Below are 57,671 nucleotides of genomic sequence, written 5' to 3' on the forward strand. Positions count from 1 at the left end.
ACTTTTGATAAGATGACGAAAGCCGGTGCTTTATGATATAATCGTTGTTGTAGCGTATAACATCCTCATTCGTGATGTCTTTTACCGGCTTTTCCCTGTAGAATACCAAAAATGATTGCAACGCATCACAATAGGATTTTATGGTATTCTGACTGTATCGCTTCGATTTTAAATGTCTGGAAAAATTTTCAATCGCTAAAATACCTTCTTCAGAAGGCATAGACTCTTGTATTGTTTTTAATTTAAATCGGATTCTGTTGGCTTCAGTATCGGGAACATGCCATAACTGTAGGGTTTGGCTCCATTTTGAACCTTCAAATTGCTTGATTCGGGCAATCAGTTCTTTGTTTTTCTCAAAAATAACAGCAATCCGGATTTCTCCGTGGTGTCGTATCAGGCGTGCATTCCATTTCATTTTGTCGGGCTTATAAAAACGTGAATATAAGAATTTTATACCGAATTCACAACCCTGTCAGCGGCGGTTACTGAGCCTTTTGAAGTATCGTAGTGGCTGAGGATCTCGAAGCCATACTAAAGTCAAAAATCCAACAATCCAACAATCCAATAATCGAACAATCCAATAATCCAACAATCCAAATTTCAATTTTTCCCTCTGTTGCAAGGTTTTTTTATGCCTTTCTTTGAATAGTTGTTAGTACACGGTAAATTAATACATCCGCACGCTTACAATTTTCAAGCGCACGATACATTATTACATCCGCACGCTTACAATTTTCAAACGCACGATACATTATTACATCCGCACGCTTACAATTTTCAAACGCACGATACATTATATCATCCACACACTTACAATTATCAAACGCACGATACATTATTACATTCGCACGTTTACCATTACCAAACGCACGATACATTATTACATTCGCACGTTTACCATTACCAAACGCACGATACATTATGTCATCCGCACGCTTACCATTACCAAACGCACGATACATTATGTCATCCGCACGCTTACCATTACCAAACGCACGATACATTATGGCATGCGCACGCTTACAATTACCATCCGCACGATACATTATGGCATCCGCACGCTTACAATTTTCAAACCCACGATAAATTATTATATCCGCACGTTTACAATGATCAAACGCACGATAAATTATTTTATCCACACGCTCAATAGTATCAAATGCACACTAAGTTATGGTTTCCGCACTCTACTTTTTAACTCCCATCACTCCCAAACCGCAATACCCAAGAAGATCTCATAGCATACTCCGTGAAAAACAACGAAAGTACGAAGTGGGAGTGATCCGCGTAGCCGAGGAGGCACGACGAGCGGTTCCTATTACGTCATCCCTCGGCCACAGATTCGCAGGCGAGGTTCCAATCATTGAAGAATCCGTAAAAAGAAAAGCTGTTTGAGCCCAGAGGGCGAGTTCTTTTCTTTTAGGATTCGAAATGAAATTGGAACGCCGAGAATCGAAGCCTTGACTTTTTGTTTCTTTTGTGTCAAGACAAAAGAAAAGAGTAAAAAATGAGTTAGTTTTTAGGAGTAGACTATGCAGTCTTGACCTTTGCTGTGTCTCGTCATCAGAAGAGATGTCAAGACAAAAAAGAAAAGAAAGCACTACGAGCGGTTCGGGTCGCGAAACGTAGTACTGAGTTAGTTTTTGGAGTAGACGATGCAGTCTTGATCTTTGCTGTGTCTCGGCCTTAGACGAGATTTCTGCCTGTCTCGTCATCAGACGAGATGTCAAGGCAAAAGAAAAGAAAAGAAGAACATCACGATTCGTTAGGAATTCGAATCAAAATCCATAAGCTCTTTCAAACGCAAACGACACACCTCCCGTAACTCTTCAAAAAACAGGGTAAACTCCTCCTCAAACTCAAGGTAAAATTCCTGTAATTCCGCCATAGCATTTTGCATATGTGCACGATGTTTTGTTCGGTAATCCATCTGAAACAGTATCATTTCAAGTCCAGCTAATGAAGCATAACTCACCAGCCAATTCCGAGCAATCATATACGGCATCATATTTTGGGTTTTCTCAGTAAGCAGTTCGTAATGTTGCCGCAAAGATTGGTAAAAACGTTCCGCATACTCTTCCAAAGGTTCGTGATGATAATGACTCCAGTTTTTTGCCAAAAAATGGTCATAGATAATGTCCATAATCACTCCCGAATAATGACCATAACGCTCATGCAATCGGTGCTTGCTCTTTCGGTACGTCGGATGTGCATCGGTAAAGCTGTCAATAGTTCGGTGCAACAAAACACCTTGCTGAATCTCCTTCGGGAACTGAAGGTATTGGTTGCCACGAATGCCATCGGCCATGAAATTGCCAATAGAAATCAACTCGTTTTCCCCGGAAAGGTAGATGTGTGCCAAAAAGTTCATAGGTCGAATATAATCATTTCGTATTGAAATTTGAAATTCATATCATTTTTACTACCTTCCAAATTCATATCTTTGCTAGTAATAAATAAAAGTAGAACTCATAATTTAGAATATGACATTAATAAAATCAATTTCAGGAATTCGCGGAACCATCGGTGGAAAAGTAGGAGACAACCTAACTCCTGTTGATGCAGTGAAGTTTGCTTCGGCTTATGGTACTTTTTTAAAACAAAATATTCAGAAAGACCGATTGAAAGTATGTATTGGTCGCGATGCCCGAATCTCAGGCCCCATGATTCATAATCTAGTGGTAAATACCCTTGTAGGTTTAGGAATTGATGTTATCGATTTAGGATTGTCAACAACACCAACTGTCGAAATCGCTGTGCCTTTGGAACAAGCCGATGGTGGAATCATCTTAACGGCTTCTCATAATCCAAAACAATGGAATGCCTTAAAATTATTGAATGCCAAAGGGGAATTCCTGAGCGGTGCAGATGGTGCTAAAATATTAGAGATTGCAGAAAACGAAGCTTTCGATTTCGTAGAGGTGGATTTCTTGGGTGAAGTAACAGAAAACGATGCTTACATGGATATCCACATCGATGAAGTGTTGGAATTGCCACTAGTGGATGCCGATTTAGTTAAAACGAAGAAGTTCAAAGTTGTGGTTGATGGTGTGAATTCATCAGGAGGAATCATCATCCCGAAATTATTGGAACAAATGGGTGTGGAAGTAGTGAAGCTGTACTGCGAACCGAATGGCCATTTCCCACATAACCCGGAACCGTTGAAAGAACATTTGGGCGACATCTGTAAATTGGTCGTGGAAGAAAAAGCCGATTTCGGGATTGTTGTCGATCCGGATGTAGACCGTTTAGCGTTTATTTCTAACGATGGTGAAATGTTCGGCGAAGAATACACTTTAGTAGCTGTAGCCGATTATGTATTAAGTAAAACGCCGGGTAATACCGTTTCAAATATGTCGTCTTCTCGTGCCTTGCGTGATATTACCGAAAAACACAACGGTAGCTACCAAGCCAGTGCAGTAGGTGAGGTGAATGTTGTAGAATTGATGAAAGCTAGTAACGCTATCATCGGTGGTGAAGGGAACGGAGGTATCATCTATCCGGAAAGTCACTATGGTCGCGATGCACTTGTTGGGGTAGCTTTGTTCTTAACCTATTTGGCCAACCAAAGTCAATCGGTTGCCGAATTAAGAGCGTCGTATCCTCAGTATTTCATGAGTAAGAATAAAATTGAACTCACACCACAAATCGATGTCGATGGGGTATTGAAGACTATTTTTGAGAAATACCAGAGTGAAAAGATTTCTACTATTGATGGTGTGAAAATTGACTTTGCTTCAGAATGGGTTCACCTACGTAAATCCAATACAGAGCCAATTATTCGTATCTATACTGAGGCACCTACACAACAGGCTGCCGATGTATTGGCAGATCGTTTTGTTACCGAATTGAAACAAATAGCAGGTATCTAACATACAATATAATGTAACAATAACCCTGGGTTGATAACTCAGGGTTATTTTTTAAGGAATTATAGAATAAAATGTAACATTTCTGTATTTTTCCGACTTAAAGAGTGCCAACACATCCAATTATGAGTCCAATCCGTCTGTTTTTTTGTACCGCTTTAGCCAGTTCATTGCTGCTTATTTCTTGCGCATCCGTTGAAAAACACAATAAAAGAAGAAGTGAAAAAATTACTGTAGAAAAGCTTCAGCATGATATCGACTATGTGGAACGTAAACTCTACAAACTTCATCCAAGTCTTGATTTGTATATCACAAAAGAGCAGTTGAGCTTCAAATTCGATAGTATCCGAAATGTAGTCAATAAACCAATGACCAGCAAGGAATTCTATTTTGTAATCAGTCCGGTGATTGCATCTGTCCATCAAGGTCATATGTCAATGATTCCTATGACTAAACGATATTCCAGAAAAGAACTCAAAAGATTGAAAAAAGCGGGGGAAGGACCTTTATCGCAATTCAAATACGACTGGGAAAACGGAAAGTTGTATGTCATTAAAAACAATTCTAAGTTTTCAGATATTCAATTGGGTACCGAAATAGTTGCAATCAAAAATATCAAACCACAGGATCTTTACAATAAATACAGACAAAGTATTACTTCTGATGGATACAATACAACTTTTCCAAGGAAATGGTTTTTAAGAAGATTTCCAGTGCTTCTTTCGGATGAAATCGAGAGCAATGACAGCCTTAGATTTGAGTTCAAGTATAAAGATTCTGTATTTTTCAAAATGATCAATCGCAAGAAACCTCAAAAGAAGGAAAGATTGGCATCGGGTAAAGACACACTCAGTAAGTCTGTTCGTAAAGCAAATGCGAAATTGGAACGAAAAAAGAAAAAAATCTTTGGATATGATACTAAAACTAAAGAATATAGTAAGTCATTACAATTTTTAGGAAATGATAAATCAGTGGCGTATCTAAAAATTAACGATTTTACAGACGGGAATTTCCGAAAAGCGTATAAGATACTATTCGACAGTATCAAAAAAAGGGAGAGCGCAACTTTGGTTATTGATTTAAGAGATAATCCAGGTGGGAGGATGAACGAGATTATGAATTTGTATTCGTACCTGACCAATCAAGACTTTATTTTGACACAGCCGGCAATAGTAACCTCTAAAACGAGTATGTGGCAAGCGGGTATTTTTTCTAATATTCCGGTAATTACTTATCCTCTAGCAGGTGTGGCTTATCCTTTTTATATGGGATTCACCTATTTCAAAGTGAAAAAGAAGGATGACGGTACGTATTACAATACAATCAATTCATCGAAATTGCAAAAACCGAACCCCAATAATTTTGGAGGGAAGATTTATGTACTTATTAATGGGGGGAGTTTTTCGGCATCCTGCATTCTGTCCACAGCATTAAAGGCCAATAAGGATATTACTTTTGTTGGCGAAGAAACGGGCGGTGATTTCAATGGAACTGTCGCAGGCTTTATGCCGGTTTTGACGCTACCGAATTCGAAAATCAAATGGCGATTGGGTCTATTGGATATCCGTCCGGTAAATCAAACTAACGTCATTGGTCATGGTATATATCCGGATAAAGAAATAGTAAAAACGATTAACGATATAATAACCAATAAAGATCCTGAATTGGAATGGGTTTTAAAAGAGTTAGGGAAATAATGCAAATAAAAAAAGGGTAAGATTTCTTACCCTTTTTTTATTAATGCTTACCATGTTTTCCATGACCTTTACCATGTTTGTGATGATGGTCGTGGTGGTCATCGTGATCATAATGATGCACTTCGATCACTTTTACTTTTTGAGGTTTCGCTTTTTTGTATTTTTTGTACTTCACTACGTGAATTTGATTTTGTACATACGGACGTTCTCCAACAAAATCCAATTCGATTTGAGCACTTTTTCCTAGGTTAATGCCTACAAAGATTCTTGGTACAGCAGTTCGTGCTACCCAGTTTCTTCCGCTTAAGTAAATGTAATTTCTAGAACGTAAATCATAGTACATATTTTCGTCAGGGAAATAGACATATCTTGTTTTTGCACGATACCCGTGAGCCGGTGCCCATGGCGGTGGTCCTTGAGCAAATAGATTATCAGGAACAATCAAAAACAGAAAAGCAGTAATAATAAATGTTCTAATACAATTTTTCATAATTTAATAGGTTAAGGTTATAAAACAGCTAAATATAGTAAATTATTGTGGCTGTTGGTCAAAATTTACCATCCAGTTAATACCGAATTTATCAACAAACATGCCAAAATAAGCACCCCAGAAGGTGTCAGCCAATGGCATGATGATTTTGCCACCAGCTGAAAGACCATTAAATAGACGGTCAGCCTCGTCTTTATTTTCAGTATTAATTGATACCGAAAAATTATTTCCAAAGGTTACCGTACCGCTTCCTTCAGTACTGTCACTAGCCATTAAAACTGTTTCTTTACTGATTGGAAGAGATACGTGCATGATTTTATTCGCCTCTTCTTCTGTTGGTGGAGGGCAATTGTCGTCAGCAGGCATATCTTTGAATCTACCGATAAATGAAAATTCTCCTCCGAAAACCGATTTATAAAAGTTAAATGCTTCTTCTGTATTACCATTAAAAGTTAGATAAACGTTTACAGTTGCCATAATTGATTGTTTTTTATTAGTTTTTTGATTTATTATTTATTCGGTATATTTTTTAAAATTATCTAGAATAGCTTGCCATCCTCCACGCTGTAAATCTACGCTGTGAACATTCTCAGGTTCAAAATTTTCTGTAAGGATTGTCTTTCCATCCAAAACATTAAATTTCACCACTACTTTTCGGCCATCACCATCCATGGTATACGCAATTTTTTGATGTGGAATGATTTCTGTGTAAGTTCCGGTGAAGTCAAAGCTATTGGCACCGTCTTTGGATGCCATAGTTGACTTGAATTGTTGTCCTACTTCAAGATTGTTTTCAGCATTAGGACAATGCCAGTCGTCTGTAGCGAAATTCCAATTAACAATATGTTCAGGATTCGTAAAATAGTCCCATACTTTTTCAACAGGAGCATCTAAAACGGCTCTAACAGAAATGGACTTGGTTTCGGGATTTTCAGCTATTGCTTTCACTTTTTGTAATGCATTAGGAAACATAGTGGTAAAAAAGTCTTCATATTCTTCAACACTTTCTACTTCGACATGTAAAGAAGTGGTGCCGTTTTCCCCAGTTAACACATATTTTTCGATACAACCAGACCATCTTTGAATGTTTTCATTGATGGGTTGTTCTTCATGATTTACAATTTCAGTGATGTGGGAAAAAGCCATGTTTTCAAATGGTTTTTTTTCCACTATTGTAGAAGCCATTCCTGAACCTTTCGGATCTAAAAAATGAATTTTATTACCTACTTCCCAACCGGATATTGCATGACTGCCCTCACAGAAAGCTTCCGTCCAGGTTTCGTAATTATCATCGTCCCAAAGTGAATACCAAACCTTCTCTTTCGGAGCATTGATTTCGACATTAAATTGAAATTTTTTCATAGTTTGTTATTGATTATATTGAATAGTAAGCTTTTTAAGCAGTGTGTTAATTTCGCTTTTTTTGAAAGAAAATGGATGTACACTGTTTTTAAGTGCTTGAAATTTAAAGTCTTAAATTTAGGATAATTTCAGTAATTTTAAGAATTGTTTAGTCATTATTTTAGATTCCATCCGTGTCTGATTAAAACGGTTTTACAACTGTTACAGAATTGGGTTTCTTCATTCAAAACATCTTTTCCTTCGGCATCACGCATAAAGCAATTTTTTATTGGACAATGTGGCAAGCCTTGTGTGTGACCCAATTCATGAATAGCGACTTTAAATAACTTTTCAGTTTTGTTTCCTTTCAATCGGTAGGTTGATGCAATACATGATTTTCCCGGGCGATAACCCAAACCAAAAACACCCCAGTCTGATTTGCTATCTTTGGATGTGCTGATATCTTTGGTGGTAAGACCAATTACCAACTGATTTTGCCCAGCGATATCTGTCAGATAGGCGATTAATGCATCAGCACGTCTGCGGGATTTGTTATGATTCCAGCTGCCTTCCGGAAAAGGGATGTTATCAGCAACTTTTACAGAGGAATAAATAGTCTTCAGATTTTTTTGAACCTCATAAAGATATGCTTTTGGAAACGCATCAAAAGGTTGTAAAACAATAGTTACCTTTTCCTTTTTGGGTGAAGGATTTTGATTGCAGCCGGAAAGTAATAACATTCCCAGTAAAAAAAAGAGTGTATATTTCATAGATTAAGAACTACAGGATAACATGGAACAGCCCACTTTTTCTCGTGCCCAATCCGGCCGTTTAGCAAACCACTTTTCATGATGAGGTTGATCGTCATATGGTTTTTGAAGTAATGTAAATAATTCATCAATTAGGTGGTAATTCCCTTTGTCAGCTTCTTCAATAGCTAATTGTGCCATATAATTACGAAGAACATATTTTGGATTTACAGTATCCATTCTTCGTTTTCTCTCAGAATCGTTTGTAGTTTCCTGTTGCAGACAATTGAGATAAGAATGAAGCCATTCTGTCCAATAGATTTGAATTTGATCTTTGATTTCCTCAGGTTTGTAAAAAGCAAATGCTATTTTTTGAAAAGCGGTTTTGGTATCATCTTCTTTTTTTACATCAGATAGCAATCGGAAGAAAAGAGTATAATCTGTTTCTGTAAGTTGTAAAATTTGTACCAATTGATCGATTAAAATAGCGTAATTTTCGGTTCCAATGAAGAGTCCTAATTTCTCTTGCATCATTTTTTGATATTGCAATTCAAAGTCTTTAGGGTATTGTTCTAAAATGCGTTCTAAATCGGCAGTTTCATTGATGATAGGATACAACGCATTGGCTAATTGGTACAAATTCCATAAAGCAATTTCGGGCTGGTTACCATAACGGTATCTTTTATGTTGATTGTCGGTCGTATTCGGAGTCCAATTCGGATTAAAATCTTCCAACCATCCGTACGGACCGTAATCAATGGTAATACCGTGAATGGACATATTATCCGTATTCATCACTCCATGTACAAAACCCACACGTTGCCAATGAACAACCATGTTAAGTGTTGATTGTACTACATTTTCAAAGAAATCGACATACTTCTGTTTGCCTTCAGATTTTATTTCAGGGAAATATTCCTTGATGGTAAAATCAGCTAATAATTGCAAGTTTTTCAAATCATTTCTGGAAGCTAGAATTTCAAAATTTCCAAAACGGATAAATGATGGAGCCACACGACAAACGATGGCGCCTTTTTCATAAGCGGGATTACCATTGTATAGGATATCCCGTAATACTTCATCACCACTCAAAGCAAGTGATAAAGATCGGGTAGAAGGTACACCTAATGCATGCATAGCTTCAGCACACAAGTATTCTCGTATTGATGACCGCAAAACCGCTAATCCATCTGCAGTTCTTGAGTAAGGCGTTTTTCCAGCGCCTTTCAATTGCAATGTGAGATTGTTGCTTTCGAACAAATTGATAGCTCTTCCGTCACCTAATTGTCCGGCCCAAACCCCAAATTGATGTCCGCCATAACACATTGCATAGGGGTGACTGTTTTCATAAACTGTTTTACCCGAAAAAACATTCAGGAAATCTTCACTGTTCAAATCGTCTTCTTTTAATCCAATAATGAACGCTACTTCTTTTGAAGCATGTAGGAGACTTGGTTTTGAAGGTAGGGTAGGAGTTACCAATGAATAACAAGCTTCGAAAACTTTACGGACTTCATTTTTGGTTTCCGGATCGGCAGGAAGGGATTGAGTGAATTTATTTTGGATAGAAAGTTGCATAAATCGGTGTTGCAGATAAATTTGTTATAAAGCTCAAAAATAATGATAAATGAAAGATAGTAACGTTATAAAATTGGTAAAAAATGTATCTTTGACCCAAATTTCAACACAATGATTGCAACAGAAACTAAAACTTCGTTAGAACAGTATTTTCAACAGTTCAGAGAGAATATTATAGGGATTGATCAAGCATTCGAGTCACCTTTCGGTACTAAAAAAATAATTTATACGGATTGGACTGCCTCAGGACGTTTGTATCGACCAATAGAAGAAAAAATGATGAATGAATTTGGTCCTTTTGTTGCTAATACTCACACAGAGACGACGGTTTCAGGAACAGCAATGACGATGGCTTATCATGAAGCACGTCATATCATTAAGCATCATGTCAATGCCAATCAAAATGATGTGTTAATCACAGATGGAACCGGAATGACTGGAGTCGTGAATAAGTTCCAACGTATTTTAGGTTTACGTGTTGCTGAAAATTTAAAAGAATTCACCAATATACCGAAAGAAGTAAAACCAATCGTTTTTATTTCTCACATGGAACACCATTCGAATCAAACCTCTTGGTTGGAAAGTATTGCTGATGTTGTTGTAATTCCAGCCAATGATGAAGGATTGTTTTGTTTGGAAAATTTTAAAAAGTTAGTCAATCAATACCAAGACAGAAGTTTTAAAATCGCTTCGATTACTTCATGTTCAAATGTAACCGGAATTAAAACACCGTATCATGAAGTGGCTAAAATAATGCATCAAAATGGCGGTGTATGTTTCGTAGATTTTGCCTGTTCTGGCCCTTATGTTGATATTAATATGCATCCTGAAGATCCAGAGGCTTATTTGGATGCTATTTTCTTTTCTCCACACAAATTCTTAGGAGGTCCAGGTACTTCGGGAGTGCTTGTGTTCAATAAAAATTTATATAAAAACAATGTGCCGGATTGTCCCGGAGGTGGAACGGTATCATGGACTAATCCTTGGGGTGAACATAAATACATCGACAATATTGAAGATAGGGAAGATGGTGGAACTCCCGGATTTCTACAGGTGATTAAAACAGCTTTGGCTATTCAACTGAAAGAAAAAATGGGCGTTAAAAATATCCTGGAACGTGAACACGAGATTGTAGATTATGTTTTTTCTGAATTATCTCAGGAACAAAATATCAATATTCTTGCCGGACAACACAAACAAAGATTAGGAGTAATTTCGTTTTACATAGACGATTTACATTACAATCTTGGAGTGAAATTATTGAATGACCGTTTCGGAATTCAAACCCGTGGAGGATGTAGTTGTGCTGGGACTTATGGGCATTATTTACTGCACGTAGATCAAGAAACATCCAACAGTATTACGTGTAACATAGATACGGGGAATTTGGAACAAAAACCGGGATGGATTCGTATGTCAATACATCCTACAACAACCAATTCGGAAATTCAATATGTTTGCGAATCTATTCGAGCGCTGGCTCAGCATCATAAAGAATGGGCAAACGAGTATGATTATAATCCTAAAAGCAATGAATATTTGCACAAACAAGCCAAACTTACCGAAAAAGATCTCGTAAAAAGTTGGTTTACGATATAAAAAAAAGCGCAGGTTGAACTGCGCTTTTTTTATGGAATTATTTTCTATGTTTCCATCTTTTATGTGTCCAAAGATAGTATTCCGGTGCTTCTAATATTTGTTGCTCTACCTTTCGAAGATAGGTTTCAGTGATTTCAAAGTCTGGAATCGATTGCGTGTTTCCATTGGCCAATACATCGAATGAAGCTTCATAATAACCTCTCTTTACTTTTCTGACTTTAAGCTGAATTACATTCATATCAAATTCTTTAGCCAAAGATTCTGCTCCAACGTGAACTGGAGTAGTAATCCCCATAAAGCTAGACCAATAATTTCTTTTGGACAATCTTGGAGTTTGATCACTTGCGAATCCATAAACGCACAATATGTTTTCTTTATGGTTTTTGACAATTGTTGCCTTGGTTTCCTTGGTAGTTACTAATTCGGCTTTGAATTTCGAACGAATGTCACGCACCAATTTATCAAAATGAGGGTTGGCGATTTTTTTGTAAATACCTATTCCTTTGAATTTTACATGTTTATTCATAGATATCACCCATTCGTAACTAGCATAATGCGAAGCCATAAGTGTGATGCTTTTTCCTTCAGATTCTAATTGTTTGTAGACTTCCAGGTTTTTGAACGTAAAACGACGCTCCATTTCTTTTTCGGATATGGTTAACGTTTTAATCATTTCCAAAAACATATCGCACAAATGTTGAAACGATTTTTTTTCTATTACCAATCGTTCTTCTTTACTCAAGTGAGGAAGTGCGATTTCAAGATTTTTTCGCACTGTTTTTTTACGATAACCGATAATATGATAGACGAGAAAGTAAACTACATCTGAAAATAAATAAAAAAGTCGGTAGGGTAGTATCGATATTAGCCAAAGTAGCGGATAAATAATGACAAAAACTAAGAATTGCATTGTTGAAAATTTTGTTACAAATATAGAGTTTTATTCTTGTCTGTGGTTTTATGCCTTTAAAATGGTTTTGCTATCTTTACTCTAAATTAAATTTTATGAATCTTTTTCTGATTGCAATTATTGCAGCTAATGTACTTTATAGCTATAAAGGCTTTAACGATATCTCTTTTTTTCGTAAAAACGAATTTCATACCGGTAGCATTCGTGCAGGGGAACAACATCGAATGTTTACATCGGCATTTCTACATGTTGACTATGTTCATTTGTTTTTCAATATGTTTACGCTTTACATGTTTGCTCCAGTTGTAATCTATGGATTGGGAACTTTTTCGTTTGTGCTGATTTATCTCGGAAGTTTGATTTCAGGCAGTTTGTTGACCATGTATTTTCATCAGAATGATTTTAATTACCGAGCGGTTGGTGCTTCCGGTGCTGTTGTGGGCATTATCTTTAGTTCTATTTTAATAAATGACAGTCTGTTGTTTTTCGGATTCATTCCAGGTAGTATTTACGGAGTAATTTATTTACTATCCTCCATCTACGGAATGAAAGAGAAGAATGATAATATTGGACATACAGCTCATTTCGGTGGAGCCATCGGCGGATATGCTATTACTTTATTTAAAGATCCTTCTTTGTTTGTGGATAATACCTTTATGGTCATTGTATTAGCAATTCCAATTGTTTTTCTTTTTATTTTAGAAAAGGCGGGGAAGCTATAATGGCACAACTTTTGAATACTTTCAAAACAAATTAAAAATAAATAGACTATGAAAAATTTAGTAGCAATCGTAATAACATTTTGTACCATGATGACTTACGCGCAAGATCAAAAATCAGTTCAGATTCCACAAATTAACGTTTCCGGAGAAGGAAAGATAAAAGTTACACCTGATATGGCGACAATCACAATAGGTGTCGAGAATACAGGTAAAGACGCTGCAACAGTGAAAAAAGCGAATGATGAAACTATTGATAAAGTGTTGAAATACATCAAGAAAAACGGTGTTCCTCAGACTGATTTTCAAACTACTCAAGTAAGTTTATATAAAACCTACGATTATGAGAAAAAGAAAAACAATTATGTAGCCAGCCAAACCATCACAGTTACATTAAAAGATATTAAGAAGTATGATGTTTTCATGATGGATATCACAGATACTGGAATTACGAACATTAATGGAGTTGAATTCAAATCTTCGAAATTGGAGCAATACGAAGCGGAAGCACGTAAAAAAGCGATTTTGGTTGCCAAGCAAAAAGCAAATGATTATACTAGCGCATTAGGCCAAAAAGTAGGAAAAGTGTTATTGATAACAGATAATTCAAATACTTATTATCCACATCCGGTAATGTTCAAAGGAGCTAGAGCAGAAGCCATGGATGCTGGTGCTCCAAGAGAAACACTTGCCATCGGCGAAATCGAAATTACAGCAAATGTCAATGTAACATTTGTTTTAGAATAAATGAAACCCCGATTATCGGGGTTTTTTTATGTCTGGTGTTTACGGTTGTACTTCCTTTGTTATATTTGTTGTAAGAATTTACTTTTACAACAATGATTTTAAATAAAGAATCGATAGGTTTAATTTTATCCGGTGGTGGAACAAAAGGATTGGCGCATGCCGGAGTTTTAAAGTTTTTAGAAGAGCAAGGAATTAAACCCGTTCAGATTGCCGGAACCAGTGCTGGAGCGATCGTTGCTGCGTTGTATGCCGGTGGTCAATCTCCCGAAGAAATCTTATCCTTTTTCAAGTCGATTTATTTTTTTAACTGGAAGCATTTTACGTTTAAAAAAGCGGGTATTATCGATTCCGAGGCTTTTCGACTCTATTTCAAAAGTATTTTTGAGGATAAAACATTGGGTGAGTTAAATATCAATGTACATATTACGGCTACTGATTTGGTCAAAGGGAAATTAAAAGTATTTGGTAACGATACAAAAATTGTAGATGCTGTTCTTGCATCGTCCTCCTTTCCCGGAGTTTTGTCGCCTTATGAAATAGATGGTAATTTATACAGTGATGGAGGAATTTTAAACCATTTTCCAACCGATATACTGCAAGGTCGTTGTGATTCCTTGATAGGTGTTTATGTGAGTCCAATTCAAAAGATTGAAGCGAAAGATTTGTCTTCCATCCGATCGGTTACCTCACGTGCTTTTGATTTGCTTTCTGCTAATTCGAATACGCATAAATTCAATATTTGTGATTGGGTCATAGAACCTGAAGAATTGGTCAAATTCGGCACTTTTGAGACCAGTAAGACAAAAATGGATATGATTTATAAGATTGGATATGAAGCTGCCAAGGAATCCTATCAAAACTTAATATAAGTAAAAAAGAAAAGCACTATCGAAATAATTTTAATGTAAAAGATTAGAAATATTTATTCAATTGAATATTTTTTCTGCTATTATTGAAAATCAATTCATAACTTTAATAACAATAAGTGTGAAATTCTGTTTTCCATTTATTTTCTGTTCTCTTTTTGTCCAAAAAAGACTTTATAACAAATTGGAAATACACAAAAACAGATTATCAATGAAAGCGAGCTCACCAGCGTTGGTCCTGTACATTGTATCAGGTTTATTATATTTTATAGCAGTTGTTGAAGGAATTGAAAATTTGACTCTAATAGTAAAGCCAATTATTATACCTTCTATTTTTTTTTATTATTGGCAAGAGAGTAGAGGGAAGATTAGTTTTTGGTCTTCAATGATTTTGCTGTTGTTGTTTGTTTCGGGGATTTTAAATCTTTTTTATGACGAAAGAAGTTTCTTTTTTGTAATACTATCAAACTTTATTGCCTATTGTATTCTTTTGTGTTTTGTTTTTAAAAACATTTTTGAAATTAAATTTCAATTTCCGGATAAAATAAATTTATCCTATATGATTTTGATGTTCTTGTTTTTTTTGAGCTTGTTATATTTTAGCTTGGTTTTAATGTTCGATTTACAACTTGAATTGTATTTACTAATTATTGTTTACGGAATCTCATCAGTAACATTTGGTTCATCAGCTACTATATTGTATACGCTGCAACAAAATCAAACCAATTTTTTTTTGATGATGACGAGTTTTACTTTTATTGTAAGCGATTTGTTTTTTGTAATGTATCATTTCTACAATAACTTTATATTTTTTATGGGTATAAGTATATTGAGTTATGTGGTATCGTTTTATGTTTTGGTGTATTACTTTTTGTTGGCTAAAAAAGATTTTGAGTAGTGAAGAAATAAATAATCTGGACTTAGTGGTTTTAGTAAGGTGGAATAAAAAATGAGAACCTTTAGGTTCGCCTTTATTGTGGGGAGAGCAGGATTACTGCACTTCGTTTCGTGATCCTGAGTAAGGTTTCCTTACTCAAGCTAATTAAAACAAAAAAAGCACTCAAGTAAACTTGGTGCTTTTCTTAATTTAATTATCTTGTGGGGAGAGCAGGATTCGAACCTGCGAAGGTTTCCCAACGGATTTACAGTCCGTCCTCGTTGGCCGCTTGAGTATCTCCCCAACTATATTCTCAATAGTTTCGCTCTCAAAGCGGTTGCAAATATAGAATCATTTTTCGGGTTTCCAAACAAAAAATAAAGATAATTTTAAACTTTTTTGTAAGTGATTGGTAGTAAATACAATAAAAAAAGCCCAGCAAACGCTGGGCTTTTAATTTTTAGGATTTTAAAGGCTATTTTGCTAATAATTCTAACACTTTAGCTTTTAATTCGGCACCATAAATATCTCTTGCGACAATATTTCCTTTGGCATCAAGAACAAATGTGGAAGGAATACTTTCAATACCGTACAATTTTGCGATAGGTTCATCCCAGTACATTAAATTCGATACATGATTCCAAGTCAATTTGTCTTTCGCAATGGCTTGTTTCCATTTCGTTGCATCTTTATCCAAAGAAACTCCAATGATGTTTAATCCTTTTGAATGTAACTCGTTATAAAGTGCTACAACATTTGGATTTTCCTTACGACAAGGAGGACACCATGAAGCCCAAAAATCAATAATCGTAACTTTACCTAATGATTGTTGTAATGAGATTACTTTACCTTCAGGATTCTTTGCGCTAAAGTTGGGTGCAGGAGTCTCTTTTAGTTTACTTTTTTTTTTGGACCTGGTTGAGACTCTTGTAATGCTTTCTCGTAATCATCAAGATTTTTTTGAATTCTCTTACCAGTTGAAGTTGATTTTACACTACTGCTAAGGTTTTCAAAATGTTTTTTTGTTTTTGCAATATCAGCTTGTGGTGTTGCAAACAATTCCTGAATGATTAATAATGAAAGGAATGAATCTGGATTATTTTCAACAAACTTTGTTTTTACTGTAGTAAACTCTTCATTTAATTTTTTATAATCATCCGTCAACTTTTTCATTGTAGGAGTATCTTTCTTAGCCATTGCTTCCCCATAAGCCTTTTCGTTATCTTTTTCAAAAGCTGCTACTCTCACTTGGACTTTCATCAAGTCTTTTCTGTATGCATTAAGCTGATCATTAGTGGTACTTCCTGAAATAGTTGCAACACCAAGTGCTAAACTGTCTTTAGTTCCTTTTACATTAATGTTTCCTTTTTCAAGAATTAACATAAATCCACCAATTTGATCAAAACGTACTCTGTGCATTAAAGGCTCTTCTGCTTTTCCTTCAAATTCAAATTTACCATCTTTTACAACCGTTGTATCAACTCCTGTAATACCAGTTGTAGCAGATTCATTTTGTTTTTCTAAATAAACCTTAGTTCCATCAGGCATTCCTTTGATTTCTCCTGAAACTTTATACTTGCTACATGAAGCGGCAAGAACAGAAAGGGCAATAATTGCTAATTTTTTCATCAGTTTTATAATTTTGTTCGCAAAAATAAATGATTTGTTCAGAAATCAAACTACTTTTATACTTTATTTAATACTTGTTTTGTGTGATTCGGGAAAACGCAACATTTCAATTACCACCCAATACTTTTAAAAATACTTTTTGTGTATTCACAGAAGTAAATGTGTCAAATCTACAGGACAGAAGTCCGGATTTTGAGAGTGATTCTGGAAGTAAATATTATTATACAGAACAAGGAATGTACCGTTTGTCGAACCATTGGGGTAGATTAGGCAATTCCAAATGGCGTCTTATTGAAAACGGCGATACATCGGCTTCAAAAGTAAAACTTGGTTATGCCAATTGGGAAGACTTTTTTCCGGATAACAAATACGAAGCCTTGTATTATGTAACTGTCGATTTTGAAACTCGAACAGTATTGTACCAACATAAATTAAGCAAAAATTATGACGATATGGCCGTAGTGAGAACCAGCGATGATACAATGAAAAGGGTAAGACAGGCTCGTAACATTTTGCATTTGACAAATTGGGCAAAACATTTTCCAGATTGGGAAATAGAAGTACTCAGAAAAAAAATTGTAACCGATTTAATCTATACCAACAAAACTTTGGATGAAATTAAAAGACAGTATGCATGAGCAGAAATAACGACGAAAATCGAAACAAACACAATAGTAAGTTGCACAAAGCAAAAGCAAAAGCTGCAAAACAAAAAGTTGAGCGCAAGGCTCAACTTAAAGCTATTTTGAAGAAATTTAATGAGAATGAAAATTCTGATTTACAACAGTAATTCAATTCTCCTTTTTTATAATACTTTGCTTTGACATACAAAATCCGATTTTGGCAACTCAGTTTTGGCAATTGCGTTAAAGCCACCTTCAATTTCAGTAAAATTACGGTAACCGCGCGCTTGTAAAATGGAAGCCGCAATCATACTGCGATACCCTCCGGCACAATGTATGTAAAAATGCTCTGAAGGATCAATCTCGTTTATCCAGGTATTGATATAAGCTAAAGGTTTGCTATAGGCTTCATCAAGATGTTCAGCACTATATTCTCCTTCTTTACGGATGTCAATTACTTTGTCTTTTTCAATGTTTAATTCAGCAGCAAATTGCGTAGCCGTGATTCTTTTAACGGCATCCGTTTCTTTTCCAGAGTTTTCCCACGTTGCAAAACCACCTTCTAAATGCCCGAGTACATTGTCAAAACCAACACGGCTTAAACGGGTAATGGTTTCTTCTTCTTTTCCGGCATCACATACAATAAGTAGCGGTTGATTTACATCGGCAATCAATGTACCTACCCATGGTGCGAAATCACCACCAATGCCAATATTGATTGACTGAGGGATGTGTTTTTTGTAAAATTCGGCAGGATTGCGCGTATCTAATATCAAGGCATCGGCCGTATCCGCTAGTAGTTCAAAATCATTCGCAGACAACGCTTTCATTCCGTTATTCAAAACCGAATCGAAACTGCTGTACCCTTTTTTATTCATGGCTACATTCATACCAAAGTAGGCTGGAGGTGGTGTTAACCCATCCAATACCTCAGTAATGAATTCACTTTCCGTCATGTTGGCTCTTAAAGCGTAATTTTTTTCTTTTTGTTCTCCAATGGTAGAAACGGTTTCTTTACTCATGTTTTTACCACATGCAGAACCTGCTCCATGTGCAGGATATACAATCACTTCATTAGGAAGTGTCATGATTTTGGAACGCAAAGATTGGTATAGAGTAGCTGCCAATTGTTCCTGAGTCATATCAGCGGCTTTTTGTGCCAAATCCGGTCGACCTACATCACCAATAAATAAGGTATCGCCTGAGAAAATGGCATGCTCTTTTCCGTTTTTGTCTAACAATAGGTAAGTAGTACTTTCCATGGTATGCCCTGGAGTGTGAAGTACTTTAATTGTGATATTTCCAATGGTGAAAACTTGATTGTCTGTTGCAATAAGCGCATCGAATTCTGGAGTAGCCGTTGGTCCATACACAATAGGTGCTCCGGTTTTGGTACTCAAATCCAAATGTCCCGAAACGAAATCGGCATGGAAATGAGTTTCAAAGATATATTTCAGTACAACACCATCTCTTTCCAAACGGTCAAGATACGGTTGTACTTCGCGAAGCGGATCAATAATAGCGGCTTCACCATTAGAGGTAATATAATAAGCTCCTTGAGCTAAACATCCTGTATATATTTGTTCTATTAACATACTACTATAATCTATTCTTTGTTTGCAAAAATACTATATAAAAACGTATAAAATTAATGATAATTGTCACTTTATAAAAAGCTCTTTTCCAATTATTAAAATTCCCATAACCAATACAAACCAACCAAAGGCCGATTTTAATTTGCCTCCTTCTACTTTTTTCGAAAGCATAGAACCAATGAGCATTCCAATGATCGCCATAAAAGTAATTGAAAGCAATACTATTAAGTTAATCGTGATGCCGTTGATGATGTCTGCGGAGAAACCAATAAGCGAATTAATGGCGATAATCAATAATGATGTGCCCACTGCTTTTTTCATTGGAATACCTCCAAAGAAAATCAATGCAGGAATAATTAAGAATCCACCTCCAGCACCTAAAAAACCGATGATAAATCCCACCAATAGTCCTATAGCGCCCAGTTTGTAATAATTGATCTCCGTTTTGCAAAGCTCGGTTTTGCGGCTAATCATGGCTTTGGACGCGAGCAGCATTACGACTCCGAACACCAACATAATTAAAAGATCTTTGGTAACTGTAATTGATCCTATTTGAAATAACGAATGAGGTATAGCCGGCAAAATAAATTTTCGTACAGTCAATAAGGAGAGCAAAGAAGGGATAGCGAAATAGAGAGCTTCCTTCAATTTTAAATTTTGAAAAAGGTAGTGTTTGTAGGAACCAATCGCAGCTGTAACACCAACAATGAATAAAGAATAACTGGTTGCTAATTCAGGATTCACTCGGAACAAGTACACTAATATAGGTACTGTAAGAATAGAACCACCGCCACCTATTAGGCCTAAAGTGATTCCGATGGCAACCGCCGCTATGTAACCAATTATTTCCACACGATTTATTTTGATACAAATTTGGGGTTTAATTGGATAGCAGTCAGTAACAAATGTCACACTATTTCAAGAGAGGCAAAATTTCAATATGACTACGGTGCAAATTCACCAAACCGCGTTGCTCCATTTTTTTAAGTAATCGGGAAACAACCTCACGGGAAGTGTTCAGTTCGGAAGCAATTTCCTGATGAGACAATTTAACATCGTTGCAACCGCAAGCTTTTTGATGTCTCTTCAAATAAAATTCCAAGCGCTCGTCCATGGCTTTGAAAGCGATATTATCAATAACCATTAAAACTTCTTCAAAGCGTCTACGATACGTTTCGATCACAAATTCGTACCAAGACCGATGATTGGCCATCCATTTTTCCATGATTTGTAATGGGATCATCACTAATTCTGCATCTTCAACCACTTTAGCCATGATCTGACTGGTTTCTTGTTTCGTAGCGCAAATCATCGAAATGGCACACGCTTGTCCGGGTTGTAGGTAATACATGAAAAACTCGCCTCCATCCTCATCTTCTCGATACACTTTTACCTTACCGTTTAAAATCAAAACCGTATTTTTAATGTATTGCCCGGAGCGAATCATTACTTCACCTGCCTTGACAGAGTGGATACTTGCATTTTTTTCCACTTCTTCAAGGAGTTGCGGACTAAAATTTGGAAAGAGTTGCTTTAGAGTTGCCTTCATGATGCTGCTGAATAATCCCTACAAATATACTATTCTGAAATTGGCTTGGCCTGTTATTGTTTCGTTAAAAATCCTATATTTGGCTAAACAGACTAAAAAACATGACAAATACAACAGGTAGAGAAGCCATTTTTAGGCATTTGGATGGTATTGTATTGATTCCGATTGCCTCTATTTTAAACAAGAAAGGAATTTTGAAGCATCTATTGGATGTGAAAACCACTTCACTTACTTCACTTAGTGAAACTTACAAAGCCAATGAAGGGTATCTGAATGTAGCATTAAGAGCTTTGGCCTCGCAAGGTTTTTTGGAATACCATGTGGATAATGTAGCCAATGAAGTTACCATTTCGATAAATGATTCCAGTGCCTACGCATTTTCTCAATTTTACAACTACGATGGAATCAGTCGATTGCTTTTCACGACCGATGTTTTTACAGCCAACACCATCACTTCAACTTCTATCGGGCAACTGAATCCGGAATTTGAGAATTACAAGAAACAACGCCAGCAGATTTCAGCTATTGACTCTTTTGAAGGCAAAATTCAGTTTCAGATTTTAAAACATATTGAAGGCTATTTGGCCGCTCCATTGATTGTGAACTTGGGAATGACGGGAATGTTTCATAAGTACTTTATGGAAACGTCTTTCAGTGCGGATGAATTTCATAAGGAACCGGAAGCTTTCACGAAAATGCTCGATTTCTTTACTGATTTGGGTTGGTTTACGGAAAGAAACGGTAAATATCAGTTTACTGATGAAGGACTGTTCTTTGCCAAACGTGCTTCCGCTTATGGTGTTACCGTGTCGTATCTTCCCATGTTGAAAAATATTGAAATGCTCCTTTTCGGTAATCCGAATGCTTTACGGGACATTGCAGTCAACGAAACCGAAATTCACGTCAACCGTGAAATGAACGTATGGGGAAGTGGAGGAGCACACAGTACCTACTTTAAAGTGATCGACGAAATTATTATCGAATTGTTCAATAAACCGATTGCCGAACAACCTAAAGGAATATTAGACATGGGTTGCGGAAACGGGGCTTTTTTGCATCACATATTTGATGTAATTGAAAGACAAACTTTACGGGGTAAAATGTTGGAAGAGCATCCTTTGTTTTTGGTTGGGGTCGATTACAATCAGGTTGCTTTAAAAGTAACAAGAGCCAATTTAATCAAAGCCGATATTTGGGCCAAAGTGGTTTGGGGTGATATTGGAAATCCCGATTTGCTGGCCCAGGATTTAGCCGATAATTATAAAATTGATTTAAAAGACTTACTCAATGTACGCACCTTTTTGGATCACAACCGTATTTGGTCGACTCCAGACAACCAGCATGGAATTACAAGTCAGTCTACAGGCGCATTTGCATATCGTGGTGTACGACTATCCAACAATCAGGTGGAAGCGAATTTATTGGAACATTTCCAAAAATGGTCACCGTATGTACAACGTTTTGGATTGCTTTTGATTGAATTGCATACAGTCGATTCCAAAATCACAGCGGCCAATATCGGAAGTACACCGGCAACAGCTTACGACGTCACACACGGATTGTCCGATCAGTATATTCTTGAAATTGATGCTTTTGTGAAAGTGGCAGCATTGGCAGGACTACAATCGGAACCAAAGTACTTCCAACGCTTTCCACATACCGATTATGCAACGGTGAGTATTCATTTGTTAAAAGGGTAGTAGAAGAAAAATTAGATAGGGATAGCCAAATTTTGCATTGCAAATAATCAAAGAAGAATAGTATAATTGGCTATCCCTACACTTAGTATTTAACCTAAATGATTACCATTAGGTTACACTCCAATTTTTTTCTTTGATTATACTATTAAAGTTACGGAATTTAATTGAGATGCAATGTGTTTTTTGTGTAAAAAACTGTATAGCTGTAGTTTAGATGTTTTTAGGTAAAAGTTTACTATCACGAGATATTGTAGTAACTTTGAATCCAAAATCGATACAATGCCAATTAATTTCACCGAATTAAAAATAAGAGTCCAAAAAGTTATTGACAGTATAGTGGCAAAAGAGCAGAAAACGACGGATTTACGTCTCACTGAAGCCAGAGAATTATTGGAAGAACTTACTGATTTTGCGGATAACGATGAAGATTTGATCGAATTGAGTCGGTACCGTATTTTGTTGGATCAATTAGAACAAAAAAATGGCCAATAACTGTTATTGTGGTTCCGGTATTGCATTTTCAAACTGCTGTGAACCTTTTATATTAGGAAGTGAATTTCCATCAACCGCTGAAAAATTGATGCGTTCGCGTTACTCAGCCTATTGCACTCACAATGCAGCCTATTTGATAGCAACCACACACAGCAGTACCAGAAAAAATCATCATAAAGAAGATATTTTGAGTTTTGCCCTTGAGAATCATTGGGTGAAACTAGAAATTTTAACCACTTCCGAAAAGAAAGTGGAATTCAAAGCCTATTACCTTGACAGTAATTTAAAAGCCCATGTGCATCACGAAAAATCTACCTTCCAAAACGAAGAAGGCAGATGGTTTTATGTGGATGGCGAGTGGTTTTGATCGACTAAGGTAAATTCTAAAAAGACAACTGCAAACCGGTTAAAATATTCCCAGAAAAGAAGTTGCTATTACTGATTGTCTGATATCCTTTAAGGTTGTATTTTATCATTGGTTCTACATTCAATTTCATCATCTTGTTAATTGTATAATCGAAACCGAAACCAAAATTGATTCCAACAGTAGCATCCAATAGTCCTTTGGTTTTTCCTATTTCATAGTGGTTCCCATTACTGGTAATTGCAGTTACTTTATTTTTATTTAAATACAGAATACTGATGCCTCCAATCGCATTGACACCTATTTTTTTGTCAATCACTTTATATTTAACTTCCAAAGGAACCTCTGCATATGAAATTTCCTGAACTAGCGTCATTTTTTCCGATTGATTGGACTGATTGTAAATTACCATATTCGAGTAACCATTAGTGTAAGATAGGTTCGAATAATCTGTTGTATTCACCGGTACATCTTCAGTTTTAAAATTCAAGTTGGTAAAACCGATACCAATTCTTGAACTTAGTCTTCCTTCGGGCGTATAACACAAATAGGCACCATAACTCCATTGTACTGCAGAAGTTTTCGAATTGTTGTTTAGTCTGGTGTCAATCGTTGAGTTATTTCCTTTTGCAAACGAAAGTGTTGGCGAAACGTAGCCAAATACGCCCAATGGATATACTTTAATTTTCGGCAAAGAATCCTTTTTTTGAGGTTTTACTTCGGCTATTATTTTTTTGGTTTTCTTTTTTTCAACGATAGGTGTAGTAGACAAGCTGTCTAATTTTTCTTCTTTCGGTTCCGTATTAGTTAACTGCAAAGTAACCGGATGGGTTTCGTTGTCATTTTTTGTAGCATCAGAAGTGGTATCCGATGAAGTACTTGGAACCGATTTAGTTGTACGCTTTGTAGCTGTTGTTGAAGACACCGCTTTTACCGGTTTGTTTTTTTTAGGCATTTTTTTTCTGACACCTACTTTGGTTTTCGGATGTGAAGTGCTAAACTGGTTCTTGCTATTCGTTGCTCCTGTTGTTCCAGTTACTTTTACTTTCACGGGTGCTTTTACTTTTTTCTTTTTTACCACATAACTATAGGTTTTCACGACTTCGTATTCGTCATACTCCGGAGTAGATTTTACCAATCGTTTTTTCGTAACCGTCACTTTTGTTGCCTCTCTGCTGTAGTAGGTTTTATCCGTTCCAGTTTTCGAAATCGGATGTAAAGAAGTTGTGCCTCCTGACTCGGCAATTCCGGTTTGTTTTTTGGACTTTATTTTCGGATTCTCCTGATCCGGTTGCAAAGTAGTCACTTCTTTTTCCGAAGTAGCCGTTGTTTTACTGTTGGAATTGGCCGTACTACTATTTTCAAGCTCGGTCGAATTGACAGCTTCCTGTTTGGTTTCTATAGTATTTTCAGCAGTGCTTTCAGTTTTCAAATGCTTTTCGTTTTCCGAACTTCCTCTTGTATTGCCTACCTTATTTGAGATGGGATTACTTTGATTGAATTCTGTACTGTAAAGCAAATCGCCTGCTTTTTTATTTCCCGTAATTGCTGGGAAGAAATAATACAAAGCTCCCGACGATAATCCTAAAATTAAAAGTGCAGGAAAAAGCCACACGAACGATCTGCGTTTCTTTTTGGTGTTTAAATCGTTTTCAATTTTAGACCATAACGCATCGCTTGGGCTTTTGTCCAAGTTTTTAAGTTTGTCTTTAAATGCGCTGCCTATATCTTTTTTATTTTCCATGCTGTTTAGTATACGTTGCGGAAGTAATATGGTTGATTTTTTCTTTTAAAATTTGTTTTGCCCTATGTAAGTTCGATTTAGAAGTGCTCTCACTTATCGATAACATTACTGCAATCTCTTTGTGCGAGTAATCGTCTAATTCATACAAACTAAAAACCAGTCGGTACTGATTGGGTAATTCCTGTATGAGTTGTAAAATACTATCGGCAGGAATATCAAACTCTTCGACAGTTACCGTTGTGTCTTGTGTGTACTCGTCTTTAATGGGTACAAGAAAAAAGCTTTTACGGTACGAACTGATGGCCTTATTGATGACAATACGCTTCATCCAGCCTTCAAATGAGCCTTTGTTTTCAAACTTTCGTATTCCCGTAAATATATCAATGAAAGCGTTGTGCAGATTGTCTTCCGCTTCCGCTTCATTACTGCAATATTTTAGGCTCAACACAAAAAGAGGCTGTTTGTATAAATGATACAGCTCTTCTTGTGCTTTCCGGTCTTGCTTGATACAATTTTTTATTAGTTTCTCTAAACTCAAAATGGAATAAGGTTTCTATTTGTTGTACCGATAGTTTCATCGGATACAACCAAAAATCGGTTAAAAATAGCGTATTACTCGGGTCTTTATGGTATTCACCACTGGAATTTTTGAACTTGTGCTAGTAATTCCTGTTGAAAAATCGATTACCACAGCGGTTGCACTATCGGCTTCGGTGGCACTCCAATAAGAAGTAGCACTAAAATTACCCAATTGTTGTGCATGTAAATTAGTATACAATGTATTCAATTCGTCAGCTGAAGGTAAAAACCAATCTTTAAACTCACTTGCAGCGATATGGTATAAGGCTTCTTTTGCGGCTACAGTACCATTATTTAGCGGATTGCAGACAGCAGGAGTTGTATAATAATCTACCAAGCTATCATGAAAATTGACAATATTGATACTGTTTTGGAATCCATCTCCTAGGGCACCCGAAGTGCTATTGGGCACCGAAGTGTTACTGCAACCCCATTCAAAAAAATCCAAATCGCTTGATGCAGCTTCCATATACCTCCAACCGAAGCTGTAATAGCCTTTATCATAGAACACAATGCCTCCAGCCGGACCAACATCGCCAATTGCGTAGGTGGTTGTCGTTTCGCAAACTTGGGAAAGTATTCTATTTTTCGGTTCATTGAAAATTACCAGAAAGTCATTACTGATGCCAACTGCACGATCGATATTCCAATAGGTAGCTACGGCAGAAGTTCCTTCAAGATTGATGTTGAGGTGCAGTTCATCGTTCACATACAAAAATGTCCAAGTACCCAAATACCGCTCGTGATTGTAAGTAAAACGCAATGTACCGTCATTATTGGTTTCAAATACGCCTCCGGCATAGGTATTGTCGCCGTTTCGAGTGTATGGAACAGTCCAGGCACATTTTGTAGGGCTCGCACCACCACCAAATAAACCGGAATAATACACTAGGATATCTTCGCGTGAACAACTTTCTATGGCCACCTTTAACTCGTCATTATTGTTTACGCTGAATAGCGATCCATCAGCCAGAGTTGTTTGGATGGGATAACTGATACTGATCGCTTGATGATCAGGCAAGCCACCCAAAAACGAACTGAAATCATCATCTCCGGTGAGCGACTTTTCTCCGATAATTTCTTGATTTGAATTGTAGATAAAAACTTTGAACGGGTAGATGAAATCAATACAAGTAATTCTATCCAAAGGTTCGTTACTGTCGGTGCTTATTTGCGACAGTAATTCAAACAATTCGGAGTCCTGAGTAATCAACGTTCCAGCTGAAGTTCCCGCTTCAAAAGGTTCAACCTGGCAACTGAAAAACAGTCCGCCAATTAAAAACAATAGGAAATAAAGAGTACGACTCCGATGTTTGAAACTACTTTTATAAGAACAAGTTTCAGTCATTATTTTCATAACTTAGGCTTTAAGGTTATCCTATAGTCAGAAAAAAAACGAAAGGTTGCGTGATTTTTTATTTTTTTTATCAGTTAGTACTAACGCAGTAAAACAAAAGAAATTGTGCCGCTACTTTTTTTTTGGCGATTCAATAGTGTTCAACCAAAGTGAAGTGTCTGTTTTTTAAAATAATTTTCCCTGTATAGCCTCCTTTTGTTCTCCACCAAAAACAAATTCCGCAATGCAATCAAACTGTTTACGGTCTGGATTGAAACGTCTCAAAGCAATACGATCACATAAAAAGGTGAGGGAGGGTGGGGCAAATAGAGCATAGGCCTTGGCAATTTGTTCTGGAGAAAGACGGCGTCCGATTGAGATATGGGGTTCACTGCTTTTGATTTCGGTTTTGTAACGAAACTCCTGATGAAACTCTTTCATTATTGTTTTTAGTCCCTCTTTACAGGAATCGTGGGGAGCCAGAAAAAAGGCGCCATTAGGAAAAGTATCGAATCGGTCAAAGTGCGTTGGAATAGCGGTCAGATAGCGGCAAATCGATGAGAGATGGTTTTGAATAGCATTGAATTCAGTGACTGGTAGCTCAAATTCATTCAGTGTGATGTGCGCCACCGAATTTTTGCTATTGTACCATCCGATGGTAGCCGCCAGTTGTTCTTTCATTTGTTGAACAGTACTGATAATTTCAGGAGAAGGATGCAATACGATAGAATACCGTTCAATCATGGGGTTAAGCAATTTTGTATTATTCACAAATACCGTCTAGACTGCATGATTCGCCATCAAAGGAAAGCGGTTGCGGATTTTCAGATTTCCAATGACTAAAACGTTCACGAATTACCTGAAGAAAATCGGCTGGTTGTAGTGCACCACTAAAAGTGATTTTGTTATCGATCAGAAAAAAAGGAACACCGCGTAAACCCATCGATTGCGATTGTCGGATGTCTTGTCGTACTTCTTCAGTATAGGCAGTGCTATTAAGTACTGAATGAGTTTCGGCAATGGGTAAACCTACTTCTAGGGCGATGGCTTCCAATTTGGAAAGCGAACCAATGTCTTCACCGTTACAAAACACGGCTTCAAACAATCGTTGCTCCAAAAGGGAATCCAATTGGAACTGTTTCGAAAACTGCAGTAAACGGTGGGCAGTAAACGTATTGGTCCATTGCATTCGATCCATATCAAATGTTATTCCGGAACGAGATGCCACTTGAGCCACATAAGCATTCATTTGTCGCGCTTCTTCTACCGTAATCCCTTTATATTCTGCCAATACTTCGTGTGCATTTCTTCCGCTCTTCGGATAAAAATCAGGAGCCAGTTGAAAGCTGTGCCACTCGATGCTAATTTGATCCCGCTCGGGAAATTCCGTCAATGCCATATCGAGATTTTTCTTCCCGATAAAACAAAACGGACATAGCATATCCGACCAAATAGCAATTGTCATTTTAGGTATCATCGATAGTAGTTTTATGGGTGTAAAGTTCGGAAAATTTATGGCTAGTTGTTTATGGTTTGTTGTTTATGGTTTGTTGTTGCAGTTTTACATTTCGTAATAGCCAATTTAATAGTGAAAATTACGGTTTTTCCATATCAAAATTGGAGGTTTTCCCTCATAGCGTGTAAGAAAAAGCGTATTATCTTTAATTGATTATTAACAAACTAAAAAACAACCTATTATGAAAAAGTATTTTGCGTTGGCAGTCAGTGCCATCTTCCTACTTGCTGCAACGGTTTCTTGTGAGAAGAACGATATCGAGCAGGAAGGCAGTTCAAAACAGCAAAACCAGAAAGCAACGGTACAAGCTTTAGCACCTTGTGCACCTGTGTATGCTTTGGTGTTATCCGGCTCAAGTGGTTCGCCTGTTCCAGCAGGTTTTGCCTCAACGATCTTTAAAGTGGATTTATGTGCCAGTCCGACAGGCTATAACTTTGTTTCTATGATCAATGTAGGAGGAGTTCCCGTGCGTTCGGTAACCGGATTGTGTGATATGCCCGGTGTTCCCGATTTTGCTTGGGCAGTAACCGGAGTGAATTCCAATTTTCCGAGTAGACTATTGAGAGTACAAATTTCCACCGGAAGTGCGAGCGTAGTTGCCACAACAACCGTTCCGTTACAGGATATCGAAAATTATGGCACTACCGGATTGTTTGTGGCAGTACGAGAAGGTACCTCTCAATTGATGAAAGTGTCTGTTCCAGGTGGTGTATGTAGTGTTTTTGCTCCTGCTGGACCTACACCGCAATACAATGGATTGACCGTAGTGGGGAATAAATTTCACGCCATTTCCGGTAACACCAATCTGATTTGCAATCCAACTTACGGCGATATTTTTGAGTACAACACGGCTGGGGGACCGTATGTAGCGAAGTATTCGTATAAAAATCTAACGGCAAATCCTAGTTGGACCATGAAAGAACTGGGATTCCATTTTGATGCATGCTGCGGTAAACGTTGGACCGTTGGAAGCTCCATGGGGATTATTTCGAACAATATCAATATTACACCTTGTGTATTGCCTAATCCTTCGTTCTTGTTAAATACGAGTACGACTGGTCAGAACTACAGATATATCTATGATTTTATGCAGAAGTTTTAAGTAACACAATTTTGCATGGGTAGCACCCAACCGGACAGGTACTTCATCAGTTCGGTTCGGGTGTTTTTTTATGGATTGCCTTACCAATTACTTTCAACACTACAAAGGGTACCGATTTACATTCGGTTAGTCAATTTAAGAAACATTACACCAGCAATAGAAACCATGACCACCAAAATTAACCAAGAGGCAGTTCTCACTTTTGGACTAAGATTTTGATTTCGTTGTATTTGGTAAAAAGCGTAGCCATTAACGACTAACAGTACCGCACCACAAATACTAACGATAGCCTTGTCGTCACAGGCATATACACCCAACATCATTGCCATGATTAAAAAGGAAAGTCGCATACCGTAGCGTTCCATAAAAGGCAACTGTTTTTTTTCGCTAAGAGGATGCAATTCCGCCAGCAATTGTGCAACGAGTTCTTTCTTTTCGATTTGTGTAACCACAACAATCGACTGTGCAGTTGATGTACCTTTAATTACAAAACTTCCATTGGAATATTTGATAATTTCTTGAATTTCCGATTTTGGGATTCGGATTGCTGGGGTATCTTTTTGCTCCCTCAAAACATAATCGGCATCTACCGTAAGAACATAACTCAATAGCGCTTCTTTCTGTTTTTTTAGATTTTTAGTAATACTGTTGATGAAAGTATACCCCATGACTACTAACGGAAGTACGTAGAAAAGGAAGTTGTCGTTCTGATTGTCCCTATTGATGTATAAAATCACTAGGGCAATACAAGAACTCAACCCCATTATAAGGAGCAATTGGTTGCGCATTTTTGTATGGATTTCAGGGTAACGATCGGGATCAATTTTGAACTGTTGCATAATTATAGAATGGGGGACAATTGTAAGACTAGCATAAAGAAATCCTAGCGTTCGCAAATATAGTAAAAGAAAAAATTGTCAGCTCGTTTTTTAAAATAGAGTACCAATTACGACGATAAAGGTCCATCTGTACCAGTACTGGAAAAGAACGGAGGATTGTCGTTTCTCCATTCGGTATAGTTATCGCTAATGATTTGCAGAAAATCGGTAGGTTGTGCCGCTCCGCTAAAAGTAAATTTATTATCTACTAGAAAAAATGGCAGGCTACGCATTCCAATGGTTAGCGAGTGCCTCATGTCTTTTTTTACGGCATCGGTAAAGTCGTTGCCTTTTAAAACCGAAAACGCATCTTGTACCGGAAGTCCGATTTCTTCCACAATTCGAAGCAGAGTTCGGACATCGCCAATATTTTCTCCATAGCAGAACACCGCTTCAAACAAACGTTGTTCAAGCGAATAGGCAGAGCCTAAAGGTTTCGACCATTGCAGTAAACGATGTGCCTGAAGGGTATCGGCCCATTGCAAACGATCCAAGTCGAACTGTATACCGGCTTGTTCAGCCATTTGAGTAACATACACACTCATTGCTTTGGCCTTGTCTAAGGAAACCCCTTTGTATTCGGATAAAATTTTAGGTCCATTTTTTTTCGATCTGGGGTGAAAATCGGGCGCTAAAAGATAACTGTGCCATTCGATAGCCAGACTGTCGCGATCGTAAAATTGCAGCAGTGCGCTATCGAGGTTTTTTTTCCCGATGAAACAGAACGGACACATAAGGTCAGTCCAGATATCGATGGTCATCTTTGCACTCATGGGAGTTGGTTTTACTATTTTTTTTGGTTGGATGTTCAAGGTGGGGAAACCTTGTTCTTATATAGAGTTGATTTTTTTTGAAAAGGTTGGACGTAAGTCAACATTTTTTTTTGCCCGTACTCCGAAGTGGGTAGGAATTTGAATACAAAGTGCTGTATGTTAGTTCAACATCGGTTGGTGGAAGTATTCGAGAAAGTAAAAAAAAAAATGTGGCGATTTCATTCTAAAACGAAATCGCCACATTGTATAATGGAATTTGAAATAGACCTATTCCTGATATTCAGCTACCACTTCCGCATCAAATTCCATGTGATCTTCCACCTCAGAAACCACCGGTTTGGAAGCTTTCAATGCGTTGAATTTTTCAATTTGTTCCAATCCGTCTTCCTCACCGCTGAAGTACGGGAAAACATCCATAATCGGAGACTCCGAAATGGCCGGAATCGTATAATCGCCCATGGTGTTTTTCATGGCAAACATTGTATTGTCAAAAGCCTCTTTCACATCATTCGCCTGTACCAGCAAATAAATATTCGTTTTACGTTCTTTGCCACTTTCCTCATCATAAGCGGTTAAGGCCACTTTAGAACGGAACCAACGGTCGGCATTTTCAAACGGATGAATCTCATTGTAATTGGCTACCTTGATGTTGGTTATCTTGAACTCCTCACTAATATAACTCATCATTTCCTGAGTAATTCTAGATTCCGCTTCCGTATAGGATAACGCATCCACCAAATACGGTTCGGTAGTTACCTTTTGGATACCATTTTCGTCAATTTTTCTGAATTTTACTTTGCATTCATACCACGTTGCACTCATATTTTCACTTTTTAGGGAGGGCAAATGTAAATTTTAATTCAAAAAGAAAAGATTTGTTTTTTAAGTTTTTTTGAATGCCTAACCCTTACAGGGTTTTAAACCCTGAATGGGTTAGGCTTCATTCGATAATTATATTTTCGATGGCTGTAAGATCTTGTTCTTGTTGATGAAAAAAGATAAAGTTTTCTAAACCGTCATAGGTTTTTAAAACAGTTTCTCTATTTAATTTTGTTGGCTTTTTCGAAATAATTGTTGAATAAGAACTCCAAGGGTAATCTACAATACTTGTAACTAATCCATGGTGTACAGGATTGTTATGGATGTAAAACAGTAGTTTTTGGAAATAGCTTTCGGAATCGACTAATTTTCTTTCGAATGTTCCTTCAAACAGGCATCCTGTTCTACCGTATTTTTTATTGATAGCCTGTGTGTATGCATTGAACAAATGACCAAATTGCCTAGATGGTTGTTTTATTTTGAAATTGTTTCCATCGTTTTCATTTGTGGTATATTTTTCTATTTCCTCTTTGTCTTTGATACGAACTAAAATGTGAAAATGGTTTTTTAGTAGACACCAAGCATAGGTCTCTGCGATGGGATCTATGTACTTTGAATACAATCTGAGAAAATAATTATAATTTTCGGTTTCAAAAAAAAGGGTTGCACTGTTGTTGCCCCGATTGTAGATATGGTAAAAATGACCATATTCTAGAGGTTGTTTTAGGTGTGGCATTGTTTATTACTTTAATCATGGCTAGTATAGGTGCTAATTTACACTTTTTTTGTGTTTTGATATTGGATCTAGTTTCAAATCTTAAAGGATGGCGATCCATTGCCTAACCCTTACAGGGTTTTAAACCCTGAAAGGGTTAGGCTTCATTCAGTTTCGTTAAAAGCGTTTATTTTGAAAAGCAATTGGAATTTGATCGGATCGTTTTTCGAGAAGGGATAGGTTTCGTTCATCACCCGTTTCTCAAATTTTTTCATCAGTTTCAAATCCAAATCGTCTTTGATGGCAAACAAGATATCATTGTGGGTTTTGCCCATATCGAATTCGACGATAATTTTTCCTGATTTGTTCGATTTTAGAAACAAATCTTCGAATATCGTATTGATTTTGGCCATAATCCGATTCAAATCTTCCACCGACGTGTTTTCCAACAGCACCTCATCCGAACTCAGTAAAATCACTTTTTCCAGTTTGGTTTCCTTTTTGCCTTTGGGAACCGCACTAATTTCCACACCGTTTTGATAGATGTGTTCCTTTTTGGCTTGCGTACTCGCTTTCCAGGGTGCTTCGTCCAGCCACATCAATTTCAGGTCATTGGGTAACAAATTCAAAATATAATTGTGGTCTCGGGTTTCGACAATCAGTAAGGGTTCCTCAATATCAAAGGAAATGACCGACCAGTAGTACTGCAATTCCGATGGTGTAGCTTTGCGAATCTGAAAGTCGCCCGCTACTTCCTTACGCAATTCGTTCCAGATGATTTCGGAATCCTTTACACTCTGGCACATTTTGCCTTCGATTTCCAAATCGTTGACATGAAACGTAACCTTGCCGTTTTCAATCTTTTGAATCTCGGGATGGTCTTTGAAGCGCATCCACAATACCGGACCAACAATCAAATGGTCTTGCAATAGTGCCGATCCGTTGCTCGACAAACCTTCCTGAATCCGCTGTTTGGCCTGTTCGATTATTTTAGGATCACAGTAGTGGTAAACCACACCTTCCGGAACACTAATGGTTTCTTTTTTTTGGGCCGCAGCCGTGCCGATTACCAACAGTATTAGAAAAAGGTGCGCGATTTTCATGAGAGGAAGCTTAGGATACGTACAAAGGTATTGAAAATCAAGTGAGATTAGGAGAATTCGACTGATTATTCTGCTTTGTGGAACTGTATTGGAAGTGCCCGACCCAAAGCAGTGCCTACTTCGCAACTGAAACCGGCGAGTATAGTGTATTGGTTTGTTGCTTTCAGCCTTCAGTCGTACTCCAAATTGAACAACATCCCTAAAATCCGGTTGTAGGAACTAACCTAATATAGTGATGATTTTGGGGTGTAAACCTTGGCAATTTATAGGAATAATCCTAATAAATACGATACAGTTCCTACCCATCTTTGTACTCAACAATAACAAACAAACTACTTAAAAAAAAGTACTATGAAAAAAATTATGTTTACAAAAGCACTATTGCTTTTTTGGGGATTCGTAAGCGCACAGTGCGTTCCGAACGGAGCTTTAACCAGTACCTGTACCGGGAATGGTTACAATGTTGCCAATAATTGTGTCAATGGGTGGACTGCGAGTCACGGTACACCATCGGTTTATGGCACGGTGGGAACCAATACCTGGGCTTGGTTATGGTCACATTCGAATACTGGGGAAGGTATTGTGACCAATTACAATTTTCAGGCTGGAAGAGTTTATCAAGTAACGTTTGATGTTCGCGCTACTACGAACATTAGTAATCCGAATGCGACAGTTCTGGGTTCCACTTTAAATGTACGTGCAGCCTCTGGAATTTCGGGAGGAACAAGTACTGCAATTCCAACACCTTCAAGTTCACAGTCCATTTGGAGCAGTACGGTGGCCAATGCCGGTACGGGATGGCGGACGGTAACGGTGAGTTTTTCACCTACAAGTAACCAAACCCAATTGTGGTTTTATCCTTTAATGACTGCAAATTCGGGTGCCAACGGTTCGGCACAAATTCAAATGGAAGTCGACAATGTGGTGGTGATCCCTCCGGTAACTTCGGTGTTTCAATTTCAAAATGCAAATGGTGTAGCAACAACCGATTTTTGTGATGGGGAATCCATTTTCATGAATGGTACCGCTTCCTTTGGGGAAAATCAGTACTATATTGATGTTTGGAGAAGACCCATCGGTTCCTCTTCCGCTTTTCAATGGCAAGCACAATTGGGTGCAAACGGCTGGTCTGCAGGACAAGTAGGAGTATTGAATTTGTCCAACCTATTTGCGGCACAAAGTTATGCCTTTGCCAGTGGTTTTGAATACCAAGTAAAACTGGCTACCGCATCAACACCTTGTGTATCGTGGGTAGAAAGTACAAAAGTGTTCCGCGTAACCAACAATTCGGCATCCGCTGCCTTTACCTTTAACAGTTCTTGTGCTGCCAACGGCACTATAACGGTAACCGCTACGGCAAGTGCTACGGCACCGGGTTTGAACCAATGGTGGGCATTAATGGAAACCAATGCACCGGGAGCTGTTTCGGATGCAGCTACGATCGCTCAGGTAGGAGGGATTCAATCGGGGACAACGGTAACATTCACCGGATTGAGCCATACCAAAAACTACTACATCAAGCATGGTGTTTTCGGGAACTGTGTGAATTGGACCGAACAACGTACCGCGTTACCACAAACGGCAATGTGGGCCAACTATACCACCAATTTCAACATGGCGCCAAGTGCCAACCTGAACGGAACCGTTACCGTTACGGCGGCAGCGCATAGCAACCCTGTGTTGGTCAACCATCATTGGTCGATTTTTGAAGCACCCAACGGTTCTACTACCGGGAATACCAACGTAAGCGGGAATCCGGATCAGTGTTGTTCGAATGCCAGCGCCACCTTCTCTGCCAATTTGGTAGTCAATCATTGGTATTACATCAAACACGGTATTTGGAACGATTGCATGCCATGGAACGAAACCCGCAAAGCCTTCCGTGTAGTTGTACAAGGTTTATTGGCCGATGGGTCTCCGGACTATGCCATTGAAGAATATATGATCGAAGAAAAAACCAAGGAAAGCCGAACTTCCGCATCAGCAACCACAGAAGATATCGTTTTGTATCCGAATCCGGTAGCGGCAGGAGCCACCCTACAATTGACAGTGGGCGAGAGAAAAGTAGCCGATGCTCAGCTAGTGGATTTTCTAGGCAACACCCATAAATTGGCTATAGGAAAGAACGCTACCCAATTGATAAGCATTCCTTTGAACGCGCAACACAAACCGGGCATCTATACCCTAAGAGTACGTTGTGCCGACGGAGCCGTGATCACCAAAAAGGTAGTGATTGAATAAAATCGTTTTTTTTTTTCTAAAATCCGTTCAGGGTCTGGTACTTTGAACGGATTTTTTTTGGAATAGCGTAGTCTATTGCTTAGATACAATCGTTGCGCATTCACGAAGTGAGTAAAAAGGGAAGTGGTCTAAAACTATTGTGTTTTTGAAATTACTTCACCAATTCCCAATTTTCCAAGACCATGGTAACAATGGCGTGTGGCCACATTTCCAGTCCCATCAAACCGGGATACACCGGAATGATACTCGTGGAAGTCCACGTTTGTTCGATAGGAGTGAACATCACAGCGCTGTATTTCAGCCTTTTTTGAAACGGATTCTTAACCGATAGCGTGGTTCCGATACTGGTTCGGTCTTCGGCATTCTGGGTGAAATCGATTTCGATGGTTTTTTCGGGATGCTTGTTTTCCGGCACCACTTGCATAGCGGTAATGGTATCTCCATTGGTTTCACATTCCACGAATAGCTTTTCACCACAGTACAATTGTAGGATCTTTTCTTTCACAAAGTACGGACTTTCCGGGATGTTGGCGCCGTACTGATGGGTTGCATCGGCAGCAATCTCTAGTGTGAAGGCTTTGCGGTGGGTTTGCGCCATCGCTACGGTAGCAATGCTAAAAAAAAGTAGGGCGACTATTTTTTTCATAATTGAAGTAGGTGTTTAAGGTAAAGATAGTAAAATAACTTTCTTGTTGTCCTGCTGACGATAGGAAGCATCACATAATCCAAAACCTTATTTTTAATAGTCAAATAATTTCAACGAACGGATGCACAATTGTCCAAGGCATTATGGGATTGCATTTCCTTTTCGAATTCTTTGGGCAATGCGAGTTGGGTTTTGCAATAATCGGTTACGGTATACTGTTGGGTTTCGGGACGCTGGTATAACTTCCGGCTCGAGTCAAAAATTTAATAATACAATTTTTTGTGGTATCTTGGGGTTGGAAGCAAGGGCAGGGAATTCACGACAGCGAAGGGTTTCCAAAGAAATCAATTCTAAAAAAATCAAATAATGATAAAATATTTTTTTGTATTCTGCTTTTTAATCAGTTGCAATAGCAATTGTCCGAATAGAAATATTGCAATGAATTACCTGATAGATATTAACCAACTTGTAAAAGATAACTACAGATGTAAAAATCATTTATTTAACGATTTCGGAAATGAAGAGTTGAAAGACTACAAAGTGGTGTTTTCGGATAAAAGATATGAAGTCGTTTATAATAATAACAAAGTGAGGCTTTTTTTTGATAAAGAAAAAGACATGAGACTCGCAATTGTTTCAGCAGGACCAGAGTTAATCAGAAATAGCCTACGACCGAATTCCTTGTATGTATTGGATGATAAATTGATGCCCATTTATTCAATATCGTTATTAGAAAGAAAACATAGAGTCTTTAAATACGAATACAAGAAAGGTGTAGTTTATACTAAAATAGCAACGAATAAAGAGAGTATGGGTATCAATATTGACAATATTCCTTATGACGAGTTACTATCATTGATAAAGAGTATGGATACCTACTTTACTTTCGTGAATACCAAATGGAGCGATAGTGTATATTATACTACTCCTCTTTGGGTGGATGAGAATAGATAAGGTAATCTTGTTAATTGGAAACGCATGGTAAAAAGAGGAGATAGAGTGGGGTTTTATGGATAGACATTCACCATTTTAATATTCTTCCTGAAGTTCCTGAGGAGGAGCGAAGTTTTCAAAACGGATATAGCTGCCTTTCTCATACTTCTCGTTTTTGATATTTTTTTTCTTACCGTTTTTGTCAATCGTATTGACGATGATTCTGTCCTCATACACTTCAACATTAGCAAACTCTCTTAAAGAATCTCCCTCAATTTTAGCAAATGCGGTTTGGCTACCACCATACACCCTGAAACCGTCGATGCAGTCCAAAATTTTGTTGTATCGTATGTTAGGGAACTGTTCCGAGTTTTTGAGAAATACCAGTTTACCGCTTTTTTTGTCAAAAATGAACAATTTCCGTATTTCATTAGCTCCTCTTGCAGCTACTGAAGACTTAAATGTAAAGTCATTATAACCATCATTATTGAAATCAGAAAAAGCAACGTCACAACCCGTTATACCGTCTTTTAGAAAATGAAGACGCTGTACGGGTTTCCATTGGTTTTTTCTTTTCTCAAAAAAGCAGATGGCAACATACACACTGTCGGCATTCCTGAATTTTTTCAATTCGAGTTTATTCCTGCCTTTTACCCCAATGGTAGTACTGTCCGTGTATTCTTCTTCCAATACAGTCAAGGTATCTTTTTTCGGAGCAGGTTTGTCCATTGATTCGATTGTTGTCTTGACTTCTTTTTTGTCATTATCGGCACAGCCCATAAAAGCAAATAGGAGGAAAGTAACAAGGAGCACGTGGATTTTGTAGGGCATTTGTATTGTCGCTTTTTTTTGAGTTTGTAACACTATAATAATTTCATCTTCCTTTGTCATGCTGACGTAAGGAAGCATCACATAATCCAAAACCTTATTCTTAATAGTCAAATAATTTTAACGGAGTGATGCACAATTCTTCAATGCATTATGGGTTTTCATTTCTTTTTCGAATTCCTTGGGCAATGGGAGTTTTGTAGTACAATAATCGGTTACGGTATACTGTTGGGTTTCGGCATCAAACACTACAACTTCAGTGGTGCTCAAATCCGAATTGTACGTCCAAATGTTACCCTCCTTATCGACATACAAACTCCAATAGTGGTAGTTGCTGAACATCCGGTTCATACTTTGTTGGTACACTAACTTCCCTTTGCGATTGGTAATGCCAAAGAACAGCGAACCATCGACACATTCTTTGAGATGCAAATAGTTGAAATTCTTGAACATAAAATACCTTCCGGGTTCTTCTACAAATCCGGAACGGATGGATTGTATCGGCTTTTCGGAATACCGGCAAGAAACTAGGGAAAGTAGGACCAGGAGGTATAAGGTTTTCATGAGGATGGGGTGTTGTATAGTACGACTTTAACTAGTAAAGATTTTTGCGCAATCCTTTTTATATTTTTCATTAATCTCATCATTAATTTCTAATGCGATTCCTTTCATATCAGGAAATACTTTTGAATGTGTTATTTTAAACTTTGATTTAAGTTCTTCAAACATTTGCTTTCTAACTGTATTTGGAATAAAAATTTTATAAGTATTTTCTTCAAGCACATTATAATACTCATAACTGTTGTAAAGTTTGCCAAAAAAAACAAAAACACCTTCTTGAGCAATCAATCGTGGATCGTTAAAATGGGTTTGTATGCATATTGGTAGATCAATCTTTTTTAGTGTGCCAAAATCATTTAAAGCTAAGTCAAACACAATTTCTTGATCATTTGATTTCAGGTTGGTGTAATGTGGAGAAATGATATAAATACTAGAACCAAAGTGAGAGTACCCTTTTGGAGTGTAATCATTAGTAAAATTACTGCTTTCATCCATGAAATCTGATATTTCATCATCGATGTTTACATTTGATTTTGTTTCTTTTGAGAGCGAAAAATAGAGTGCGATTAATTTGTTTCTTGTAAAATCCAACAATCTAGTAGGGATATCATAGTGTTGCATTAAATACAAATAATCAATTTTATTAAGTTGTTGTGATGGGCGCATTAAATTGTCATAAGCCACTATAAATTTATCTAATGCTGCAAAATCAGATTTCATTATTGCATCCGATTTTCGATAATTGTAATTATGTATTGCCCCGCTATGATCTAATCCGATTATTTTTTTTTCTCTGAACAGAGAAGGTAATAAATAATAAGCGGCATTACTTTGACCTCTAAACCACAATTCATGATTGTTTTCATTTTGAATGTCAATTACTATTTTTAAATACTCGTCTATTGATGTGGCAACTCTTAGTTTCATGAATTGATTATTTTATGTATTGCTAGAGATTAGTTTGTGAATAATTGATATGGGCCAATATGTTTTTTTAAGAGTAAGCTCGATAGCACGAATTTATAATCCCTGCTAAAGAAAACCACGATTACTCAGATTACTCTCGAGCCCTGCGAACTGACGAACTAAATCCGTACTATCGGGAAACCGTTCATCCATAAAAATTGTAATACTCAATAGAAACATACCCTACAAGATTTCTTTAATTGAAAAATTTTTAAGCTCCTCATTTATTTTACTACGCATCGATTCTTTGATTTCTTGATTCCCCGTTCTTTTTAAAAATTGGGGGCTATGCAGTAATTGTAAAATCCTGTACGTTTTAAAAATCCGCGCTACTATTTCACTGTTTTTTTGAAAAGAGGACAAATTAAATTGGTTTTCAGGAATGCTTATTTCCTGATCGAAATCGACATAAAAACCCCTGTTTTTATAGTCATCGAATTGTTCTAGTTCGTTTATTCGTTGGGCTGAAATCGCAATAGGTCCTACAACAGAAAGTACTTTATGAATTCCATTGAATAAGTTCATCCAAAACTGATTTTTACCGGTAGCATTAGTAGCGTGAATCTCACTGACCAGTGCATTTAGACTCTCTAAAATTGCTTTGATTACCTCAATCAATTTGGCCAACTCATGTCTAATTTTATGATTGGTGAAAAATTTTTTCGCGCCATCAATTCGATACACATGATAGCCTTCCGAATGCAGTAAAACGAGTATCGCCTTGATCACTTCCTCAGAACTTAAAATCAGCAACGAATTCGCAGTACTGTAGGAAGCATTAGACTCCGCAAGAGTGATTGCATCTTTTTTCAGTTGGAGTGCATTCTTGAAAATGGGTGCATGAAGGCCCTTTGAGCGGTGAGGGGATAGGTTTAAAAAGTTAGACATTGCGAAAACTTTTTATCCATTCTTTTCCCTTTGGTAACCCTAAATTATGTAGATTCATCAACATAGTGAAGCGCTTTCTTGGATTGTTTTATTTTCTTACAATATACTCAATAAATCAAAATGGAGAAATAGTTGTCGATTTTTTTATGTACTCTATTTTCACCCTTTACTCCTCAAATTTCAACTGAGGATAACAATGAGAAAAAAGGGGAGTGCTTGATTGGATGTAAAGCTTTATGGCGTAAATCACATTCGAACGTAGCGAACTGATGAAGTAATCCGCTTTATCCGGGGTCTAATAAAATATTATCAGACTACTTCTAAACTAATCCCTTTGTCAGTAACATTAATTATTTTGACATTGATAAACATACCAACTTTAAAATCCTTAAAGTTTAAATCCTTAAAATTTTTTTTGTGTAACAAACCATCACTCATTCCTTCAATTTTTATGAATACACCAAAATCAGTAATATTTTTAACTTGACCTTTGAATTGTTTTCCAATAGAATCCAATTTGTTTATGACATTATCAACTGAAATTACTTCAATAGATTCCGCTCTTAGTACTCCCGAAACTGATTTAATACAATAAAATTTAACTTGTGAACCTTTAAGATTTTCAACGCTACGTAACTTCTTTTTTAAATCTTTCTTATGAAAATCTATTACTATACCAAGTTCATCTTTTATCCTACCCATTTTACCGTTTTTGTGAACTAAAATAATCCTACCATTTGAAATTGGAATATTTCCATATCGTTCATTATTCCAAAAAGTTTGAGCTTTAGAAAACAAATTTGCGACTGAATCAACTTCTTGAATATTTATTTTATAAAAATCAAAAAGTCTTATGTATTCTCGTTTCTCACCCCATTTATTTTCTGTAATAATAGCAGCAATCAGTTCAGCTAATAGTTTACCATCATTAACTCGATTAAGTTTGAATAATATTTTAGCTTGCAACAAAAATAAACCAATTAAAAAATGAGGTTCATTACCATAGTATGTAGCTTCAACAGCTAACTTCCAAGCCTTATTATATTCCTTCTGTTCAAAATAAATTTCTGAAATATCACGGTATAAAAACCACTTATCACTACCTGCTTTACTTTTTAAGATTTCTTGCAATAAATCTTCCCCTTTTTCATGATTTCCCAATTTATCTTCAGAAAGAGCTATTCGCATTTTTAACCAAGTGTCATTATTACCATGAAAACTTTCAATTTTATTTAAACCAATCTCACACCAATTAATACATTCATTAAATTTTTCTAATTTTAATAACAACTTAGTATTTAATGAAATAAATTTTTCAAAATCTGAAGAATAGCTATCCTCTGAATCTTCATTATTTGTACCCTCTTTAAGTGATAAAAAATCTGGATTAATTAATTCTAAAATTTGTTCTACTTTATTTTTATTAAAAGATTTACTGTAATTTTTAGCTAATTTAAATAATGAAATTGTTACTGGACATGGATAACTTTCATCCTCTCTTAAATTCTTTTGAGGGACAATTTGAGCCATTTTAAGTATTTTAGCCTCATTACTTATAAGTTCTTGCTTATTAGTATGTTTTACAAGTTTATCAAAAACAAGCCAACCTAAAACATTAGTCACTTTCTCTTCAGGAAATTTTTCTCCTAGTTCAAACGCCCAATCAATATCTGTATTGGAACATTCAATTTTTCTTAGCGTTTGAATGGTAAAAAGGGCATCCCAACCATTAAATTCGTCATTATAATCCTTCCAAATTTCATGATAAATTTTTACAGCTTCTAATGGATTGGAATCCTTTAACATTCTTGCTTGTTGTTCTAAATCCCTTTTCATTATCTTACTAACTCTTTTAAAATTTGTAAAATCTTTTCTGTCGCTACTTTGTTTGTAGTAGAAACTATATGTAATCTTGTAACAAACCCATCACCATTGTAATTGAATTGCAAACGAGTAATTTCAGAATCAAGGATAACTTTAAAATCAAACAACCAATCATGATGATTAAACTCATAAATAAAAGCTTCTTTTTCAAGTAACTTCTCTTGAATTTCAATAAATAATTTACTTTGCCAAGAACCATCATTAATAAAATGATAGGGTTCTTTAGTCATATTTTCGGAAGTAAATAGATTTAAAACCTCATCACTAATGGTTTGATTAGCCATTAACTTAAATTCATTCTTATTGTTATAGGAAAAATTGACAGTTAAATGATTACCCTCTAACTCAAAAAGATAACGTTCTTGAAAATTAAAATGACTAACATTAACTAGTTTCAACTTATCATGAGCACTTATTTTATTTGAAATGAATTCGCAAAATTTCAATAATGAAATCGGTTTATTTTCAAATTCAAACTTTTGTTTAAACTCATTTGTAAATTCATTTTCAAAACCTTCAGTAAGCGTAAAAAGTATTGTGTTGTTATTATTTTCTACTCTTTCATCGGGTATAATAATATTACTAAAGCCTAAACCTATTAGTGGTGAAAACTCTGATAAATTATGCAAATACAAATTATGGGTACAACTCAACGCTGAATAAAGATACTGATGCACTCTTTTGGCATTTTGCTCAGGTAATACAAATTCAGTTAAAAAAGTGTCTTCAAATAGATAGCCATAAGCATTTTTAACAGGAAGTGACCAGCCAAGTTCATAAAAAGCAAATTCGTTTAAGATGAAATACTCGGAGTGAATATTTTTATGAAGTTCTATTCTTGCATAATTTTCTTTTTTCTTGTTGATTTTCCATTTAGCATTAAGTGTATTAATCTCTTTATTTAGCTTTTCTTCATCATTTATAATGAATGTACTTTTTATAATATGTAATTCATTTTCATATTGTTCAAAATGTTTTGGTTGGAGAACATCTTTGATACTAATTTCATTTGATTTTAGATAATCATCTACCAATTCACGCAATCTAATTTGAATATGATTTTTTATTTCTAGCTTAATATTACCCCTTGCATTCATTTTTGCTAATTCATTATTAGGGTAATCATAGAGATAAATATCTTTAATGGTGTCATAATCATGCAAGCGAATTTTGCACAAGGAAATTTCTATGGGTATAAATTTGTATTTGTCTGATTTGAAGGTGAAGCGATTGCTCACTTCAATTATTTCACCCATATCACCAGATAATGCAAACTTTGGAATTGAAAATGGGTCCGTTACTTCGGGTAACATTATTTTATTTTTTATCCAGACTACATCTCTTTGGCTAATTTTGCCTGAGTTTTTAAGAATAGCCCTTACCCATGAATTAGTTGCTTCAGACTCATGCTTTTCACGGGTTAAAATATGGGTTTTATGTAACTGATTATTAATAGTACGACTCTTTAAAAGCGCTTTAAAATGTTCTTCTTTAAGCGTTTTTATGTTGGGATTAGAATTCCAATACAGTTCATTAAATATCCCGCTATTTATTTTTTTCTCGATTGTTGCAATTGTTTTTTCGTTAGAAGATAACGGATTACAGTCAAGAGAAATTTCTATATATGATAAGTTGTTTTCAATTAAAATCGTATTACTGGTTATGGTTTCTGCTCGAAAACCATAGAAATTGCTATCATTAAGTAGAATAATTTTATTTTTCCTAGCCTTTGCATTTATAAAGGTTAAAGTATCATTACATAAACTACCAGAACCAAACTTAACCAAATCTTCTTCATTTCCTTCAAAGTTGTATACTAAATGTGCATTAAAAATAATGTATAAAGATTCTTCAGGATCATTGTTAGACAATAAAGGAAAGGTTTCACGTTCGTTAATAGCATTGTCCATTAACTCAATCGTAGTATTTTCAAAATCATATAATCTAGAGTACAGAGATTGGAGTTGAAAATCTGCACCATCACGATTTAAATCGGCAACATGCTTATTCGTTGGAGCTAAAAAATAAATTTTCCCTTTCTCTTCTTCTGCTAACTTGTTTTTCTCTAAATAGTAAGAAACAATTTTAGAAACAAAAGGAATTTTTGTAGGAGTAGCATCGCAATTAACTTGCAAAATTTCAATATCCGAATCTATAAAATCATCAATAGTTGCTTTATTGAATTCAAACTGTTGTTCTATGAAGAGGGCTTCTTCAACATAATCTAGAAAATCAATTTTTTCAAATTCTTCAAACATACTTAACTCCTCAAAAGGATTGTAAGCATCAGCTCTAAAAACAGCTTTTAAATTGTCAAAGGTATTTTGACTGAGTTTATACCCTTTAACAGCTCCATTCCATTCATTAGGAGCCACATAAAGTAAATCAGTTAACTTACTAATTATGGTTGAAGGTGAGGTAATATGAAATATGCGTTGAAAATTTCCAGGAATTCTACCTTCAATAGTAATCTCTTGTTGAAAACAAACCATTGGATAGGTATCTCTAGTGGCTATATTTTCATCTGAAAGTATTTTGGGTTTTATTACATTGATTAAAATTTCATCAAATTTTTCCTTTTGTTTGAACGTTTGCGCAAATGGATTATGACTGTGTTTATTAATTTCTATTGTACTACCATTTTTAGAAACATTCAACCATTTCTTTTTTGCAAAATCTTCTTCTTTTTCTGGAAGTCGAATAATTCCTGCATAATTTTTAAAATCTATAATTACAATGCCAGTTTCAGTAATTAGAAGCGCATCGAGTTGCAAATCATTTCGTAAGGTACAAACAGGACTTCCCAGTAGCACACCATGAATGCCTAATTTTTCAAATGCATCGCTAAGCTTTTTAGAAAAAATTCTAAAAAACTCATTTTCATAAGGTTTTGCAAACCGATTTCTTCTGATTTCTAGCATTATTTATGAGTAATTGATTGTTTCTTCTAATTGATTTTTTTCAATTAATTCTTCCCATAGAATATTAAAATTATCTAAAGGATGATTTTTTGTACCGTATGTTTTACCAATTCTTTTTAATTTAAGTCTGATTCTATTATTATCAATTTCTAAAATTTCAAAAGTTTGAATTTCATAAATTGAAAACATCATTCTTGCATGATTTGGTCTAAATACTAGATTGTAATTTTTTTTATCCCTTTCAATACTGGAATAAATCATACCATGCATTTGCTTAAGAGCTTCTCCCATTTGTATATTTTTCATCATACATTTGGTAACAGCTACACTCAATTTGTAAACAAACTTGTTTTTATCATTTGTTTTTAAATGAAATAAATCATCTAAAAAAACATCTAACTTTTTAAACTCACTACTTCTGTTTTCAAAATCATAGTTAGCAAACATATTATTTTCTTTCAAATCATTAATTTGAGATAAATATTGAATTCCAATATGATTTATTCTTGAACCATTTTCAACAAATGGGAATTTTTCTTTATCTTTTAAATTAAAACTTGTAACTGAAATAAAGTCTCCAACTTTTGGCCTGGATTCAATAATAGCAGTTTCCCAACTAGTTGAACAATAGAGTAAACTTTCTCCAGCGTCATTGCACCTTCCTATTGGTGTAAATTTAGCAGGTGGATTCCAAAATTCACCTTCATGACTAAACTCCTGTAAAACACCCTCCCTTAAGTTGCCTTTTAGCTGATTATGAGTTCTGGTTCTATAAAAACCTGAAACTCTAAAATTTGGCCAAAAAGAAGTTTGATATCCTCCAATAGAAGTTATTTTTCGTTCAACAATTTTTGTTAACTCAGTTGTTTTTAAAAACCTCGAAAGGATAATTAAATCATCAAATTCAGGTAAATGATTTTTATTGAAAAAATATAAGACTTTATATTTACAAACTTTCCAACAACTTTTTAAAATACTTTTTTCTATTCTCACCAAAATATATCTTATAATCTTCTTTTTCTAGCGTATAACTCTTATCATTATTACAGTAATAACAAGCTAAAACACAAGTGTCTTTAGAATATATATTATCCTTATCTATCTCTAATACAGACCCTCTACTTCCATTACCTCTAACAGCTCTGGTTTTTAAAACCTTAGCATCAATTAATCTTTTAATATCATGTATTGATGTTTCACAATAATAACATCTGCACTCATACTTTTTTAATTGCTCAACATACCAATTAGCAAAAGCATCTCTATTATTGTAACTAAAATGTTTTTTACCATTATATATTTTTCTAACTCTTTTTCGCTGTTCTTCGTAATATTCGTTTAAATCCATTGTAATTATTTTTTAAACTTCTACCTCGTTCCCCTGCAACGCCTCTCGCAATACCTGTTGCAACAACTTTTCATTATACCCTTGACTTTCTTTGATGTTTTGCTCTAATCCATCACAAAACGCCATTAACTCTTCTAACTTGGCTACGATTTGTTCTTGTTCGTGAAGTGGTGGGAGAGGTATAATCATATTTCTAGCTTTAGCCATACCAAAAACTGGATATGATGTAGTGCTCTTTTTATCTAATAATTCTTTTTCAGCAATTGGACTTCCTAAGAAATAATATAAATAATCAGCTCTAATAATTTTTCTGTTAGCTTGTATTAAAATGACATTTGCAGATAAAGTATATTCAAAAGGTTTTGGTAACAATACTGGTTTCCCTAGAGTTCCTATTTTACCAAAAATAAAATCTCCATCTTCAAGCACATATCTATTTTTATGTTCTTCCAAAACACTTAAAGAGACTTTTCGAGTAGAAGTAAAATCAATCGTACCGTCTTTTTTAATATCACTCATCGCAACATAAGGAATACCATCTTTACTTTCTGGTGGAGTTCGATGACTTGGTTGTGGGTCAATATAATTTGCTAAATCATTACCTCTACACCAAGCCCAATGCTCAGGAATTTCAAAAGGAATTTCATCTTCTGTAATCGGTGGTAATTCTTTTTCTTTTTTTAGCTTTTTCTCAGCTATTAATTGTGCTTTCTCGGCTTTTATTTTGGTTAACAAGTCGAGACCGCTCTCTTGAGATGCTGAAACGAGTTCAGCATGACAAAGTTTACCTTGCATCGCTTCACGCAAAAAAGCCTGACGCAGTTGCTTTATTAGGTCGAGTTGGTGGTTTAGTTCTATATTCAATTCGACTTTAGATTCTTGCATATTAACAAATTGAATTTTAGCTTCAACTTGTTTATCAATATCAAAGTATGGCAATTTATAATTTCCAAAAGCTTTTAAACCAATTGCTTCTTTAGAAGTTCCTGCTTTAGTATTCTTTACAATATCATCTTTAAACTCGTTAAAAATCATATGGTAAAACTTTAAATCAATTGGCAATTCATTTTGATTTTTGGGAGTAATTATAAAACACAAATCACTTGCTATGAATTTACCATTCACATAATGCGTTCTACCTAATGAACCAGAAGCTGCTGCTGCAAAGACCAATGCCTCACAATCATGTGTGTATTCGTTATGCGTTTTCCATTCAGATGAAGCAGTTATAAAATCAAATTCGCCTTCAGTGCATTTTGAACTTTGTAAACTTCCCTTTTCAAAATGAAATAAATCATCAATTCTCATTAAACTCATTTCACCGCTTCTTTTAATTGGTTTAATAGTGCATTGCTTTTTGCAAAAGAAGTGTGTAATAGTTCCATTAATTCTGCACTATTGTATTCGTGTACTTCTTCTTGCTTCGTAGGGTTTTTAATATCTAAATCGTAATTACGGTCAATGATGGTTTGGATATCTATTTTCCAAGCAATATCACTTTCTTTACGGTCGTTCCACCAGGTTTTTATGGGGTTAAACTCTTTCGCTTGTATCGGTTTGGTTTTGTTGTAGGCTTTTTGTCCTTCAGGCAAACGGTGTTCGTAGTACCATACTTCCTTGGTAGGGGTACCTTTGGTAAAAAACAACAAATTGGTCGCTACGGTAGCATAGGGTTGAAACACGGAGTTGGGCAAACGGATAATGGTGTGTAAGTTACATTCTTCCAATAACTTTTGACGCACGCGTTGTTTTACACCATCACCTGTTAAGGAGCCATCAGGTAATACAATACCGGCTCTTCCGCCTTGTTTTAATAAATGAATCATTAAAATCAGGAACAAGTCGGCACTTTCTTTGGTTCTAAAATTCTGCGGGAAGTTGTTTTCGTTGTTATTGGCTACAATACCTCCAAACGGTGGGTTGGCTAAAATAGCGTTTACACGGTGTTTTTCGGTAAAGTTAGACAGTGGTTGGTCTAAGGCATCACCAAAACGGATGTTTGGCACTTCCATATCGTGTAAAATCAAGTTGGTCGTCGCTAATAAATACGGTAGCGGTTTGTATTCCCAACCCATTACATTTTCAGCTATACTTTTGCGCTCTTCTACGCTGTTGGCTTGTGCTTTTAAATGCTCAATGGCACAGGTTAAATATCCACCGGTTCCACAAGCGGGGTCTAGTATTTTTTCACCTAATTGAGGGTTAATCATTTCGGTAATAAAACTCGTAATGGCACGAGGCGTGTAAAACTCCCCACTTTTACCTGCGCTTTGTAGGCCTTTTAAGATAGTTTCGTACAATTCCCCAAAAGCATGACGGTCTTTGGCAATGTTGAAGTCAATTTCATTCAACTTGTTCAACACCTTACGAATGTTGATACCACTTTTCATGTAGTTGTTGTTCCCTTCAAACACCTCACGTACAATCAAAGCACGGCGGTTGCCTGAACTTACGTCAATATTACGCAACGCAGGAAACAATTTTCTATCTACAAACTCTAGCAATTCATCGCCTGTCATCCCTTCATCATCGCCTGCCCAATTGCCTTTTTCCTTCACCCAATGAAATTCATCAGGAATAGGCGACGTATAATTGTCGTCTAGTAATTCTAATTCTTTGTCTTTATCCGAAAATATTTTTAAAAACAACATCCAACCGAGTTGTTCTATACGTTGGGCATCACCGTTTAGACCAGTGTCTTGCCACATTATGGTTTGTATGGATTTTAGGATGGAGGGTATGTTACTCATAATTATAATTGCCAAATATGATGTTGGGCTTGTTGATTTTCTTTACTTATTATTTTTATATTATTTTTTCCTTCTAGTTGATTTATTCTATCTTGAAGTTCATCAATTCTTGATTGAATTAGATTGTTGTCTACATTTATTGCAATAAATAATGCTCTTTGGTAATTATAGCGTGTTACAAATTCATTCAGCTTTTCTAAATCCTTAAATATTTTTTCACCACTAATATTATGTTCACATTTAACTTCAATAGCAAAAGGATGGGAATTAGCGTTTCCGGGAGAATGCATAAGTAAATCAGGAGCAAATTCACCACTTAAAGGATTTAAACCAAGTTTTTGATTTAATTCAATAATTTGCATTTTATGTACTTCTGCTTGCAATTTTGTTCCTTCAAGAAAAGTTGGATTATCTTGACGAACTTCATCAATCAGCACTCTCAATTGATGATAAAATTCATAACAGAAAACTCTTTCACCATATCTTTCAAAGTTATTATTATTTATTCTCCCTAATCTATATGCAAAAGCATCTCGAAAAGTTTGAATATTATGATAAGTCGTTTTATAGTATGAATCTTCAACTCTTTCTAAAGACTTTATTACTTGTTGTTCAAATAAATCTAATTCATCCATCTTTATACTTTTGAAATTTGTAATTGATTTAAATTTAATGGATTGACCAGAACTCTATAACCTTGTGGTGTAGAGCCTGTCGAAAATATTGTTTGCCAAAATTGATTGTTTTGTTTTCCACCAAATACAGTGTTTGACAATTCATTATTAGTCCAAAGAGGCAATTCAGAAAGATTTACAACATAGTTTCGAATATTATTCCACAAAGTATCAGAAAACTCATACTGAAATAGTTTTCTTTCATCAACAGGATGTCCTAATGATATGAAATGCGTTTGTATGATCTGACTTAAATATTTTAACCAATTGTATAGAATTTCTTCTTTTGCCATACGATAAGCTCTCATATGTTCTTCTGGTAAAATTTCATTTTTTTGAATTTTACTTTCTAATTGAGCAGTACCAATTTCAAAATCAAATTTTCCTATAAAAATTTCCTCCGCTATGATATTCATCAATTTTACAATTTGTGATTTCTCAAGACTTCTTGGATTGGTTCCTTCTTCGAGTTTAAAAGAAATGGGAGTGTCTAATAAATCTTGATATATGAAAAATGAATAAAATGTTTTTTCTATAGAACTATATGACATAGGTTTTTCCTTTGCACGACCACCTAAATCAACATATTCCATCAGTTTATTTTCTGAATTTCTCGTTACACCATCTCGAACTGAATCTAGAATGTATCTTTTTAATTCTCGTGATTCACCTTTGAAATAATTTACAAGTTCTCTCTCTGAAAAATTAAAATTATCTTCTTCTAGAGTCAATTCACTTTGGTATCTTTTAACCCTGTCAAAAAACAATGTATTTCCAAGATGTCTTTGTATTGATTTGTCAAATGCAACTTGTTTTAATACAGTTCCTGCTCTAAAATTTGTTAAGATTATTAAGTCTTCATTCGGGTTTATAAAAATACGTACAGGGATTTCTTTAACATCCAATATAACTTGAGCTGCTGCTTTATGTTGACCATCAAATATTTTTACGTAGGCATCTGAAGTATTGTTAATATCTATCCATCCTAAAGAAATATGTAATTGTGGATTACCTTGATAAAACTCATCTATTAATTTTGAAATATTACTTCCAATAGATCTAGGGTTTAGTTTATCATCGTGAAAAACATATTCAATAGGCAGTACTGCAAAAAAATAATCTAAACCACTTAATTTATCTTTATAAATTGGAGCTTTAACAACTGAGTTATTTCCACTTTGAGCTAAAGAATAAAGAATATGATTGTCTTCAATTTTAAAAGTTAATTTATATTTAGAACCTTGCTTAGTTTTTAATATGTCATTCAAATTTGGACTTCTATCTTCATTTTCTTTTAAGTTATCTTGAATTTTTTTGAATCGATGAAGAATTCTAGCTAATTTTAAGTCAGACGCTTGTTTTGATCTATTTGCTGATGCAAATGTTAGTGCAAAATTACTTGGGTCGTCTTTTCCACCCATTTTTGATGGAATGACATGGTCAATATCAAGTAAGTCTTTATGCAAGATTTTATCAATTGCATCTTCACTTATAAAACATTTACCATTTTGGATTGTCCATAAGTCATTAATTAATTTCTCTCTATCTCCAGAGGAAAGTCTTGCTAAATAATTTGAAGCCATATTTTATGCTTTTCTATACAATTCGTTTTCTAATTCTCTTACTGCTTCTAAGTATTGTTGTTTGTTTCCGAAATGGCTAATAATTTCAATAGGTGAGCCGTAGTCATCAAATGGTTTGACGCGCAATACTTCAATACTTTCTATATTTTCTACCCCTTCATCGGCATATTTATCTAAAAGTGTTTCCAATACTCTACGCGCTTGGTCGCCATATTTCGTAAAGTAGTTGCGTTTTTTTACATTGTTGGCTCTCTGTTTTCTTGTTAATGGAGGTTGGTCAAAGGCAACATGGCAAATCAAATCAAACAAATCCAATTGTTTGCCCACTGCATCATATAAAGCTTCCACCATAACTCCTTGCTCTTGTAATTCTTTTATGATGGCTTCCTTTTTATCGGCTTTATTCCATGTCATTAAAAAATCATCTAATGAAGTAAATTTTTGCTGAATGATATTTTTGGTATAATCTTTTAGACTTATGGTAATTGGTTTTCCATTGCTATCAAAGTACAGTTCTCTGCTTACTAATATTGAAACATCAACTCCATTAATATATTGTTTTGGCTTTTTTTGGTATTCATCAGAGGCAGTAAAAGGTTCTCTTACCACAGGAGGGGCTATCACAATTTCTGAACCAGTTACTTCATCAATTATTGGTAGCTCTTCGGTTTCTTCTTCATCAATTATAGTTTCTAAATCAGTGGTTTCAGTAATTGGTTTTACACGTAAAGGATGTCCATCAAACTCTGGATCTGCAAAATTATCTGTAGCATTTCTGAAATCAATTATAGTAAAATATAATTTATCAAATTCTTCATTAATTCGGGTGCCGCGACCTACAATCTGTTTAAATTTGGTCATAGAATTAATGTTGGCATCCAAAACAATTACTTTGCAAGTTTGAGCATCAACGCCGGTTGTCATTAACTCTGAAGTTGTAGCAATAACTGGGTATTTTTCTTCAGGGTTTATAAAATTGTCTAATTCCCGTTTACCTTCATCATTGTCGCCAGTAATTTGCATTATGTACTTATAATTTTCAGAAACCAAGTCGGCATTATTTCTTGCCAAGGCATTGCGCATGCGTTCGGCATGGTCAATATCTACACAAAATACGATGGTCTTTGCAAAACGATCAAAACCTTTTAGATATTCGGTTACTTTTTTTGCAACTGTATCTGTTCTTTCATCAATAACTAAACTTCGATCAAAATCTTTTTTATTATATATACGATCTTCAATTTCGTTACCGTCTTTATCGATTTTGCCTTGTTCTGGTCTATATCCCTCAGCATCTACATTCAAGGCTACTCGAATTACTTTGTAGGGTGCAAGAAATCCATCATCTATGCCTTGTTTTAGAGAATACGTGTACACTGGGTCTCCAAAATATTCGGTATTACTTGTTTCTTTAGTTTCTTTTGGAGTAGCAGTTAAACCAACATGGGTGGCATTTTTAAAATAGGTTAAAATTTCTCTCCAAGCACTATCTTCTTTAGCACTTCCTCTATGACACTCATCAATGATAATTAAATCGAAAAAATCAGGAGAAAACTGTTTGTAAGCATTAGCATCTTCGTCTGAACCAGATAGACCTTGATAGAGTGCCAAGTATATTTCATAACTTTTATCGATCATACGGTTTTTAACCACCGTCATTTTGTCTTTAAAATGTTTAAAATCACCACGCTTGGTTTGGTCAATCAAGGCAGTTCTATCTGCCAAAAATAAAATTCTTTTTTTTGCTCCACTTTTCCAAAGTCTATGGATAATCTGAAAAGCGGTATATGTTTTTCCTGTTCCTGTCGCCATCACTAACAAAATCCTGTTTTGTCCGTTAGCAATCGCTTCAACAGTCCTATTTATAGCAATTTGCTGGTAATATCTTGGCTTTCTTCCTGAACCATCAGAAAAGTATTTTTGTAAAGCAATCTTTTCTCCTTCAGGAGTAACAATGCCTTTGTAGTGTTTGTATTTTAACCACAATGCTTCTGGAGAAGGAAAATTCTCTAAAGATAATTCAGTTTCGATAAAAGCATTAGTAACAGTTCTGTCGTGATACACAAACCCATCTCCATTACTGCTAAATACACTTGGTATATCTAATATTCTGGCATAATCTAAAGCTTGTTGAATTCCAGCTCTTACAGAGTGTTTGTTATCTTTTGCTTCAATAATTGCAATTGGGTTATCTTGATAGTATAATATATAATCAGCCCTTCTGCGTTCACCTCTAGTAGTCAATTTACCACGAACATAAATTTTGCCATCTGTGAAACTAACTTCTTCAAGTACTTGATTCTGAAGATTCCATCCTGCCTTTAGAATTGCGGGTGTTATATACTTTGAACAAATATCACGTTCTGATAATTTTTTTTTATCAAGCATTGAAAGCAAATTTTAGTATCCCTCAAACATAACTATAAAAAAAGACTTACACAATCACCATATCTAGGTATTTTCATGCCAATTTGATTCTCAAAAAACCTGTGGCAAATAAAATTCTCAAAAAAAAGTTGCCACGGATTTCGTGGCAATAATTTTTTCAAAAAAAAAGTTGCCACAGAAAAAAGTGTGGCAAACTATTTGGGATAAAAAAAAATTGCCACAAAATTGTAAGCAATGAAAGAAAAAGATTCACTCACAAAAATACTGGGAATATCGCAAGGAGAACTAGCCATAATCCTGGGAGTAACAAGAACACAATGGTCCATGTACGAATTAGGACAAAGAAAGCTGCCGCCGCATGCCGTATTCGAACTGAACAGCATATTGCACTACATTCAGAAAAATGGTGCCAAAAAAATGCCGGTTCAGGATTTTATGATCGAAGAGGAGCAAGGATTCTATGATTTGCTGCACAAGAAAATGCTGGAAAATGAATTAATAGGGGAAAAGCTGGACAGGAATATAGAAAAAGCACAACTATTATATGAAGAAGGGCTAGCCGCATTACGACTTGTGGAATATCTCGAGGCACAACCCGAAAATAAGCGGACAGCCACGATACAGAATGTTATTCAATGCAGAGCGAGGGCCAGGTTGAAAAGAAACCAAAAATTGTTAAAAAAGTACCAACATGATAAAGAATTACTCCAATTGCAAAATACGTTCATTAAAAAAGAAATGAAAAAATTTAAAAAATAATCTACTAATAATCAAGCGCTTATAATTTAATGCGTACGTTTTTTATGATTTTTTTAAGTTTTTGGCACGCAGTTTGTTTGTAGGAAAAGTAATATTAATCATTTAAAACGAATAGACATGGCTTATTCATTAGACAAGTTGACATCGGCAACAGATTGCGATGTAGTATTAAGTTCAGTTCAAAGAGAAAAAAGGGACTTAGAATTTAAAAAAATTGGGGACGTGAGGTTCACGGAGAATTTTGGTTTTAATTCGGTTGAAGTACAAGCAGAATTACAAGTAATTCTAGCGGAACTAGCTGGATGTGAAATTGCACTAGGAATGCTCGTTCCGGGCAAGAAAAGGGATGCTGAAATTTTGAAAAAAGCCAACCTTGAGCACAGAAAATTTGTGATAGAACACAAAAAGAGCGGAGTGGCCTTAGTCGAAAAAGAACTGGAATTGGTTTGTATCGACAAAAAGTTGGAAGAGTACAATGCTTTCATCGCGGCGGTTACTGCTCACAAAGCGACTTTGCCGAACTAAGTTTCGCAAGAAAAAAAGAAAAGGGGTTTCATCAGCCCCTTTTTTGGTTGTATTAGGTAAAGCCTAAGCGTGAATCGAAGAAAAAATTAGAAATCAAAAAACGTACGATATGTATTCAATATCCAAAATTACACAGACATCCGATTGTGATGTAGCATTGAATTGGGCTCAGAAGGAAAGAGACATTTTAGCCCAAAAAAAGAGTATAGCAGAAAAAACAACGCTTCAGCTTGGTACCACTGCAGAATCCATCGAAGTGCAACTTCAAAGACTGCCATCCGAGTTAGCGGCTACGGAATTGGCGATTAGTTTACTACCGGATGGACAGTTAAAAGAGGCTGAACTCAAACGTAAAGTCCGACTGGAGTACAAAAAGTTCCAGTTGGAATCCCGCAAGGAATCGCAAAGTTTTGTAGCACTAGTGAAAAAAGAAGTACAAGTACAACTAATTAATAAGAAATTGAAAGAGTACGACGCTTTTATTGCTGCTTTAAATGCGCACAGAGCTACCTTGCCGAACTAAGTTTCGCAAGAAAAAAAGAAAAGGGGTTTAATCAGCCCCTTTTTTTGTGGGGTATAGTTTTTGATGTACTTATTTATATATAAAACTTTAAACTCAACATGATTTTTTAATAAAAACTAGGTAGTGCAGAAATTTATGAATTAACTATATCACTGTCTCCCATTTCAAATAAATCATCATTATAACCTAATACTTTGTATTTTGCCACCAATTCTTTTAATTTCTTCATTACAAATGTTTCTTTGGGCAAATCTCCATGCCAAAGGTTATGAATCATTCTGTATTCTGTGAGGAAATTATTTCGATCATCTTGCCAAGCTCCACCATATTTTGCAAGCCAATTATAAAACAGTAAAGCTTGTTCATGGTTTGATAATTGTGCTCTCAATAATCTCAAATAATTTACTTTTTCATCTTTTTTAACGATAGTTTCATCATAATCAGCAACAAATTTTACCATGTGAAAAAGATGTCTGTAATAATGACCTAAAAAATTGGAATGACCTTTAAACGCTGGTATATTAATTGGTATATCCTGATTAAAACTAAAAACATCCTTTGAATATTGACTTTCTTGAATATTAAATAAAATATCTTCAAATTTTTTTGAGTTTTCATCTGTAAATTTTCCAGCAAGAGATTCGTAACCAGTTAAGCCCCAAAAATAAATTTCATATATTTTTTGAAAAGTTGTAAAATTCAATTCTGGTGTATCTGAAACTTTTAGTTTATACATCATAAATTCAAGTTCTTTTAACATTTCAACAAAAGCATTTCTTTTGGTAACTGTATAATCTTTATAGGTATAAGATATTCTGAAGTTTGGTTCTTTATCATCAGATGACCCCATACTTTTAATAATTGGTTCTTGATGTGAAATTCTTTTTTTTGCATCAATTTCAATTTCATTGACATTCTCTTTGTGTAGTCGTAACATTTCATAGAATTGACTTTCAAATTGTTGTTTTTGATGATTTTTATCTTGTTTTTCTTGGTCAGTTTTAATTTGTTCTTGGGTAGTATTTACATCTTCTTTGAAAATTTGTATTTGTAATTTGTTAGCTCTGTATTGCATATAAAAGGCAAGTCCAGTAACTATAACAGCTGATAAATTTATGAAAGGACTCATTAGACCACCAATGGTGTCACCAATTGGCCCTGTTTGTGTAAAATTAAAGTCAGATGAAACACTAGTACGTGTAAAAATAAAAGGGGCTGATAAAGAAAATAAGATTAGACTGATGGAAATTAATATCAGAAATATATCCAAACTACTTAATTGTGAACCAAATTT

56 protein-coding genes and 1 tRNA gene (1 of these 57 only partly in view) are annotated in these 57,671 nt (G+C 35.6%); 18 read left to right on the forward strand and 39 right to left on the reverse strand.

Annotated elements, in window-relative coordinates; all coding sequences use genetic code 11:
• A partial coding sequence (locus ACS8MM_RS01025; protein WP_379712119.1) for a phage integrase N-terminal SAM-like domain-containing protein occupies positions 1–415 on the reverse strand: 415 nt, incomplete at its 3' end.
• 234 nt (positions 416–649) lie between these two features.
• Here ACS8MM_RS01025 and ACS8MM_RS01030 point away from each other — a divergent pair.
• Positions 650–1,153 (forward strand): hypothetical protein, encoded by a 504-nt coding sequence (locus ACS8MM_RS01030; protein ID WP_379712121.1) that lies wholly within the window; start codon positions 650–652, stop codon positions 1,151–1,153.
• 612 nt (positions 1,154–1,765) lie between these two features.
• Here the strand turns inward: ACS8MM_RS01030 and ACS8MM_RS01035 are convergent.
• Complete coding sequence (locus ACS8MM_RS01035) at positions 1,766–2,371, reverse strand: ACP phosphodiesterase (protein WP_379712123.1); 606 nt, start codon at positions 2,369–2,371, stop codon at positions 1,766–1,768.
• A gap of 112 nt (positions 2,372–2,483) precedes the next feature.
• On the opposite strand from ACS8MM_RS01035, the gene glmM reads away from it, so the two are divergent.
• Together glmM and ACS8MM_RS01045 are read left to right on the forward strand one after the other, a co-directional pair.
• A complete protein-coding gene (gene glmM, locus ACS8MM_RS01040) occupies positions 2,484–3,872 on the forward strand; it encodes a phosphoglucosamine mutase (protein ID WP_379712125.1) in 1,389 nt (462 codons plus the stop codon).
• Positions 3,873–3,994: 122 nt separating this feature from the next.
• The gene (locus tag ACS8MM_RS01045; RefSeq protein ID WP_379712127.1) at positions 3,995–5,566 is read left to right on the forward strand and encodes a S41 family peptidase; all 1,572 of its coding nucleotides are present in this window, start codon (positions 3,995–3,997) and stop codon (positions 5,564–5,566) included.
• A gap of 40 nt (positions 5,567–5,606) precedes the next feature.
• Here ACS8MM_RS01045 and ACS8MM_RS01050 read toward each other — a convergent pair whose 3' ends face one another.
• The 5 genes from ACS8MM_RS01050 to ACS8MM_RS01070 all read right to left on the reverse strand — a co-directional run bounded on the left by ACS8MM_RS01050 (position 5,607) and on the right by ACS8MM_RS01070 (position 9,724).
• Positions 5,607–6,056 carry a hypothetical protein gene (locus tag ACS8MM_RS01050; protein ID WP_379712129.1) on the reverse strand — a complete coding sequence of 150 codons (450 nt, stop codon included), beginning with the start codon at positions 6,054–6,056 and terminating at the stop codon, positions 5,607–5,609.
• A gap of 42 nt (positions 6,057–6,098) precedes the next feature.
• Positions 6,099–6,533 (reverse strand): VOC family protein, encoded by a 435-nt coding sequence (locus ACS8MM_RS01055; protein WP_379712131.1) that lies wholly within the window; start codon positions 6,531–6,533, stop codon positions 6,099–6,101.
• A gap of 36 nt (positions 6,534–6,569) precedes the next feature.
• Positions 6,570–7,418, reverse strand: a complete 849-nt coding sequence (locus ACS8MM_RS01060) for an SRPBCC domain-containing protein (RefSeq protein WP_379712133.1) — start codon at positions 7,416–7,418, stop codon at positions 6,570–6,572.
• A gap of 155 nt (positions 7,419–7,573) precedes the next feature.
• Positions 7,574–8,167, reverse strand: coding sequence for a matrixin family metalloprotease (locus ACS8MM_RS01065; RefSeq protein ID WP_379712135.1), 594 nt, complete (start codon positions 8,165–8,167; stop codon positions 7,574–7,576).
• Between the two features lie 3 nt (positions 8,168–8,170).
• The gene (locus ACS8MM_RS01070; protein ID WP_379712137.1) at positions 8,171–9,724 is read right to left on the reverse strand and encodes a protein adenylyltransferase SelO; all 1,554 of its coding nucleotides are present in this window, start codon (positions 9,722–9,724) and stop codon (positions 8,171–8,173) included.
• 111 nt (positions 9,725–9,835) lie between these two features.
• Between ACS8MM_RS01070 and ACS8MM_RS01075 the strand changes: the two genes are divergently transcribed.
• On the forward strand, positions 9,836–11,323 hold the full coding sequence (locus tag ACS8MM_RS01075) for an aminotransferase class V-fold PLP-dependent enzyme (protein WP_379712139.1): 1,488 nt from the start codon (positions 9,836–9,838) through the stop codon (positions 11,321–11,323).
• A gap of 37 nt (positions 11,324–11,360) precedes the next feature.
• Here the strand turns inward: ACS8MM_RS01075 and ACS8MM_RS01080 are convergent, their stop codons facing one another.
• Positions 11,361–12,257: a lysophospholipid acyltransferase family protein gene (locus tag ACS8MM_RS01080; RefSeq protein ID WP_379714980.1), complete on the reverse strand. Its 897-nt coding sequence runs from the start codon at positions 12,255–12,257 to the stop codon at positions 11,361–11,363.
• A 71-nt stretch (positions 12,258–12,328) separates the two neighbouring features.
• Here ACS8MM_RS01080 and ACS8MM_RS01085 point away from each other — a divergent pair, with 71 nt between their 5' ends.
• From ACS8MM_RS01085 to ACS8MM_RS01095, 3 genes are all read left to right on the forward strand, one after another.
• On the forward strand, positions 12,329–12,955 hold the full coding sequence (locus ACS8MM_RS01085) for a rhomboid family intramembrane serine protease (RefSeq protein WP_379712141.1): 627 nt from the start codon (positions 12,329–12,331) through the stop codon (positions 12,953–12,955).
• A gap of 48 nt (positions 12,956–13,003) precedes the next feature.
• Complete coding sequence (locus ACS8MM_RS01090) at positions 13,004–13,699, forward strand: SIMPL domain-containing protein (RefSeq protein ID WP_379712143.1); 696 nt, start codon at positions 13,004–13,006, stop codon at positions 13,697–13,699.
• 92 nt (positions 13,700–13,791) lie between these two features.
• On the forward strand, positions 13,792–14,568 hold the full coding sequence (locus ACS8MM_RS01095; protein WP_379712145.1) for a patatin-like phospholipase family protein: 777 nt from the start codon (positions 13,792–13,794) through the stop codon (positions 14,566–14,568).
• Positions 14,569–15,664: 1,096 nt separating this feature from the next.
• On the opposite strand, the gene ACS8MM_RS01100 is transcribed toward ACS8MM_RS01095, so the two are convergent.
• From ACS8MM_RS01100 to ACS8MM_RS01110, 3 genes are all read right to left on the reverse strand, one after another.
• Positions 15,665–15,745: transfer RNA gene (locus ACS8MM_RS01100), tRNA-Tyr, on the reverse strand.
• Positions 15,746–15,917: 172 nt separating this feature from the next.
• Positions 15,918–16,376 carry a peroxiredoxin family protein gene (locus ACS8MM_RS01105; RefSeq protein WP_379714982.1) on the reverse strand — a complete coding sequence of 153 codons (459 nt, stop codon included), beginning with the start codon at positions 16,374–16,376 and terminating at the stop codon, positions 15,918–15,920.
• Complete coding sequence (locus ACS8MM_RS01110; protein WP_379712147.1) at positions 16,334–17,071, reverse strand: DUF4369 domain-containing protein; 738 nt, start codon at positions 17,069–17,071, stop codon at positions 16,334–16,336. The genes ACS8MM_RS01105 and ACS8MM_RS01110 overlap by 43 nt, the downstream gene beginning before the upstream one ends.
• Before the next feature lie 161 nt (positions 17,072–17,232).
• Between ACS8MM_RS01110 and ACS8MM_RS01115 the strand changes: the two genes are divergently transcribed.
• Entirely contained in the window at positions 17,233–17,709 is a 477-nt protein-coding gene (locus tag ACS8MM_RS01115) for a hypothetical protein (RefSeq protein ID WP_379712149.1), read from the forward strand.
• A complete protein-coding gene (locus tag ACS8MM_RS01120) occupies positions 17,706–17,861 on the forward strand; it encodes a hypothetical protein (protein WP_379712151.1) in 156 nt (51 codons plus the stop codon). The genes ACS8MM_RS01115 and ACS8MM_RS01120 overlap by 4 nt, the downstream gene beginning before the upstream one ends.
• Positions 17,862–17,876: 15 nt before the next feature.
• On the opposite strand, the gene ACS8MM_RS01125 is transcribed toward ACS8MM_RS01120, so the two are convergent.
• The 3 genes from ACS8MM_RS01125 to ACS8MM_RS01135 all read right to left on the reverse strand — a co-directional run bounded on the left by ACS8MM_RS01125 (position 17,877) and on the right by ACS8MM_RS01135 (position 20,838).
• Entirely contained in the window at positions 17,877–19,289 is a 1,413-nt protein-coding gene (locus ACS8MM_RS01125; RefSeq protein WP_379712153.1) for an MBL fold metallo-hydrolase, read from the reverse strand.
• A 66-nt stretch (positions 19,290–19,355) separates the two neighbouring features.
• Positions 19,356–20,141, reverse strand: a complete 786-nt coding sequence (locus ACS8MM_RS01130; RefSeq protein WP_379712155.1) for a sulfite exporter TauE/SafE family protein — start codon at positions 20,139–20,141, stop codon at positions 19,356–19,358.
• Between the two features lie 61 nt (positions 20,142–20,202).
• Entirely contained in the window at positions 20,203–20,838 is a 636-nt protein-coding gene (locus ACS8MM_RS01135) for a Crp/Fnr family transcriptional regulator (protein ID WP_379712157.1), read from the reverse strand.
• 101 nt (positions 20,839–20,939) lie between these two features.
• Here ACS8MM_RS01135 and ACS8MM_RS01140 point away from each other — a divergent pair, with 101 nt between their 5' ends.
• The 3 genes from ACS8MM_RS01140 (at position 20,940) to ACS8MM_RS01150 (ending at position 23,397) form a co-directional block, all read left to right on the forward strand.
• A complete protein-coding gene (locus ACS8MM_RS01140) occupies positions 20,940–22,538 on the forward strand; it encodes a class I SAM-dependent methyltransferase (protein WP_379712159.1) in 1,599 nt (532 codons plus the stop codon).
• 279 nt (positions 22,539–22,817) lie between these two features.
• Positions 22,818–23,030 carry a hypothetical protein gene (locus ACS8MM_RS01145; protein WP_379712161.1) on the forward strand — a complete coding sequence of 71 codons (213 nt, stop codon included), beginning with the start codon at positions 22,818–22,820 and terminating at the stop codon, positions 23,028–23,030.
• Positions 23,020–23,397, forward strand: coding sequence for a YchJ family protein (locus tag ACS8MM_RS01150; protein ID WP_379712163.1), 378 nt, complete (start codon positions 23,020–23,022; stop codon positions 23,395–23,397). Before ACS8MM_RS01145 ends, ACS8MM_RS01150 begins: the two co-directional genes overlap by 11 nt.
• 16 nt (positions 23,398–23,413) lie before the next feature.
• Here the strand turns inward: ACS8MM_RS01150 and ACS8MM_RS01155 are convergent, their stop codons facing one another.
• From ACS8MM_RS01155 to ACS8MM_RS01175, 5 genes are all read right to left on the reverse strand, one after another.
• Positions 23,414–25,138: a hypothetical protein gene (locus tag ACS8MM_RS01155; protein WP_379712165.1), complete on the reverse strand. Its 1,725-nt coding sequence runs from the start codon at positions 25,136–25,138 to the stop codon at positions 23,414–23,416.
• Positions 25,128–25,676: an RNA polymerase sigma factor gene (locus tag ACS8MM_RS01160; protein WP_379712167.1), complete on the reverse strand. Its 549-nt coding sequence runs from the start codon at positions 25,674–25,676 to the stop codon at positions 25,128–25,130. The genes ACS8MM_RS01155 and ACS8MM_RS01160 overlap by 11 nt, the downstream gene beginning before the upstream one ends.
• A 60-nt stretch (positions 25,677–25,736) precedes the next feature.
• Entirely contained in the window at positions 25,737–27,074 is a 1,338-nt protein-coding gene (locus tag ACS8MM_RS01165; protein ID WP_379712169.1) for a hypothetical protein, read from the reverse strand.
• A 165-nt stretch (positions 27,075–27,239) separates the two neighbouring features.
• Entirely contained in the window at positions 27,240–27,797 is a 558-nt protein-coding gene (locus ACS8MM_RS01170) for a 2'-5' RNA ligase family protein (RefSeq protein ID WP_379712171.1), read from the reverse strand.
• A 19-nt stretch (positions 27,798–27,816) separates the two neighbouring features.
• Positions 27,817–28,530 (reverse strand): DsbA family oxidoreductase, encoded by a 714-nt coding sequence (locus ACS8MM_RS01175; protein ID WP_379712173.1) that lies wholly within the window; start codon positions 28,528–28,530, stop codon positions 27,817–27,819.
• 220 nt (positions 28,531–28,750) lie between these two features.
• On the opposite strand from ACS8MM_RS01175, the gene ACS8MM_RS01180 reads away from it, so the two are divergent.
• The gene (locus ACS8MM_RS01180) at positions 28,751–29,671 is read left to right on the forward strand and encodes a hypothetical protein (RefSeq protein ID WP_379712175.1); all 921 of its coding nucleotides are present in this window, start codon (positions 28,751–28,753) and stop codon (positions 29,669–29,671) included.
• Positions 29,672–29,787: 116 nt separating this feature from the next.
• Here ACS8MM_RS01180 and ACS8MM_RS01185 read toward each other — a convergent pair whose 3' ends face one another.
• The 5 genes from ACS8MM_RS01185 to ACS8MM_RS01205 form a co-directional block, all read right to left on the reverse strand.
• Complete coding sequence (locus ACS8MM_RS01185; protein ID WP_379712177.1) at positions 29,788–30,510, reverse strand: hypothetical protein; 723 nt, start codon at positions 30,508–30,510, stop codon at positions 29,788–29,790.
• A gap of 107 nt (positions 30,511–30,617) precedes the next feature.
• Positions 30,618–31,322: a DsbA family oxidoreductase gene (locus ACS8MM_RS01190; RefSeq protein WP_379712179.1), complete on the reverse strand. Its 705-nt coding sequence runs from the start codon at positions 31,320–31,322 to the stop codon at positions 30,618–30,620.
• A 267-nt stretch (positions 31,323–31,589) separates the two neighbouring features.
• Positions 31,590–32,144 (reverse strand): DUF4494 domain-containing protein, encoded by a 555-nt coding sequence (locus ACS8MM_RS01195; RefSeq protein WP_379712181.1) that lies wholly within the window; start codon positions 32,142–32,144, stop codon positions 31,590–31,592.
• Positions 32,145–32,262: 118 nt separating this feature from the next.
• Positions 32,263–32,877, reverse strand: coding sequence for a transposase (locus ACS8MM_RS01200; protein WP_379712183.1), 615 nt, complete (start codon positions 32,875–32,877; stop codon positions 32,263–32,265).
• Positions 32,878–33,020: 143 nt separating this feature from the next.
• Positions 33,021–33,959 (reverse strand): hypothetical protein, encoded by a 939-nt coding sequence (locus ACS8MM_RS01205; RefSeq protein ID WP_379712185.1) that lies wholly within the window; start codon positions 33,957–33,959, stop codon positions 33,021–33,023.
• Between the two features lie 351 nt (positions 33,960–34,310).
• Here ACS8MM_RS01205 and ACS8MM_RS01210 point away from each other — a divergent pair, with 351 nt between their 5' ends.
• Complete coding sequence (locus ACS8MM_RS01210; RefSeq protein ID WP_379712187.1) at positions 34,311–36,200, forward strand: T9SS type A sorting domain-containing protein; 1,890 nt, start codon at positions 34,311–34,313, stop codon at positions 36,198–36,200.
• Positions 36,201–36,351: 151 nt separating this feature from the next.
• Here the strand turns inward: ACS8MM_RS01210 and ACS8MM_RS01215 are convergent, their stop codons facing one another.
• Positions 36,352–36,846 carry a hypothetical protein gene (locus tag ACS8MM_RS01215; protein ID WP_379712189.1) on the reverse strand — a complete coding sequence of 165 codons (495 nt, stop codon included), beginning with the start codon at positions 36,844–36,846 and terminating at the stop codon, positions 36,352–36,354.
• Between the two features lie 366 nt (positions 36,847–37,212).
• On the opposite strand from ACS8MM_RS01215, the gene ACS8MM_RS01220 reads away from it, so the two are divergent.
• Positions 37,213–37,800 carry a hypothetical protein gene (locus ACS8MM_RS01220; RefSeq protein ID WP_379712191.1) on the forward strand — a complete coding sequence of 196 codons (588 nt, stop codon included), beginning with the start codon at positions 37,213–37,215 and terminating at the stop codon, positions 37,798–37,800.
• Positions 37,801–37,875: 75 nt separating this feature from the next.
• Here ACS8MM_RS01220 and ACS8MM_RS01225 read toward each other — a convergent pair whose 3' ends face one another.
• The 13 genes from ACS8MM_RS01225 to hsdR form a co-directional block, all read right to left on the reverse strand.
• Entirely contained in the window at positions 37,876–38,721 is an 846-nt protein-coding gene (locus tag ACS8MM_RS01225) for an XAC2610-related protein (protein WP_379712193.1), read from the reverse strand.
• A gap of 6 nt (positions 38,722–38,727) precedes the next feature.
• Positions 38,728–39,171 (reverse strand): hypothetical protein, encoded by a 444-nt coding sequence (locus ACS8MM_RS01230; protein ID WP_379712195.1) that lies wholly within the window; start codon positions 39,169–39,171, stop codon positions 38,728–38,730.
• A gap of 27 nt (positions 39,172–39,198) precedes the next feature.
• Positions 39,199–40,095: an FRG domain-containing protein gene (locus ACS8MM_RS01235; RefSeq protein ID WP_379712197.1), complete on the reverse strand. Its 897-nt coding sequence runs from the start codon at positions 40,093–40,095 to the stop codon at positions 39,199–39,201.
• Between the two features lie 222 nt (positions 40,096–40,317).
• The gene (locus ACS8MM_RS01240) at positions 40,318–41,022 is read right to left on the reverse strand and encodes an AbiV family abortive infection protein (protein ID WP_379712199.1); all 705 of its coding nucleotides are present in this window, start codon (positions 41,020–41,022) and stop codon (positions 40,318–40,320) included.
• Between the two features lie 309 nt (positions 41,023–41,331).
• A complete protein-coding gene (locus ACS8MM_RS01245) occupies positions 41,332–42,858 on the reverse strand; it encodes a S1 RNA-binding domain-containing protein (RefSeq protein WP_379712201.1) in 1,527 nt (508 codons plus the stop codon).
• Entirely contained in the window at positions 42,858–45,827 is a 2,970-nt protein-coding gene (locus ACS8MM_RS01250; RefSeq protein WP_379712203.1) for a nuclease-related domain-containing protein, read from the reverse strand. Before ACS8MM_RS01250 ends, ACS8MM_RS01245 begins: the two co-directional genes overlap by 1 nt.
• Before the next feature lie 3 nt (positions 45,828–45,830).
• A complete protein-coding gene (locus tag ACS8MM_RS01255) occupies positions 45,831–46,820 on the reverse strand; it encodes an RES family NAD+ phosphorylase (RefSeq protein WP_379712205.1) in 990 nt (329 codons plus the stop codon).
• Complete coding sequence (locus ACS8MM_RS01260; RefSeq protein WP_379712207.1) at positions 46,774–47,175, reverse strand: hypothetical protein; 402 nt, start codon at positions 47,173–47,175, stop codon at positions 46,774–46,776. Before ACS8MM_RS01260 ends, ACS8MM_RS01255 begins: the two co-directional genes overlap by 47 nt.
• Before the next feature lie 12 nt (positions 47,176–47,187).
• Positions 47,188–48,492, reverse strand: a complete 1,305-nt coding sequence (locus ACS8MM_RS01265; RefSeq protein WP_379712209.1) for a restriction endonuclease subunit S — start codon at positions 48,490–48,492, stop codon at positions 47,188–47,190.
• Positions 48,489–49,925, reverse strand: coding sequence for a class I SAM-dependent DNA methyltransferase (locus tag ACS8MM_RS01270; protein WP_379712211.1), 1,437 nt, complete (start codon positions 49,923–49,925; stop codon positions 48,489–48,491). Before ACS8MM_RS01270 ends, ACS8MM_RS01265 begins: the two co-directional genes overlap by 4 nt.
• Positions 49,926–49,927: 2 nt before the next feature.
• Positions 49,928–50,560, reverse strand: coding sequence for a hypothetical protein (locus tag ACS8MM_RS01275; protein WP_379712213.1), 633 nt, complete (start codon positions 50,558–50,560; stop codon positions 49,928–49,930).
• Positions 50,561–50,562: 2 nt separating this feature from the next.
• Complete coding sequence (locus ACS8MM_RS01280; protein ID WP_379712215.1) at positions 50,563–52,182, reverse strand: HNH endonuclease domain-containing protein; 1,620 nt, start codon at positions 52,180–52,182, stop codon at positions 50,563–50,565.
• Between the two features lie 3 nt (positions 52,183–52,185).
• A complete protein-coding gene (gene hsdR, locus ACS8MM_RS01285) occupies positions 52,186–54,570 on the reverse strand; it encodes an EcoAI/FtnUII family type I restriction enzme subunit R (RefSeq protein WP_379712217.1) in 2,385 nt (794 codons plus the stop codon).
• A 234-nt stretch (positions 54,571–54,804) separates the two neighbouring features.
• Between hsdR and ACS8MM_RS01290 the strand changes: the two genes are divergently transcribed.
• From ACS8MM_RS01290 to ACS8MM_RS01300, 3 genes are all read left to right on the forward strand, one after another.
• Positions 54,805–55,329, forward strand: coding sequence for a helix-turn-helix domain-containing protein (locus ACS8MM_RS01290; RefSeq protein WP_379712219.1), 525 nt, complete (start codon positions 54,805–54,807; stop codon positions 55,327–55,329).
• A 117-nt stretch (positions 55,330–55,446) separates the two neighbouring features.
• Positions 55,447–55,854: a hypothetical protein gene (locus tag ACS8MM_RS01295; protein ID WP_379712221.1), complete on the forward strand. Its 408-nt coding sequence runs from the start codon at positions 55,447–55,449 to the stop codon at positions 55,852–55,854.
• Positions 55,855–55,963: 109 nt separating this feature from the next.
• On the forward strand, positions 55,964–56,377 hold the full coding sequence (locus ACS8MM_RS01300) for a hypothetical protein (RefSeq protein ID WP_379712223.1): 414 nt from the start codon (positions 55,964–55,966) through the stop codon (positions 56,375–56,377).
• Positions 56,378–56,510: 133 nt separating this feature from the next.
• On the opposite strand, the gene ACS8MM_RS01305 is transcribed toward ACS8MM_RS01300, so the two are convergent.
• Positions 56,511–57,671 carry the 3' portion of a putative phage abortive infection protein gene (locus ACS8MM_RS01305; protein WP_379712225.1) on the reverse strand. 111 nt of this gene lie beyond the right edge of the window, so only the last 1,161 of its 1,272 coding nucleotides appear in the window; its start codon lies beyond the right edge, outside the window; its stop codon occupies positions 56,511–56,513.

The organism is Flavobacterium sp. MAHUQ-57, assembly GCF_051908335.1.
Classification (GTDB): Bacteria; Bacteroidota; Bacteroidia; order Flavobacteriales; family Flavobacteriaceae; genus Flavobacterium.

Excerpts from the sequence above, each read along its gene's own strand:
- ACS8MM_RS01220 (WP_379712191.1), top strand. The coding sequence starts at position 37,213 with ATGATAAAATATTTTTTTGTATTCTGCTTTTTAATCAGTTGCAATAGC.
- hsdR (WP_379712217.1), bottom strand. The coding sequence starts at position 54,570 with ATGCTTGATAAAAAAAAATTATCAGAACGTGATATTTGTTCAAAGTAT.
- ACS8MM_RS01170 (WP_379712171.1), bottom strand. The coding sequence starts at position 27,797 with ATGATTGAACGGTATTCTATCGTATTGCATCCTTCTCCTGAAATTATC.
- ACS8MM_RS01280 (WP_379712215.1), bottom strand. The coding sequence starts at position 52,182 with ATGGCTTCAAATTATTTAGCAAGACTTTCCTCTGGAGATAGAGAGAAA.
- ACS8MM_RS01070 (WP_379712137.1), bottom strand. The coding sequence starts at position 9,724 with ATGCAACTTTCTATCCAAAATAAATTCACTCAATCCCTTCCTGCCGAT.
- ACS8MM_RS01090 (WP_379712143.1), top strand. The coding sequence starts at position 13,004 with ATGAAAAATTTAGTAGCAATCGTAATAACATTTTGTACCATGATGACT.
- ACS8MM_RS01050 (WP_379712129.1), bottom strand. The coding sequence starts at position 6,056 with ATGAAAAATTGTATTAGAACATTTATTATTACTGCTTTTCTGTTTTTG.
- glmM (WP_379712125.1), top strand. The coding sequence starts at position 2,484 with ATGACATTAATAAAATCAATTTCAGGAATTCGCGGAACCATCGGTGGA.
- ACS8MM_RS01165 (WP_379712169.1), bottom strand. The coding sequence starts at position 27,074 with ATGAAAATAATGACTGAAACTTGTTCTTATAAAAGTAGTTTCAAACAT.
- ACS8MM_RS01240 (WP_379712199.1), bottom strand. The coding sequence starts at position 41,022 with ATGTCTAACTTTTTAAACCTATCCCCTCACCGCTCAAAGGGCCTTCAT.
- ACS8MM_RS01275 (WP_379712213.1), bottom strand. The coding sequence starts at position 50,560 with ATGGATGAATTAGATTTATTTGAACAACAAGTAATAAAGTCTTTAGAA.
- ACS8MM_RS01300 (WP_379712223.1), top strand. The coding sequence starts at position 55,964 with ATGTATTCAATATCCAAAATTACACAGACATCCGATTGTGATGTAGCA.
- ACS8MM_RS01135 (WP_379712157.1), bottom strand. The coding sequence starts at position 20,838 with ATGAAGGCAACTCTAAAGCAACTCTTTCCAAATTTTAGTCCGCAACTC.
- ACS8MM_RS01210 (WP_379712187.1), top strand. The coding sequence starts at position 34,311 with ATGAAAAAAATTATGTTTACAAAAGCACTATTGCTTTTTTGGGGATTC.
- ACS8MM_RS01125 (WP_379712153.1), bottom strand. The coding sequence starts at position 19,289 with ATGTTAATAGAACAAATATATACAGGATGTTTAGCTCAAGGAGCTTAT.
- ACS8MM_RS01270 (WP_379712211.1), bottom strand. The coding sequence starts at position 49,925 with ATGAGTAACATACCCTCCATCCTAAAATCCATACAAACCATAATGTGG.
- ACS8MM_RS01175 (WP_379712173.1), bottom strand. The coding sequence starts at position 28,530 with ATGATACCTAAAATGACAATTGCTATTTGGTCGGATATGCTATGTCCG.
- ACS8MM_RS01060 (WP_379712133.1), bottom strand. The coding sequence starts at position 7,418 with ATGAAAAAATTTCAATTTAATGTCGAAATCAATGCTCCGAAAGAGAAG.
- ACS8MM_RS01215 (WP_379712189.1), bottom strand. The coding sequence starts at position 36,846 with ATGAAAAAAATAGTCGCCCTACTTTTTTTTAGCATTGCTACCGTAGCG.
- ACS8MM_RS01235 (WP_379712197.1), bottom strand. The coding sequence starts at position 40,095 with ATGAAACTAAGAGTTGCCACATCAATAGACGAGTATTTAAAAATAGTA.
- ACS8MM_RS01250 (WP_379712203.1), bottom strand. The coding sequence starts at position 45,827 with ATGCTAGAAATCAGAAGAAATCGGTTTGCAAAACCTTATGAAAATGAG.
- ACS8MM_RS01190 (WP_379712179.1), bottom strand. The coding sequence starts at position 31,322 with ATGAGTGCAAAGATGACCATCGATATCTGGACTGACCTTATGTGTCCG.
- ACS8MM_RS01245 (WP_379712201.1), bottom strand. The coding sequence starts at position 42,858 with ATGAAAAGGGATTTAGAACAACAAGCAAGAATGTTAAAGGATTCCAAT.
- ACS8MM_RS01260 (WP_379712207.1), bottom strand. The coding sequence starts at position 47,175 with ATGGATTTAAACGAATATTACGAAGAACAGCGAAAAAGAGTTAGAAAA.
- ACS8MM_RS01185 (WP_379712177.1), bottom strand. The coding sequence starts at position 30,510 with ATGCAACAGTTCAAAATTGATCCCGATCGTTACCCTGAAATCCATACA.
- ACS8MM_RS01145 (WP_379712161.1), top strand. The coding sequence starts at position 22,818 with ATGCCAATTAATTTCACCGAATTAAAAATAAGAGTCCAAAAAGTTATT.
- ACS8MM_RS01295 (WP_379712221.1), top strand. The coding sequence starts at position 55,447 with ATGGCTTATTCATTAGACAAGTTGACATCGGCAACAGATTGCGATGTA.
- ACS8MM_RS01055 (WP_379712131.1), bottom strand. The coding sequence starts at position 6,533 with ATGGCAACTGTAAACGTTTATCTAACTTTTAATGGTAATACAGAAGAA.
- ACS8MM_RS01140 (WP_379712159.1), top strand. The coding sequence starts at position 20,940 with ATGACAAATACAACAGGTAGAGAAGCCATTTTTAGGCATTTGGATGGT.
- ACS8MM_RS01180 (WP_379712175.1), top strand. The coding sequence starts at position 28,751 with ATGAAAAAGTATTTTGCGTTGGCAGTCAGTGCCATCTTCCTACTTGCT.
- ACS8MM_RS01205 (WP_379712185.1), bottom strand. The coding sequence starts at position 33,959 with ATGAAAATCGCGCACCTTTTTCTAATACTGTTGGTAATCGGCACGGCT.
- ACS8MM_RS01065 (WP_379712135.1), bottom strand. The coding sequence starts at position 8,167 with ATGAAATATACACTCTTTTTTTTACTGGGAATGTTATTACTTTCCGGC.
- ACS8MM_RS01095 (WP_379712145.1), top strand. The coding sequence starts at position 13,792 with ATGATTTTAAATAAAGAATCGATAGGTTTAATTTTATCCGGTGGTGGA.
- ACS8MM_RS01075 (WP_379712139.1), top strand. The coding sequence starts at position 9,836 with ATGATTGCAACAGAAACTAAAACTTCGTTAGAACAGTATTTTCAACAG.
- ACS8MM_RS01150 (WP_379712163.1), top strand. The coding sequence starts at position 23,020 with ATGGCCAATAACTGTTATTGTGGTTCCGGTATTGCATTTTCAAACTGC.
- ACS8MM_RS01045 (WP_379712127.1), top strand. The coding sequence starts at position 3,995 with ATGAGTCCAATCCGTCTGTTTTTTTGTACCGCTTTAGCCAGTTCATTG.
- ACS8MM_RS01290 (WP_379712219.1), top strand. The coding sequence starts at position 54,805 with ATGAAAGAAAAAGATTCACTCACAAAAATACTGGGAATATCGCAAGGA.
- ACS8MM_RS01155 (WP_379712165.1), bottom strand. The coding sequence starts at position 25,138 with ATGGAAAATAAAAAAGATATAGGCAGCGCATTTAAAGACAAACTTAAA.
- ACS8MM_RS01195 (WP_379712181.1), bottom strand. The coding sequence starts at position 32,144 with ATGAGTGCAACGTGGTATGAATGCAAAGTAAAATTCAGAAAAATTGAC.
- ACS8MM_RS01230 (WP_379712195.1), bottom strand. The coding sequence starts at position 39,171 with ATGAAAACCTTATACCTCCTGGTCCTACTTTCCCTAGTTTCTTGCCGG.
- ACS8MM_RS01110 (WP_379712147.1), bottom strand. The coding sequence starts at position 17,071 with ATGAAAAAATTAGCAATTATTGCCCTTTCTGTTCTTGCCGCTTCATGT.
- ACS8MM_RS01265 (WP_379712209.1), bottom strand. The coding sequence starts at position 48,492 with ATGAGTTTAATGAGAATTGATGATTTATTTCATTTTGAAAAGGGAAGT.
- ACS8MM_RS01200 (WP_379712183.1), bottom strand. The coding sequence starts at position 32,877 with ATGCCACACCTAAAACAACCTCTAGAATATGGTCATTTTTACCATATC.
- ACS8MM_RS01085 (WP_379712141.1), top strand. The coding sequence starts at position 12,329 with ATGAATCTTTTTCTGATTGCAATTATTGCAGCTAATGTACTTTATAGC.
- ACS8MM_RS01035 (WP_379712123.1), bottom strand. The coding sequence starts at position 2,371 with ATGAACTTTTTGGCACACATCTACCTTTCCGGGGAAAACGAGTTGATT.
- ACS8MM_RS01120 (WP_379712151.1), top strand. The coding sequence starts at position 17,706 with ATGAGCAGAAATAACGACGAAAATCGAAACAAACACAATAGTAAGTTG.